Genomic DNA, 57,671 nt, shown 5'->3' with positions numbered 1-57,671 from the left:
CCTCCTGAATCACCGCAGGACTTACACCCAACCTCGCTGTATCCCCTGAAGGAGTGACACCATGCAACTCGATTCTCTATTCAGTAAACGATTCAACGGCCTGTGCCTCGCTCTGACCCTGACTGTCGCGTCCCTGGCTGCACACGCTGATCAACTGGCGGATGTAAAAAAAGCCGGTGAACTGGTGGTGGGTACCGAGCTGCAATTTGCGCCTTTCGATTTCACTGATAACGGCAAGCAGAAAGGCCTCAACTCAGAGTTGTTCGATCAGTTGGGCAAGGAGTTGGGGGTCAAGGTGAAGTTCATCGACCTGCCATGGCCCAGCGTATTGCCAGGGCTTGAAGCGAAGAAATTCGACATGGTCGCAGGCCCGATCATCGTGACCCAGGCCCGTAAAGAGCGTTATCACTTCATGCTGCCGATCGCTGAAGCCACCGTTGCACTGATGGTCGGCGCCAGCGACACCACCATCACCAAACCGCAAGACATCGCCGGCAAGGCCGTGGGTGCGGGCAAAGGTTCGGCGCAACTCGAAGAGCTCAAGACCTTCGCTGCCACGCTGCCAGAGAAAGTCACGATCCGCGAATACGTCGACAACAACCAGGCCTACGCCGACTTGGCGGCCAAGCGCATCGTTGCGGTTGCCAACTCGCTGCCGAACATCTCCTACGTTGCCGCCGAGCGTAGCAAGGCGTTCAAAGTGATCCTTCCGCCATTCGGCAAAAAATCCTACTTCGCCTTCCTGGGCCGCAAGGATGACGACGCCAACAGCCTGATCGCCGCCCTCGATGCCGCGCTGCTGAAAATGCACGACGACGGTCGCCTCGCTGCGTTGCAGAAAAAATGGCTGGGTGCCGAGATGGACGTGCCAAAAGCCGACTTCACCCCAACCTGGTAAACCCGCCTGTTCATTGGAGCTCCTGATCGCCGGCCAGTCCTGGCCGGCGATCAACTGAGTTGGAGTCGCCGCGATGTTCGATTGGCCTTTGTTTTTGCAGAACCTGCCGTTGCTGCTGACCAGCCTGCTGGTGACCCTTGAAGTCTCCACCGCCGCCCTGGTGATCGGTTTTTTCATCGGCATTCTGGTCGCCAGCCTGCGCCTGTCGCCGGTGCCGTTGTTCCGACGTTTGGGTGGCGGCTACATTTTCGTGTTCCGGGGCATTCCGCTGCTGGTGCAATTGCTGTTCGTTTATTACTTCCTGCCACGGGTCGGCCTGCCGAACGTGTCGCCGCTGACGGCCGCAATCATCAGCCTGTCGTTGTGCGCCGGGGCCTACATCGCCGAGATCCTGCGCGGTGGTTTCCTCGCCATTCCCGGTGGTCAGTTAGAGGCTGCGGGACTGCTCGGCATGAGTACCGGGCAAATGCTGATCCGCATCCGCGTGCCGCAAGCCGTGCGCCTGACCCTGCCAGCGCTGGTCAACGAAATGATCTTGCTGATCAAGGCGTCTTCGCTGGTGTCGGTGGTCGGCCTCGCTGACCTGACCCGCACCGCGCAGAACCTGGCGGCCAGCGATTACCTGTTCGTTCAGGACTACCTGATGCTGGCCGGCTTCTATTGCCTGATCAACATTCCACTGGCGTTCTGCGGCGGTCTGCTGGAGCGACGCATGAAGGAGCAACGCTCATGATCTTCGATTACCGGATCATCACCGAGCACCTCGATGACATCGCCCAAGGCTTCGCGGTCACCCTCGGCACCTGGTCCGCCGGCGTCGTGCTCGGGTTGTTCCTCGGCTTGTTGATTGCCGTGGCGCAACTGTTTGGCAACAACCTGATTCGGGCGCCGTTACGAGCGTTCATTGAAGTGATCCGCAGCACGCCGTTTCTGGTCCAGCTGTTCCTGGTGTACTACGGCGGGCCGTCGTTCGGCCTCAGCCTGGAGCCGATTCCGGCCGGTGTCCTCGGACTGGGCATCTATGGCAGCGTCTATTTCGCGGAGATCTTCCGCACCGGTTTCGAGTCGGTAGCCCGCGGTCAACTGGAAGCGGCCGACTGCCTGGGCATCACCCGCTGGCAATGCATCCTGCGTATCCAGGTGCCGCAGATGCTGGTGATGATCCTGCCGGCGCTGGTCAACCTGGTGACCATTTTGTGCAAGGAAACCGCCGTCTTGTCGATCATCACCATCCCGGAACTGACCATGGTCATGACCGGCATCGGCTCGCAAACCTTCGCCTTCGTCGAAACCCTGTTGGTGCTCTGTATCGGCTACCTGCTGCTGGTCGAGTTCTGTTCGCGCCTGGGGATGTACCTGGAAACGCGAGTCGGACGCTTCATGAGCAGGCAGGCGCAATGAACGATCTACAACGTCATTTGAAACCCATCGTCCCGAAACAAGGTGACCCCATGAAGACTCCCGAACAACTCCCCGGCGACTCGCAACCCATGTTGCGCCTGCACAATGTCGGCAAGAGCTTCGGCACCCTGCGTGTGCTCAAAGGTATCGACCTGCAGGTCCGGCATTCCGAAGTGGTGTGCCTGATCGGCCCGTCAGGCTCGGGCAAAAGCACCTTGCTGCGCAGCATGGCGTTCCTCGAAGAATATGACGAAGGCGAAATCCATATCGAAGGCCAGTTGCTCGGCTTCGTGCCGGATAACGGCAAGGGTCGTAAACGCGCCGCGCAATCCCAGATCAATCAGGTTCGGCGCAACGTCGGCATGGTCTTCCAGCAATTCAACCTGTGGCCGCACATGACTGCGTTGGGCAATGTCAGCGAAGCCTTGCTGCGAGTACGCAAGCTGTCTTCTGCCGAAGCGCGCAAGCGTGCGTTGGCGATGCTCGACAAAGTCGGCCTGGCGCACAAGGCCGATGTCTATCCGATCCAGCTTTCGGGTGGTCAGCAACAGCGCGTGGCGATTGCCCGAGCGCTGGCGATGGAGCCACACATCATGTTGTTCGATGAGCCGACCTCGGCGCTCGACCCGGAACTGGTGGGGGAAGTCCTGCAAGTGATGAAGACCCTGGCCAAAGAAGGCATGACCATGGTGGTGGTCACCCATGAAATGGGCTTTGCGGCGCAGGTCGCCGACTCGGTGGTGTTCCTCGATCAGGGACAAGTGGTGGCCCAAGGCACGCCGCAGCAAATCTTCCACAACAGCGAACACCCGCGCCTGCAGCAGTTTCTGCAGAACTATCTGGATCGCAATGCCTTCTGGCAGGACAACAAAGAGGCCTCACTGGTATGAACGCTGCTGAACTGCAACTTCTCGCTCGCCCACAAGTGCGCGACCTCGCCAGCTACAACGCCGGCCTCAGCAGCGAAGCCGTGCGCCAGCGCTTCGGCCTGACCCGCGTGGCCAAGCTGGGTAGTAATGAAAACCCTTTGGGGCCGGCGCCCGCTGTGGCCGCCGCCATGGCCACGGCCTGCTCAAGCATCGCCCTTTACCCGGATGCCAGTTGCCTGGAATTGCGCGCGGCGCTGTCAGCGAAACTCGGCGTGCCGGGCAATCAGCTGGTGTTCGGCAACGGTTCTGAAGATTTGCTGAGCATCATCAGCCGGGTGTTTCTGGACCATGGCGATGAAGTGGTCACGGTGGTGCCGTCGTTCGGCCTGCACTTCATCTACCCCATCGCTGCCGGTGCCCGGGTGTCGGGGGTGCCGATGACGGCTGAAGGTCGCTTCGACGTGCCGGCGATGATTGCGGCGCTGACGCCGAAAACCCGCCTGTTGATGTTTTCCTGCCCGTCCAACCCGGTCGGCTGCACTCTGGACGCCGATGAGTTGCAACAGCTGTTGGCGGCACTGCCTGCGCAGTGTTTGCTGGTGTTCGACGAGGCCTATTACGAGTACGCCGATTTCGAGGCGGACTACCCCGATTGCCTTGGGTTGATCCAGGCCAGCGGCAAGCCGTTCATCCTGCTGCGCACCTTCTCCAAGGCTTACTCCCTGGCCGGGTTGCGCATCGGTTACGGCATCGTCAGCGATCCGCTGCTGGCCAACCTGATCGACCGCCTGCGCACCCCGTTCAACATCAATCGCGTAGCCCAGGCTGCGGCCATTGCTGCGCTGGCAGACGAAGAGCATTTGCAGGCCACCCTCGCCCACGTCGCTCACGAGCGGCGGCATATGGTGGTCGCCCTGCAAAACATGGGATTGAGTCCGGCCCCGTCGATGGCCAACTTCCTGTACTTCAGCACGCCGTATCCGGCTGAAACCATCAACCAAGCCTTGCTACGTAAGGGCGTGATCCTCAAACCCTGGCGTGAAGACGGCTACACACAGTACTTGCGTGTGTCCATCGGTAGCTGTGAGGATAACGACCTTTTTCTCAAAGCCCTGGCAAGTGTTCTTGCCGCTCAAAAAGACGCGGACTGACCCATGATCAAAAATGCACCGCAAGCCCTCTATCGGCGCGCGAAGGACTTTGTGCAAGACAAGCTGCGCAGTGGCGAATGGAAGCCCGGGGACCTGATCCCGTCGGAAAATCGCCTGGTGCAAGAGCTGGGCATTTCACGCATGACCGTCAACCGCGCCTTGCGCGAGCTGACGGAAGAAGGCCATCTGGTAAGGGTCTCCGGCGTCGGGACGTTTGTGGCCGAAAGCAAGCCGCAATCGAACCTGCTGCGCATCACCAATATCGCCGACGAAATCATTGCGCGGGGGCACAGTTATTCCTGCAGCGTGCTGCACCTGGGCCGTGAAGCGGCGTCGATGCCGGTGGCTGCCGCCCTGGCGCTGCCCACCGGTTCGTCGGTGTTTCATTTGATCTGCGTGCACAGCGAAGAAGGCGTGCCGGTGCAGTTCGAGGATCGCTACGTCAATCCCGAGCTGGTACCGGACTTCCTGCTGCAAGAATTTGGTGAACAACTGCAACCGGCGCGTTATCTGTTGCAGGTCATCCGCCCCGACGAGATGGAACATATCGTCGAGGCCGGGCACCCGAGCAGCGACGAGAGCAAGCACATGCAAATCGACGCCAATGAACCTTGCCTGATCCTGGTGCGTCGTACCTGGAGCCAAAGCAAAATCGTCACTTATGTGCGCCTGACCCATCCCTCCTCGCGCTATCGGCTGGGCAGTCGCCTGCCGGTGAACGGCGCTCACCGCGACAGTTGAGTCTGAGCCAGTGACTGATGCGGCTGACGACCGGCAATCAGGATGAACCCCACGGACAGCAGCGCACACAACGCACCGAGCAGGATTGACGCGGTGTAATTCTGGTAAAGGTCAAACAGCAGCCCTGCAACACTCCCGCCGATCAGCGCCGCGATCCCGACCGAAATGTACAGCGCGCCGAGGATCGCCCCCAGGTTCGCCGTGCCAAACCAACTGGCTGTCACCGACGGATACAGGGAAATGCAGCCGCCGTTGGCCACACCGAAACACAGGGCAAACAGCGCCAGCGCGGCGAAGGTATGAGCGCCCAGCCACAGCAGATTGAGCAGCATCAGCGCGAAGGTCAGGACGATCAGTAGACGCCGAGCGCCGATCCGGTCACCGATGCTGCCCAGGAACAGCCGGCCGCCGACGTTGCCCACACCGATCAGTCCGATCAACAGGTTGGCCTGGGTGGCGGACATTCCAAACTGGCGAGCGTAGGGATTGATGTGCACCAGCGCCAGAAACAGCCCGACCGAGCCAAAGAAAATCGCCCCGAAGTACCACCAGAATCGCCCTGTGGCGGCCGCTTCGGCCAAGCGCATGCCACCAGGTTTCGCCTGCTGCCCGGCGCACGCCGAAGTGGCGTCGAGGCCATCCGGTAAAAGGCCCAGCGACTGCGGATTACCCCTGACCAGAACCGCCACGAGCAATCCCGCGACCAGAATGGTCGCGGCGAAAATCTGCATCGTCGTTTCCCAGGAAAAATGCTGCATCAACAGCCCGGCGGCAGTCGGTCCAACAAACGTCCCGACCCCGGTGCCAGCCAACGCAATGCCCGACGCCTTGCTGCGGTGCTTGATGAACCAGCGCTGCACCGCAGCCACCGTCGGCACATACACCAGCCCGACGCCCAATCCGACCAAGGAGCAGAACCACAGCAGAAACCATTGCAACGAACCCGAGGCCAGGCTGGCGAGGAAGAAGCCCAGTGCCAGCGAAATAATCCCGGAGCAGACCACCCGGCGGGTAGAAATGCGATCCGCCAGCGAACCGGAGAACACTCCGACCACGTAGTAAATAAAGGCTGTCAGTGAAAACACCGACGCAACCGAGAAGCTCCCGACAGCGAAGTTGGATTGAATCTGCGAGAAAAACGCGCCGAAGGAGTAAGCACCGCCAAAAATCAGCGCGAGCAGCAGATGCGCTGCGAACACTACATACCATCCTGGAAAAATGTTGGTTTTCATAACCGTTTGCTCTCGAAATTCGGGGAGGTTTGCACAAAATAAACTGTGGGAGCGGGCTTGCTCGCGAAGAGGCCAGCACATCCAACATCAACGTTGACTGTCAGTGCGCTTTCGCGAGCAAGCCCGCTCCCACATTGGTTCTGTGTCGAACCACGGATTTGTGAACAATGCATTAGCTTGTATGTACATGCCTATGCAATCTTATGGCCATCTTCATAAAGCCATGCCCCGAACGGTCTGAACACCGCGAAAACACTGGATCTCCTTAAAAATCGGCAAAAAAAAGCTCATCCATTCTGAGAATTGATGAGTTTTTTCGCACCACCGCGTGAGAATTGGTAACAACGTGCCGGGAATGAGTGTCTGGCGAGAGCCCTAGCGCCTCAAAAAAGACTATCGGCCAATACCCATAATCTCGTTCCCCATCCGTACGCCCCACTCGCCCATACGCCGGCCTTCAACGAGTTGCTGGCGCTGCCAAACTTGCAACGCTGCATCCAGATCAGTTTTGCCGGCGAGTGCCCCGGCCAGCGCCAACGCATTCGCCGCGGCTTTTGCGGTGCTGCCCGCGGTGTGCGGACGCGGTACAAACGCGGCATCACCGGTTAGCAGGACGCGATCAAAAACCATGCGCGGCACGCTGAAATCGATGATTGCCTGGACGAAAATATCCTCAGTCTGACGAATCAGCTCACGAAAGGCCGGATTGGCCAATGCCTCGCCCTGGGCGCGAATCCACGCCTCCTGTTCTGTCGCCAGTGCACCGGGTGGAATGGAGTAACGACGGCGCTGACCGTCGCGGTCGGTCAGTACCTTATCCAGCGGCGCACCTGCTTCTGCTTTCAGATACCAGAGCCAGTTGAAGCGACGTTCACCGGGCGCTGTCGATCCATCGATGCCCGGCACCATGTATTCCAGCATCATCGACTCGGGATCATGCTGGAACACGAAGTCCTCATAGATCTGCGCCTTGGCGAACTCGGGCAGGCGCGACTCATCGATCAGACCGCGCCACACCACATAACCCGAATACGAGGGCTCCATGCCCGGTAATAACAAACCACGGACGGTCGAACCGGCGCCGTCGGCGCCCACCAGCAAGTCGCCTTCGGCGCTGCTGCCATCCTCAAACCGTGCCGTGACCCGTTTGTCGTGCTGGGTGAAGTCGAGCAGTTTCATCCCTTGGTGATAATGCTCGGCCGGTAACCCGGCGAGCAATGTGTTGTAGAGCGTGTTCCAGGAAGTCTGGGTCTGCGGCATCGGTTGTTGATGGAGCACCGCGCCAAGACGATCGAGATAGAGCCGGTCGTGGGAGCGCACGCCCAAGGCCTTGGCCGGATTGATCCCGGCAAAACGCAGGTGCTGGAGCACATCCGATTGCAGCACGATCCCGCCACCGCGACTGTCCATCGCCTTGGGTGAGCGCTCATAGACCTCGACTTGCCAACCGATCGCCCGCAGCGCCGTGGCCGCGAACAAACCGCCGAGGGAGCCGCCGATCACCAGCGCCTTCCGGGCATTGGCAGGGCTCATGAGCGTTCTCCCGCGAGCAGACTGTGGCTGATAATGGCCGCCGGCTGTGCGCCTGTGATGCTCTCTGTGCCGATCTGAAAATGCGGGACGGAACGCACCTCACCGGTTTTCGCCGAAGCGTCCAGCGCCAGTACTTGCGCGCGACCTTCATCGGATATCAGGAAGCTCAGGATCAGCGCCGGATCGAGGCCATTTTCACCGGCAATGTCGGCCAGTACTTGCAGATCCCCAATGTCACGCCCTTGCCCGAAATAGGCCTTGAAAATCGCCCGGACCAAACCAGAGGCCGCCAGACCCGACTGCTGCTGACGCCAGATCAGCCGGTGTGCTGCGAGGGTGTTGGGAGTTCTCTCGGCACGGTCATAGTCAAAGACCAGGCCCACTGCGCGGCCTGCCTGAGTGACCTGAGCATCCATGGCCTGACTGCGCGCCCAACTGCCGAACTTGCCCGAGCGATAGACTTTGCGGTCCATCCCTTGTGCGGGCATGTCCGGGTTCAGTTGATAAGGCATGTAAGTGATGTGGCGCGAGGCCGACTGGTCGGTCGCCGCCAGGGCGCGATCCAGGTGCTCACCGCCAATCCAGCACCAGGGGCAGATGAAGTCATAAGTCACTTGGATGTCAGCAAGGGGCGCTTGAGGTTTCATGAGGCTCTCCGTTGAATGTGTCCAGGCCTTCACGTTAGGCCTGTGCACTCACTCAGAGAATCCGTCGGCGACGCAACGTTGCATTGCGCCGCCGGCAACGCTCAGGGGCTGGGTATCAAGATCTCGCCCAGGAATTCGATGAAGGCATTGACTCGCTTCGAGCCACGATGGTTGGGCAGGTACAACGCAGAAATCGCCGAACTGGCGTCATTCGGGTTGACCACCCACGGTTCGAACAACGCGGTCAATCGACCGCTGCTGACGTCCTCGTTGACCAGCCAGTCGGGTAACAGCGCCACCCCTCCCGCCGCCAGCGCGACTTCGCGCAAGACCTCGGCATTGTTGCTCTTGAAGCGGCCATCGATTGGCACCTTCTGTTCCTCTTTGCTCCTGACAAAAGTCCAGAACTGCTGCTGCGGGCCATAACTGAAGCGCAGGCATTCATGCTGCAAAAGATCGATCGGTTGCTCGGGCAAGCCTCGTTCTGCCAGATAAGACGGACTGGCGACCACGCGGCGACGAAACTCGCCGACCGGACGGCTGACGACACCATCCATGGCCGCCGCCGAACCCAATCGAATCGACAAGTCGATGCGCTCACCCAACAGGTCGACGATCTCGTCGGTCAGGGTCATGTCCAGTGCCAGCTTCGGATAGCGTTCGAGTAACACGCCAATGTGCGGCGCAATCAGTCGACGGCCGAACGCCACCGGCACCGATATGCGCAATTGTCCGGCCGGCGCTTCTCCACGGTCGGTCACTGAGGCATCGGCGTCGGCCATCGCCTCGATAATGTCCCGGGCTTTGAGGTAATAGGCCGCGCCGGCATCAGTCACCGTCACCTGCCGGGTGGAGCGATTGAGCAGCACCGCCCCCAGTTCGGCCTCCAGCCCATCGAGCATTCGGGTTACCGAGGAGGTCGCAAGCCCAAGCCGCCGGGCGGCCGCGGAGAAACCTTTGGCATCCACTGTCTGGACGAACATCTGCAAGGCGAGCAACTTGTCCAATTGAGCATCCTTGAAATTGACTGGCTTAAGTACTTTGCCAGCTTGAAACGGCACGGGTACACAACGTTTAAAAAAAGGTCGCCCCTGAGGGCGACCGATTCGGCTTACTTGATCTTACGTTGCGGTGCCTTGTGCACCATGGTGTAAGCGTAATCCACGCCCATGCCGTAGGCGCCGCTGTGTTCGCGCACCAGTTCCATCACCGCGTCGTAGGTTTCCTTGTGGGCCCAGTCACGTTGGTACTCGAGCAACACTTGTTGCCAGGTCACCGGCACCGCGCCGGCCTGAATCATTCGTTGTACCGACATATCGTGGGCTTCTTTGGTCGTGCCGCCGGAAGCGTCAGTCACGATGTACACCTCGTAGCCTTCGGCCAGGGCTTCGAGTGCCGGGAAGTTCAGGCAGACCTCCGTCCAGAGCGCAGCCATGATCAGCTTTTTGCGCCCGGTGGCTTTCACCGCCGCGACCAGTGCCTTGTCTTCCCAGGAGTTCATCGAGGTGCGCTCGATGGGTTGATGATCCGGGAACACGGCGAGCAACTCCGGCCAGATGTAGCCGCTGAAGCTTTCGGTTTCTACCGAGGTCAGGATGGTCGGCACGTTGAAGATCTTCGCCGCCTTGGCCAGGCCGACGGTGTTGTTCTTCAGGGTCTGGCGATCGATCGATTGCACGCCGAAGGACATTTGCGGCTGGTGGTCGATCAGGATCAGGGCGGAGTTGGTTGGGTTGAGCAATTCACGGATGGACATGGCGAGTTCCTTTTGATGTCGATGAGTTCTGTTCAATGGGTTAGCCGCTGCGTGCTTCGTTGGAAGGCTGTTTGCTGGCGGCTTGGTAGCTAATTTAGGCCCTAGCCACAAAAGGAACAATTCCCTAAAATCGGGAATCATTGATTCCAATTTAGGGACAGTCATGGATCGTATTGAATGCATGCGCGCCTTCATCACCACTGTCGGTGAGAACGGCTTCGCCGCCGCAGCCCGGGCAATGGATGTGCCACGCTCAAAAGTCAGCAAACAGATTCAGGCACTGGAAGAGGCCATCGGCGTGCAGTTGCTGCAACGCACCACGCGCAGCCTTCACCTGACCGAAGCAGGCGCCGAGTATTACGACGCGGCCCGGGAATTGATCGCCTCGCTGGACGAAGCCGAGCAACGGGCGCGGGACGGCGTGGGTGAGTTACGCGGCGTATTGCGGATCAACGCACCAATGTCGTTCGGACTGCGACGGTTGGGGCCGCTGATCCCGGTGTTCCACGAACTGCACCCGAACATCGAGCTGCAGCTTGTGCTGAGTGATCAGCAAGTCGACCCGGTGCGCGGCGGTTTTGATGTGACGCTGCGGATTGCGAGCATGCCGGATTCGTCCATGATCGCCCGACTGCTGGCCCCGGCACCGCGGATCATGGTCGCCTCGCCGGCCTATCTGAAACGTGCCGGCACGCCAAAGATGCCCAAGGACCTGACCGCCCACCAGTGCTTGAACTACGGCTATTTGCAAAGCGGTGTCAGCCTGCAACTGAGCAACGGCAGGGAGACACAACGGGTCAACGTCACCGGGCCGTTGCACGCCAATAATGGTGACCTGCTCGCCCAAGCAGCCGAAGCCGGGATGGGCATCGCCCTGCTCCCGGATTTCATTGTCGAAGAGGCATTGGCGTCGGGTCGGCTGGTGTCGGTGCTATGCGAATGGCAGGCGCCGCCGATCAGCATCAACGCGGTTTATCCGTCGGCGCGGCGGGTGCCGCAGAAGACTCGCACGTTCATTGATTTTCTGATCAAGGAACTGGCGCCACTCTGAAATTGGCGGAAGGCAGCCGGAGTCGAACCTGCCCGGGAACGGATGCCGTCCCCAACCGGGTTTGAAGCCCGGCCGCGCCACCGGGCGCGATTGCCTTCCATGAAAAAAGTCAGGGCTCGGAGGGCTGAGCCAGTGCACTGCCTGGGCGGATCTGGCGCCGATCGCCAAGGCGTCGGGTCAGGCCGATGCGGTCGAAGTATTCGAGAATCTGCACGCTGCGCTTGCGACCCAGCCCCACCGCATCACGAAACGCCGCCACCTCAATCACCGGCTTTTCACCCGTCAGTTGCAACAGCATAGCCGCCAATCGGCGCAGCACCGTGTCGGTGTAAAACAGGTCGCGCACCACTTGGTGCAGCAGCCCCAGTCGCGCCATTTTGCGCAGCAGCAGGCGCACCGCGACTTCGTCATGTTCAAGGTCACGCACCCACGGTGGATTGAAACCGGCCGCTTCGAACGTTGGCTGCAATTGTTGCCACAAGGCTTCGTCGTCTTCACTCAGGCGCACTTGATGATCGGGCAGATGCAACCACGGCCCGCTGGTGACGATAGCGCCACAGGCAAGCAATTCGTCGAGCAGGCTGATGAACGTCGGCCGGTCCAGCGCAGTGCCGGTGAACCGGCGCAGGCGATCACGGTCCGGGCCCATTTGATCCGGTTCCAGTTGATGGAAGCGTGCGAGGTGTTCCAGCAGCGGCGCTTTTTGGGCTTCCCATCGTGCAGTGCTAAACAACAGCGGACCTTGGCGGGTGTTGATCAGGCGCACGTCATCGGGCAAAACCCAGCTGTCACGAAGACGGTTGAATTGACGTTCGAGGCGTTGCGGGTCAAGCCCCGTTTCGCTGTTGGCCAGCAGCGCGGGCATGACTTCTTCAAGACTGTGGGTGCTCGCGAGGGCTTGTAACTGCGCCAGTCGCTCGGGGCTGCGACGCTGTCGGCTCGGCGCGAACGGGTCGAGCACTCGCCCGCCACCGAGGGTGCGTTGGGCGCTCTGGTCGCGCAGGATCAACGGATCGCCCTTCACTGTCTGCACCGGCGCATTCAGCAGAATTTGCGCAAACATCCGCTCGCCGGGGGTCAGACTTGGGCCTTGCAGCAATGCAACCCGTCCGGTCACGTCCTGAGTGCCGAGATGGACGTGCACCGGGTGAAAGTGGACGAACACATGGGATTCGCTGGGCAACAGTTGCATCTCGATGTCCAGCCGCTGGGTCGGCGCGTGCAGCCACTCGGCCAGCAGCCATTGGCCGCGGTGAAGTTGTTCCAGGTTCAGGCGTTCGGCGCTCAGGTTCAGCGCCACGCGTTGTCCTGCGGTTGCAACCTCGGCCGGCTGATTCTGCGCATGCAAGCCACGCACTCGCACCGGCTTGCCTTGGGGGCCGAGCAGCAACGTATCACCCACGGCGACCTGGCCCGACAACGCAGTGCCGGTCACCACGATACCAGCGCCAGCGACGCTGAAAGCACGGTCAATCGCCAGGCGAAAACCACCGCTGGCACTACGTTGAAGAACGCTTTTTTGCGCATCGAGCAACGCTTCACGCAAGGTTTCCAAGCCCTCGCCCGTGACACTCGACAGCGCAATCAACGGCGCGCCGGCATATGGTCCAGACGCGAGCAACGTTTCAACCTGCGCCCGGACTTCTGCAACTCGTGCAGGCTCGACCCGGTCGCACTTGGTGATCGCCACCAGCGCCCGAGGGATGCCCAGCAACTCGACAATCGCCAGATGCTCGCGGGTCTGGGGCATCACGCCGTCGTCTGCCGCGACCACCAACAGCACCAGGTCAATGCCCTGTGCGCCAGCGAGCATGTTGTGGGTGAATCGCTCATGACCGGGCACGTCGATAAACCCCGTCAGTTCGGCGCCGGGTTCCAGCGCCGCGTAGAGGTAGCCGAGGTCGATGGTCATGCCGCGCTCGCGTTCCTCACGGCGACGGTCCCCGGCCTGGCCGGTCAGGGCCTGAAGCAACGACGTCTTGCCGTGGTCGATGTGCCCTGCGGTGCCGACGATCACCCTTCCCCTCCCGGTAACTGATCGAGTTGCGCCAGCCACGCCGCTTCGTCGTCCAGTTGCCGCAGGTCCAGCCACAAGGCATCGTCATCAAGACGGCCGAGCACGGGAATCGGCAAGGTGCGAAACGCCGCTTCCAGATTCAATAATTGCCGACCGCGAAGACGCTTCGACACCAGCGGCCGCAGGCACAACGCAGCACTTGGCAAGCGCGCCACCGGTTGGCTGCCACTGCCGATCATGCCCAGCGCAGGCACCGCGCTTACGTTCCAGCCATTACCCAAACGCTGGGCCAACGACGGTTGCAAACGTGAGGCTTGAGCGAGGATCTCAGCCTGCGGCCGGGTCAGCAGGCGCAGACTCGGCAAACGTTCGGCCAAACGATCAGGATCGCGGTACAACCCCAACACTGCTTCAAGCGCCGCCAAGGTCAGCTTGTCGACCCGCAACGCACGCTTGAGCGGGTTCTTCTTGATCTTCGCGATCAACTCCTTACGCCCGACAATCAACCCGGCCTGCGGACCGCCGAGCAACTTGTCGCCGCTGAAAGTGACGATGTCCGCACCATCGAGCAGCGCCTGACGCACCGTCGGTTCGGCAGGTAACCCCCAGCGAGTCAGGTCCAGCAGACTGCCGCTGCCCAGATCTTCCAGCAACGGCAAACCGTGCTTGTGCGCCAACGCTGCCAGCTCAGCGGTCGGCACACTCGTGGTGAACCCGGAAATAGCGTAGTTGCTCGCATGCACGCGCATCACCAAACCGCTGCGCGGGCCGATGGCGGCTTCATAGTCTTTGGCGTGGGTGCGATTGGTTGTGCCGACCTCGTGAAGCTTCACGCCGGCACGGGCCATGATGTCGGGGATGCGAAACGCGCCGCCGATTTCGATCAGCTCGCCTCGGGAAATGATGCCTTCCTTACGCGCGCCCAGGCTGTTGAGGGTCAGCAGCACGGCAGCGGCGTTGTTGTTGACCACGGTGACGGCCTCGGCGCCGGTCAACTCGCGGATCAGGCCTTCGATCAGGTCGTCGCGGTCGCCACGCTTGCCGCTGTGCAGATCGAATTCAAGATTGATCGGATAACGCGCCGCCATCTGCACCGCTTCAATGGCTTCTTCCGGCAACAGCGCCCGCCCCAGATTGGTGTGCAGCACGGTGCCGGTGAGATTGAACACCCGGCGCACATGACTGCGATGCTGGGAAATGAGACGTTCACCCGCCCTGCCCGCCAGCACCTCGGGCGAGATTTCAACCGCAGTCAGTTGCCCCGAAAGCACCGGTTCGCGCAGGTCATCGAGCAACTGTCGAAGGCTGGTCAGCAGCGCATCTCGCCCATAACGCTCGGCCAACGGCTGGCACGCAGGATGGCGCAGCAAACTGTCGATGGATGGCAGACGCAGGTTGGACATCGGCAACTCCGAAAGCGATGGACCGTCGCGCCTCAGTGTAGACGCTGGACTTAATCGCTTCCGGGGGCCAACAACAGATTCGGTGCTACACGCAGATAACCTTCCTGCTCCAGCCGCATGTCCAGCATCAGGCTGGTCAGGTCGGTCGAGAGCGCTTCGGCCTCGGCATCGTTTTCCAGATACAGCAGTTTCAGGTAGCTGTTGCAGCCGGGACAGACTTCCGCCCGCAGCGGCGCCTGATTCGCCGCGTATCGATCGTCATCGAGGCTGACGTACTCAAGGCCTTTGCTCTGCTCGCAATACACGCATTTGACCCGCACCACATGCCATTCACAGGCACACAGCGAGCAGACCAGATAGCGTAAACCGTTGTATTTGCCGCGATGGCGAATCACCCCGGCCATGGCCGGCGAACCACAGGCCGGACATTGGCTGAGGCTGTCACCGGGCTTGAGTTCCAGGTTCGGCGTGTCCAGCAACCAATGGCTCCAGGTCACTTGCAACGCCGCGCCGAGAAACGGCACCACTTCGGCGGGCAACAACGAGTATTGGCCGCTGACCAAAGCAACGCCCCAAGCCTTGAGTTGTCCGGGGTTGGCAGCCAGCAGCGTGTTGATCGCGCTTTTGACCGCCGCGTGTGGCGGTGGCTTATAGCGCAGCAACACGGCGTACAGAAACGGCAGCCATTCGCCCTCGCGCACCAGGCTGTCAACGGCGAACGGCGGCAACCCATGTTGCTGGCAGACTTTCAGGCGTTCGGGATCGGGCATCTCATCAACCGGCAGATCATCCAGCATTTCCTGCTGGAGATGACACAACCCGGCCACCAGCCGCAGGTAATCCGCCATCGGATGCCCTTCAGCCAAACGCTCAAGCCCCAACGCTCGCAAGGTGAACAGATTACGCGGTGGCAAGTACAGAAACGGTGGTGAACTCGCCGCTGCTTCGATCTCGCCAGGCTCAAGAATCGTTGCCAAGTGCTTATCCTTTTTTGCTGATCGGCTGCTCGGGGTTTTCGTCGCGGGTCACTTCGCGGTACCAGAGTTCATGGTGTTTCCGGGCCCACGCGCGGCTGACCCAGCCGTGCAACATGGCGCTGATCGAGCCCTTGATCCAGATGCCGGCGTAGATGTGAATGATGATGCTCAACACCAGCACAAAACCCGCCAGCGCATGCAGCAGCATGGCCCAACGAATGAGGGTGATGCCGAAATACACACTGAAATACGCGCGCCAGATCACCAACCCCGTGAACAGCAACCCTAACATGCACAACAACAACGTCCAGAACAGCAGCTTCTGCCCAGGGTTGTATTTGCCAATCGGCGGCACGCCCTCTTCCTCGTTTTTGATCACCCGCCCTATCCGCTTGAGCCACAGCCCATCGTTGCGAATAAAGAAGTTGGCCCGCCAGAAACGGATCACCAACCCGAGGAACAGCACAAACATCAGCACGCCCATGAACGGATGCAAAATCCGCGTCCACGGTCCGCCGCCGAACAGGTTGCTGAGCCAGAACAGCGCCGGGTGAAACAGTGCCATCCCCGACAGCGCGGCCATGAAAAACAGGATCACCACCAGCCAGTGATTGGTCCGCTGGTTGGCGGTATAGCGCAGGATCTGCTTGCGGATCATGGTCTGTTCTCCCCGCGCGGATCAAAGGTGTGCACCGACGGATCGACTTCGTGCACTGCCGGATCGTTAACCGGTGGCAATTCGTCCTCTTCCACCACTTGCGGGCCGATGCGCACGTAGTGGAAGAACCCGGCCAGCACCGCCAGGCCCATGGCCAACAAGCCCAAGGGTTTGCTCACGCCTTTCCACAAACCCACCAGCGGACTGATCGCCGGATCCTTCGCCAGCCCGGCGTATATCTGTGGCGTGTTGGCATGGTGCAGCACGTACATCACGTGGGTGCCGCCGACCCCAGCCGGGTCGTACAGACCGGCGTTTTCAAAGCCGCGACTCTTGAGATCGACGATCCGTTCGGCGGCGTGTTCCTTCATGTCTTCCTTGGTACCGAAGACGATGGCGCCGGTCGGGCAGGTTTTCACACAGGCCGGTTCCAGGCCCACCGCGACCCGGTCCGAGCACAGCGTGCACTTGTAGGCCTTGTGATCTTTTTGCGAGATCCGCGGGATGTTGAACGGGCAACCGGTGATGCAATAACCGCAACCGATGCAATGATCCTGATCGAAATCGACGATGCCATTCGCATGCTTGATGATTGCGCCAGGACTTGGGCACGCCGCCAGGCAACCGGGTTCGGCGCAGTGCATGCAGCCGTCCTTGCGGATCAGCCATTCCAGATTACCGGCGTCGGTTTCATGCTCGGTGAAGCGCATCAACGTCCAGGTTTCGGCACTCAGGTCTTGCGGGTTGTCGTAGGTGCCGAGGTTGTGGCCGACGTCGTCGCGCAGCTCGTTCCATTCCGAGCAGGCGACCTGGCAGGCCTTGCAACCGATGCACTTGGTGGTGTCGATCAGCTTGGCCACTTCCTCCTGATTGCGCACCGACGGCGGGACGGTGGTGGTGGCCGAGCGGGCGATAATGTCTTGGCTAGCCATTTAGACTTTCTCCACGTTGACCAGGAATGACTTGGATTCCGGGGTCTGGGAATTGCCATCGCCGAGGAACGGCACGAGGGTGTTGGTGAGATAGCCGTGACGCGTCAGCCCGGTAAAGCCCCAGTGCAGCGGGATACCGATGTGGTGCACAACCTGGCCGTTGACCTGCAACGGACGAATCCGCTTGGTCACCACTGCCACCGCTTCGATAAAGCCGCGCTTGCTGCTGACCCGGACCTTGTCGCCGGCAACGATGCCTTTCTCCTTGGCCAGCACCTCGCCAATCTCGACAAATTGCTCCGGCTGGGCAATCGCGTTGAGCTTGCAGTGCTTGCTCCAGAAGTGGAAATGCTCGGTCAGCCGATAACTCGTCGCGGCGTACGGATAATCCTTGGCCACGCCGAGGGTTTCCCACACCGAATCGAAGATCCGCGCCGCCGGGTTGCTGGTGGCGTTCTTATTGTTCGGGTGCAACGGGTTGATGCCGATCGGGGTTTCGAACGGTTCGTAGTGCTCGGGGAATGGGCCTTCGTTCATCTTGTCGACGGCGAAGAACCGCGCCACGCCTTCGGGGTTCATGATGAACGGGTTCATCCCGGCTTCCGGTGGCGAATCGACCTTGAAGTCCGGCACATCGGTGCCACCCCAGGCCTTGCCGTTCCACCACACCAGGCGTTTTTTCTCGTCCCACGGCTTGCCTTGCGGGTCAGCCGAAGCGCGGTTGTAGAGAATCCGCCGGTTCATCGGCCAGGCCCAGGCCCATCCCAAATGTTGCTTCATGCCGTACGGATCGCTGTTGTCGCGCCGGGCCATCTGGTTGCCCATTTCGGTCCAGCTACCGCAGAAGATCCAGCAGCCGGACGCGGTGCTGCCATCGTCCTTGAGCTGGGCGAAACCGGTCAGTTGCGCGTTGCCCTTGATCGCCACCCCCGTGGCATCGGTGAAGTCCGTGGTGGCGGCGCCGTTGATTTCCTTGGCCAGTTCTTCCGGCGACGGTTCGTCGGTGATTTTGTAAGGCCACGACAGTTTAAGGATCGGGTCGGGGAACGCGCCGCCATTCGCCTGATAACGCTTGCGCAGGCGCAGGAACAACTCGCTCATGATCTTCACGTCGGTCTGCGCTTCGCCCGGCCCGTCGGCGCCTTTCCAGTGCCATTGCAGCCAGCGGCTGCTGTTGACCAGCGAGCCGTCCTCTTCGGCAAAACAGGTCGTCGGCAGGCGAATGACTTCAGTGTGAATGTCAGCGCTGGTCACGTCGTTGTACGGCCCGACGTTTTTCCAGAACTCCGAGGTCTCGGTGGACAGCGGGTCCATCACCACCAACCATTTGAGCTTGGCCAGCGCCGCCATTACGCGGTTTTTGTCCGGCAACGCGGCGATCGGATTGAAGCCTTGGCACATGTAACCGTTGACCTTGCCCTGCCCCATCAGGTCGAACATTTTCAGGATGTCGTAGTTGGGGATGTCGAGTTTCGGCAGGTAATCGTAGGCCCAATGGTTCTCGGCGGTGGCGTTGTTGCCGTACCAGGATTTCATCAGGCTGACGTGGAACTTGCTGTAGTTCTGCCAATACGACAGTTGTCCCGGGCGCAACGGTTTTTGCGTCCGTTTGGTGATGTAGCCGTCGTAATCCTGCTCGCCGTCGCTGGCCAGGGTCAGGTAACCCGGCAGCGAGTTGGAGAGCAAGCCAAGGTCGGTCAGGCCCTGAATATTCGAGTGCCCGCGCAGGGCATTGACGCCGCCGCCCGGCATGCCGACGTTGCCCAGCAGCAGTTGGACCATCGCCGCGCTGCGGATGATTTGCGAACCAATCGAGTGTTGCGTCCAGCCCAGGGCGTAGAGAATCGTCATGGTCTTGCCCGGTGTCGAGCAGGTGGCGATTTCTTCCCAGATTTTCTTGATGGCGTCCACCGGCATGCCGCAGATCTGGCTGGCCAGGTCGATGTTGTAGCGGCTGTAATGGACTTTCATCAGTTGATAGACGCAGCGTGGGTCCTGCAACGTCGGGTCGACTTTGGCGAAACCGTCCTCACCAATTTCATAGCCCCAGCCAGACTTGTCGGTGTACAGACGCTTGGCGGCGTCGTAGCCGCTGAAGATCCCGTCTTCGAAGCTGAATCCGGCTTTGACGATAAACGACACGTCCGTATAGGCGTTGACGTACTCGTGCTGGATCTTGTCTTCGGTCAGCAGGTAATTGATCAACCCGCCCATAAAGGCGATGTCGGTCCCGGTGCGGATTGGCGCGTAATAGTCGGCCACGGAGGCGGTCCGGGTGAATCGCGGATCGACCACGATCAGTCGTGCCTTGTTGTGCGCCTTGGCTTCGGTCACCCATTTAAAGCCGCAAGGGTGCGCTTCTGCTGCGTTGCCGCCCATCACCAGGATCAGGTTCGCGTTGGCGATATCGGTCCAGGTATTGGTCATGGCACCACGGCCGTACGTCGGGGCAAGACTTGCCACCGTCGGACCGTGTCAGACACGCGCCTGGTTATCGAACCCCAGCATGCCGAGACTGCGAATGACCTTGTGGGTCAGGTAGCCCGCTTCATTGGACGCCGCTGACGCTGCGAGAAATCCGGTGGTCAGCCAGCGGTTCACCGTTTGGCCCTGGGCGTTCTTCTCGATGAAGTTGGCGTCGCGGTCGGCCTTCATCAGGTCGGCCACGCGGTCCAGCGCTTCATCCCAGGAGATGCGCGTCCATTCGGTGCTGCCGGGCTTGCGCACCTGTGGGTACAGCAAGCGGCTGGGGCTGTGAATGAAGTCCAGCAGGCCCGCGCCTTTGGGGCACAAGGTGCCGCGGTTGACCGGGTGGTCGGCGTCGCCTTCGATGTGGATGATGCTTTGGGCGACGTTCTTGGCCTGGTCGCCCTGGCTGTACATGATCAAGCCGCAACCCACCGAGCAGTACGGGCAGGTGTTGCGGGTCTCATGGGTGTGGGCGAGTTTGAAATGACGCACTTGCTCGGCAAAGGCAGTCGCGGGGAGCATACCCAGCGCGCCGAGACTTGAGCCCGCAAGGCCGATACCGGCGACCTTGAAGAACTGACGACGGTTGAGGTCCATCGTGCACTCCTGATCAGATGAAGACCCGGTGCTTTGCCGGGTTTTTCTGGACAAACACAGTCGCGGCAGCTTGGCTGCCGGTACTCCAAACTCTAGTCAATGTGACAGCCTTTGGCATGAAACCCGACCGTCGGGCAACACGAAGATCAAATGTGGGAGCGGGCTTGCTCGCGAAAGCGGTGGGTCAGTCAGTGTTGATGTTGAATGTAAGACCGCTTTCGCGAGCAAGCCCGCTCCCACAGGGGGATTCGTGTACTCATTGAGTTCTGATTTTTTCTGCTGGGTGTCACCTCAGGTGAACGTTGGCGGCTTATCATGGCCGCCGTGATTAACGCTGCCTTCTATGAGACTGAGCATGACCTTCGATTTCGACCAGGTGTTCGACCGCCACGCGACCGGCAGTACCAAATGGAGCCGTTACCCGGCCGACGTGTTGCCAATGTGGGTGGCCGACATGGATTTTGCGGCGCCGCCGGTGATTATCCAGGCCCTGCAAAAACGCCTGGAACACCCGTTGCTTGGCTACAGCGTGCCTCAGGACAACCTGCGTGACGCCATCGTCGCCGACCTCTGGAACAAATTCGCCTGGCGGGTAAAGCCTTCAGAACTGGTGTTTCTGCCGGGTGTGGAGTCCGGCTTCAACATGGCGCTGAAAGCGCTGGTCCAGCCGCAACAGAACGTTGTAGTACAAACGCCGAACTACCCGCCGCTGCGTCATGCGCCGGGCAATTGGGGGCTGAACAAGGTTGAACTTGAGTTCGTCGCCCAGGCGGATGGTTCCTACGCCACACCGCTCGATGCGTTGCGCGAATCCCTGAACGGCGGCGGCGCGCTGCTGCTGAGCAACCCGCACAACCCGCTGGGCAAGGTCTTCCCTCGGGAAGAACTGCAAGCGGTGGCCGACATCTGCCTGGCGCAGGACGCCTGGATCATCTCCGACGAGATTCACGCCGAGTTGTGCTTTGACGGGCGTGTACATATTCCGACCGCATCGCTGAGCCCGGAGATCGCCAAGCGCACCATCACCCTGATGTCGGCGAGCAAGGCGTACAACATCGCCGGTCTGAAGACCTCGTTCATGATCATCCAGGATCCGGCGCTGCTGGCTCGGGTCAACCACGCGCGTTGCGGCATGGTCGACAGCGTCAACCCGCTGGGCCTGGAAGCCACCCGCGTGGCCTACAGCGAAGCCGGCCCGTGGCTGACCGAGATGCTGGCTTATGTGCAAGGCAACCGTGATTATCTGGTGGATGCCGTTCGCACGCGATTGCCAGGCGTGAGCATCAACGTGCCACAAGGCACTTACCTGGCATGGCTCGATTGCTCGGCGTTGGGGCTGGCCGATCCGCAGCAGTTCTTCCTTGAACAAGCCAAGGTCGGCTTGAGTGCTGGTCTGGATTTTGGTGATCAGAGCAAACAGTTCGTGCGCCTGAACTTCGGCTGCCCGCGGGCGTTACTCGAGGAAGGCATCCAGCGGATCGAAAACAGCCTGACATCCCTGTAGGAGCGGCTTTTGTGGTGAGGGGGCTTACCCCCGATCGGCAGCGGAGCCGTCGTAAATCGATTGAAAGCGGTTTGCCTGCCAGACCGCAGGCTCAGGATTTGGGGCCGCTTCGCAGCCCAACGGGGGCAAGCCCCCTCGCCACAGTTTTTGTGTCCAACCGCAACATCGAGACCCGTATCCGGACTGCGGCGAGCGGAGCTACCAGGGCTCGGGCGGCGAGCCGTTTCTATAAATTGAACCTGCTACCAACTCCAGAACTCAACTCTTTATAGGCGTGCCATTGGTGTGCCTTAGATATCTGGAGGTCGTCATGTCCGCACCTATTATCAAGCTGTTTACCCAACCCAACTTCGCCTGGACGGATATTCGTCACGAAGAGGAAGAGCATCCACGCCACTACCTCGCACATTTAGTGCTGCTCGCACTGATCCCTGCCGTGTGCCTGTATATCGGGACCACCTATGTCGGCTGGAGCCTGGCCCAGCACGAAACGGTGAAACTCAGCCCTGCCAGCGCACTGCAACTCTGCGGGTTGTTGTACCTGACCATCCTGGCCGGCGTGGCGCTGATGGGATTATTTATCCGCTGGATGTCACGCACCTTCGACGCCCGGCCCACGGTCAATCAATGCATCGGTTTTGTTGCCTACACCGCGACGCCGTTTTTTATCGCGGGTTTCGCCGGGCTGTACCCCAGCCTTTGGTTGGGGGTCATAGTGCTGGCGGCCGCTTGCGCCTACGCGACGTTCCTGTTGTTCGTTGGCCTGCCGACCTTTATGCACGAGCGCAAGGAACAGGGCCTGTTGTACGCAGCCAGTGTCTGGGGCGTCGGCCTGCTGGTGTTAGTGACCATTCTGGTCGAGATGGTATTGCTGTGGTCGGTCGTGTTAGCGCCTGAATACCTGCGCGCGACCGTCGGTTGAGCCGACGAATGCAGCCACCCAGCGAGAGTCCGGCATGAGTTTCATTGTGTGGTTGGCAGTGTTGGGCGCGGTGCTGCTGACGCTGGCGCTGACCTCGTCGTACCTGCGCTGGATGCCGGTGACCACCTCGGCAGTGTGCCTGGTGCTGGGGATAGCCATCGGCCCGGCGGGCCTGGATTTGCTCAAGCTCGACATCAAGGACGCCGCAAACTGGATGGAGCACCTGACGGAAGTCGCGGTGCTCTTTTCGCTGTTTGTCTGCGGACTCAAGTTGCGTCTGCCGCTCAGGGATCGCAAATGGCGCGTCGCATTCGGGCTGGCGGGGCCGGTGATGGTGCTGACCATCGCCGGTGTTTGCCTGTTGCTGCATTACGGCTTGGGCCTGGCGTGGGGCCCGTCGATGCTGATCGGCGCGATTCTGGCACCGACCGACCCGGTATTGGCGTCGCTGGTGCAGGTTAACGATGCCAAGGATTACGACTCGGTGCGTTTCGGGCTTTCGGGTGAGGCCGGCCTGAACGACGGCGTCGCGTTTCCTTTCGTCATCCTCGGCTTGTTAGTGTTGCAACAGTCCGGTGACTCCAACACCTGGCTCACTGACTGGGCCCTGAAAAGCCTGTTGTGGGCGGTGCCTGCCGGGTTGCTGATCGGTTACTGGATGGGCCACGGCATCGGTCGGGCGACCTTGTCGATGCGCATCCGCAATGCCGACAGCACCTTTTCCCCCAATGATTACTTGACCCTGGCGCTGATCGCGCTGGCCTATGTGGCGGCCGAGTCGATTCACGGCTACGGTTTTCTATCCGTGTTCGCCGCAGGTTTGGGATTGCGCCAGGCCGAGGTCAAGTCTACCGGCGACACCCAGACCCCGGCCGAGCAACTGGTGCAACCGGTGGTCGGTCATCAGAACGTCGAGCCCGAGGCCGCCGTGCATGGCGATCTAGAAAACCTGGAAGACTCTCAGGTCGCCGCCGGCATCATGATGGGCGACATGCTGGCCTTTGGCAGTCTGGTGGAACGGGCCATGGAGGTGTTTCTGGTGACCTTGCTCGGGGTGGTACTGGTGCCGCACTGGGACTGGCGTGCCCTGGTGATTGCGGCGGTCCTGTTTTGCGTGATTCGCCCACTGAGTGTGTGGCTGATGCCCTGGGGGCGATTGCTCGACGGGCGGCAACGCTCATTGATCGGCTGGTTCGGGATTCGCGGCATTGGCAGTTTTTATTACCTGTTCTATGCCTTGAACCACGACCTGACCCCATCGGTGGCAACCCTGTGCACCGACCTGACGCTGTCAGTGGTGGCGTTGAGCATTTTGATTCACGGTATCAGTACTCAGCCGATGCTGGCCCGGTATGAACAGAGAAACCATCAGGATTCCTGATTTCTTTTTACGATAGCTCCCTAAGTATCTATCCATTTTCCAACTTCAAAAGAATGAAATTCCTTTAGGCGTAAGCAGTCACAACCTTATCCAGCCCCACGTGGCTCCCCCGAACGGAAGGTGAACGCAATGAAGTACTACTCGGCTCCGGTACACACCCAGGCTTGCCGCGATTTCGCGCTCGAATGTAATCGTCAATTGTTCGAAGAAGCGCAACTGCTTAACCAAGCGGCTTTTGAACTGCTGGATAAGGCCGAGTTGGATGCCGAGGTGTTTGCCCATTATCAGGCTCTGCGCTGCAAGGCTGATCTGAAGTTTGAGGAAGCCATCGACCACCTGCGGCTGATTGAGGAAGAGTTTTCAACGGCGTCTGTGCTGCATTCGAAATCAGTGGATGGCGGTTTCGATTCATGGGTTTGAACCGCTGAAAAGATCGCAGCCTTCGGCAGCTCCTACAGGGGAATGCGTACACCATGCCGGAGCTGCCGAAGGCTGCGATCTTTTGATCTTCTTGAAAGGTCAGGCCCCGGGATTGGTGACCTGAATGTAAAACGCATAGCTGCCCAACAAAACCCAGAACGTCGCAAAAATCCACGGCGTGCGCACCGAAAACAATAGCGACTTGCGATAGCCCTTGTGACTGGATTCCGTTTCACAGAACAGCGGCGATTCATCGTAGGCCAAGCCAATCAGCGGTTCGCTGCGCAGCAATTGGCTTTGCTTGAAGTGCCAGTGATCGATGATGTCGTACGCCGCACGAATGCCCGGCCAGGCATTGAGTGAGCTGAGCAACCCCAACAGCGCCAGAAACGGCGGCACCACCAGGGTGAACAGCTTGCCCCACTCGGGGTTGAGATTGGACATGCTCGATGCGAAGGCAATCACCAGGAACGATTGCGCGGCCAGATACGCGTCGGTGCGGTTGGCCACGATGCTGGTTTCGTACTGGATTTCCCGGCGATAGAAATCCAGGCGTTCCTTGGGCGAACCGAACATCTTGGCGTTGTGTTCGGTCAGAGCCTCTTCGGCCACGGCTTCAGTCAGTATTCTCGGCACGACGTTCTCACACAGCGGAAAACGTTTAGAAGAGACCTTAGTTGGCAAAGTTCAGACCGATTGCCCGAGCGTTAGCCCCTCCGTTATTTCATCGCCTGGCTGATGATTTCCACCAGATTGAGTTGGGTAAACGGCTTGGAAAGACGCGGAAGTTCCAGCAAAAAGCCTTCCAGGCGCTCGGCATAACCGGTGGCGAGGATGATCGGCAAGTCTGGCTTGAGCAGACGAATTGCGTGCGCCAGTTGCGCACCGTTCATTCGCGGCATGGCCATGTCGGTGATGACCAGATCAATCGCTTGGCCGCTGTCGAATGCTTCCAGCGCCTGAGCGCCGGATGCCGCGCTGATCACCCGGTGGCCCAGGTCTTCAAGCAGCAGGCTGGTGCTGGTCAGCACCAGGCTATCGTCATCCACCACTAGCACGCTCAGTCCGGGCACCGGAAGCATGGCTTGCACTACAGGCGTCAACCTGGGCACCGCGCCGGCCGTGGCGACAGGTAACCAGAGTTCAGCGCAGGTGCCCTGGTCCTTCTGGCTCTTGAGGATGAATCGCCCACCCAATTGCTCGATAAAGCCGTGAACCATCGACAACCCCAGGCCTGTACCCTTGCCGACACCTTTTGTGGTGAAAAACGGATCGGCGGCTGATGCCAGCGTGTCCGGGTCCATGCCCTCCCCCGTGTCGGTAACGCTCAGGCAAACATATCGGCCAACCGGTAAAGAGGAACGGGCAGGATCGCTGACCTCCTCAATCCTGGCGCTGATGACAATCTTCCCGCCATTGGGCATGGCGTCACGGGCATTGGTCGCCAGGTTCAACACTGCCAACTCAAGTTGATTCACGTCGGCCTCGGCGGGTTCGAGGTCTGGCGCAAAGTTGGTTTCGATTTTCACCGAGGGCCCCAGGGAGCTGCGCAACAGCCCGGTGATCCCTTGCACCAGGGCAGGGATCTCGACGGATTCGGTCTTGAGTTCCTGACGCCGGGCAAAGGCCAGCATGCGCTGGGTCAGGGAAACGCCGCGCATGGCGCCTTGGGTGGCGTTGTCCAGCAAACGAACGATTTTCGGATCGTCCCCCATACGTTTACGGACGATTTCCAGGTTTCCGAGAATCACCGTCAACAGGTTATTGAAGTCGTGGGCAATCCCGCCGCTGAGTTGGCCGATGGCCTGCATCTTCTGCGCCTGGAACAACGCTTCACGGGTTTGCTCAAGGGCCTGTTGGGCCTTCGTCACTTCGGTGATATCACGAGTGATCTTGGCGAAACCGAGCAACGTGCCCGTCTCACCCCAGATCGGATCAACTACGACGTGAGCCAGGAACTGCGTACCGTCCTTACGCACACGCCAGGCCTTGTTTTCGAATTTTCCTTCACGCTGCGCAGTTTCCAGTGCCCGTTGCGGCTCACCGGCTTCACGGTCCTCAGGGGTGTAGAACATCGAAAAATGCTGGCCAATGACTTCTTCGGGCCGGTAACCCTTGATGCGCTGGGCACCGAGGTTCCAGTTGGTCAAGCGCCCGTGCGGGTCGAGCATATAGATGGCGTAGTCGGTGACGCTTTGGACCAGCAAGCGAAATTGCTGCTCGCTTTGCTTGAGGGTTTCTTCGGCCATTTTGCGGTCGGTCAGGTCCCGGGTGATCTTGGCAAAACCCAGCAACGTGCCTGACGGGTCGAGAATCGGGTCAATCACCACGTGGGACCAGAAGCGCGTGCCATCCTTGCGAACCCGCCAGCCTTCACCCTCGAAACGACCTTCGGCAATGGCCGTATCCAGCGCTCGCTGGGGCTTGCCGGCAAGACGATCCTCTTCGGTATAGAAACGCGAGAAATGCTGGCCAAGTATTTCTGCTTCCTCATACCCTTTGAAACGTCGGGCGCCGGAATTCCAACTGGTGATAATGCCATCGGGGTCGATCATGTAGATCGCATAGTCAACCACCGCATCGATCAGCATCCGCAATCGGCTGTCCTCGATAGCATTTGCTTTGGTTCGATCATCACTCATTGATCTCTCCGGCATTATTATTTTATGGAGTATGCGACAAACCACAGGATAGGACAGCCGCAATAACCAGGCTTTGGAAAGTCGCAGTGGAGTGATGGCCACAGACCACCTATTCTCGATGCCAACCGCCACGCCAGGCCAAGGAAGAAGCTCTCGATGATTCTGATTCTGTTGCCCAATTGCGATTACGATCCGACTGAAAGCAGTGTGCCCTGGGAGGCCATGCGCCAGGCGGGCGTCGAAGTGCGTTTTGCAACGCCCGAGGGGTTGCCTGCTTACGCCGACCCGCGTTTGGTGGACATCGGATTCGGCCTGTTGAACCCGTTCCTGATGACGCGCAAACCCGACCTTGCCAGCTACGCCCGAATGATTGAGGACGAGGCCTTCAATCAGCCATTGGCCTACGCCGATGTCGACCCGAGCCAGTTTGCAGGGCTGTTGATTCCCGGCGGTCATGCCCAAGGCATGCGCAGCCTGCTGGAGTCCGGGCAGGCCCGGCGTATTGCCCTGCACTTTTTCAAGACCGCTAAACCGGTGGCCGCTGTGTGTCATGGTGTGCTGTTGCTGGCCCGCACGCTTGATCTTGCCACCGGCCGTCCGGTGCTGGATGGGCACAAAGTCACGGCGCTGGTGGCCGGCACCATGGAACTGCCGGCCTGGCTGATGACCGCACTGTGGTTGGGGCGTTATTACCGGACTTACCGGCAGACCGTCGAAGCCGAGGTGTCGGCGGCCCTGAATAAACCCAAGGATTTCCTGCGAGGGCCGGCGCTGGCCAAACGTGATTCGGCGGACAAACCACAACACGGCTTTGTGGTCCGCGACGGTCAGTTGCTCACCGCTCGCTGGCCGGGGGACTGTCATCGCTTTGCCGCCGAATGGCTGCAGCTTATCGGTACACGTACTTGACGATGTAGGCATACAGGTCGTTGTAGACGAAGTCCGGGACTTGCTCGGCATAGGTTTGGGTCCTGGACAGCGCCAGTTGGCACTCCTTGACCATCTCGTCGCGCTCACTCACCGAGAACACGTGGTTGTTGATGATCGTGCCATACACACTGTCAGCGTAATGCGCGGTCACCGACGTCGTAGTCAGCGTTCCATCGGCGGCTTTGGTGTAGGTGTTATGCGCACGCAGGGTCCGCTCTTTCAAAGCACCAAACCCACGCTCGTACAGAATGATTTGTGAACCACTGACGGCCTTCGCGGCCGTGTCGAAGGCCAAGATGATTGCCTGGGCATTGCTCATGCTGGTTTGCAGGGCTTGCAGACTGACGAACCTTTCCAGCTCCTGCTTTTCCAGGCTCCTGAGCGCTCTCTTGATGCTCGACAGATGCGCGAATTCTTGATTGCAGCCGACGATGTGGGTTTCGAACTGATAGCCGGCGGCCGTCGCCGAAGGCGGGAAAGCTGCGAAGTCGATACTGTCGAACGCGCACTCCATGATGATGTTGTATTGGCTGGTGAACGCCTCGGTAAAGATCTTCGTACCGAGCTCCCGGACGAAGGTTTCCGTATGTTCATACGAGTGCAGGACGCCGAGTTTGATCATGTCCGCGTACTGCGGGTGTTTTTCCCGGTATTCAGGCAAGTACAGCCGTACATAGTTGGTGTAGCGATTAGACGCCAGCAGATTTTTTTCCAATAGCCAGGTTTTACCCGAGCCCTGCAGCCCTGCAGCCCTGCGACCACGAGCATCTTGGGAACAGGATCGGCAGTGATGTCTTTGAACGATGCGGTTTTGATTTCGGTGAACGCGGCAGTGATCTGCTCGGCGGTGTAGGTGTAGTTCGGTGCTTCTGACATACCTTGATTTCCTTATCAAAGAATCGGGTGAAAGTGATTGCCTGCCCTTTGAATAAAGTCTGGTTTCACCGATTGATCAAAAAGTGCTTTTTATCAAGATATATCTATGTTTTTTAAAGGATATATTCCTACGCAAAAGTCCGAAAAAACCGCTTTCCCGGCGTTCTTTATTCCCTACCCCGCTACGCCTTGGCCGACGCCGACCGACCACCAACGCGGCAGCAATTGCTTGACCTTGCTGTCGCCAAACCGGTCATCGATCAGCATTACCACGCCCTGATCCTGCTGGGTGCGGATCACCCGCCCGGCGGCCTGTACGACTTTCTGCACGCCGGGATACAGGTAGGTGTAGTCGTAGCCAGCACCAAAAATCGCTGCCATGCGGTGCTTCATCTGCTCATTGACCGGATTCAGTTGCGCCAACCCTAACGTGGCGATGAAAGCCCCGATCAACCGGGCGCCGGGCAAGTCGATGCCTTCACCGAACGCCCCGCCCAGCACCGCAAAACCGACACCCTGGCTGTGCGTGGTGAATTGGTCGAGGAAGTCTTGGCGCTGACTTTCCGCCATGCCCCGGGACTGCGACCACAAGGTGATGTGCGGATGCCGCTCAGCCAGCAACCGGGCCACTTGCTGCAAGTAATCGAAACTGCTGAAAAACGCCAGGTAGTTGCCGGGACGCTGGGTGAACTGCCGGGCGATCAGCTCGACAATCGGCCCGAGCGACGCCTGACGGTGGACGAAACGGGTCGAGATCTGGCTGACGATGCTGACCTGCAACTGGTCCGCGTGAAACGGCGACTCAACGTCGATCCAGACAGTGTTCGGCGGTGTTCCCAGCAGGTCAGCGTAATAATGCCGAGGGCTGAGGGTCGCGGAAAACAGCACGGTACTGCGCGCCGCCGTCAGGCGCGGGCGAATGAACCCTGCGGGCACCACGTTGCGCAGGCACAGCTGCGACAGATTGCGTTTGCGTTCAAGGTCACGCTTGCTGATGTCGAACAGGAACTGCTCATCGAACAGCTCCGCCACCCGGCCAAACTGCAGCATGTCGAAGTAGAAATTCTGTAACGCGCTGTCGAGCCCTTGAGGGTGATCGTTCAGGTAGTCGCCGATGCTCGCGCTGCACGAAGACAAGGCCTGGAGCAGTTTTTCCGGCGCCTTGTCGTAGGCCTGATAAGCGCCGAGTTGCAGGTCATGCAGGGCGTTCCATTCGCGATTGACCCGTTGCAGGGATTTCTTCAGCGCTTCAGGGGCGGTTTTGCGCACCGCGTTGAGGGTCGACTGGTCGAGGCTGGCGCTGTACATCTGCCGGCCACGCTCCACCAGGTTGTGGGCCTCGTCCACCAGCACCGCGACCCGCCAGTTGTTGGCCTGGGACAAGCCAAACAACAAGGCGCTGAAGTCGAAGTAGTAGTTGTAGTCGGCGACCACCACGTCCGCCCAGCGGGCCATTTCCTGACTGAGGTAATAAGGACAAACATTGTGTTCCAGTGCGACTTCACGCAAGGCGCTCTGGTTCAACAGGCTCAACTGACTGGCGGCCTGACGCGCGGCGGGCAATCGGTCGTAGAAGCCCTGGGCCAACGGACAGGATTCGCCGTGGCAGGCCTTGTCCGGGTGTTCGCAAGCCTTGTCCCGGGCGATCATCTCCAGAATGCGCAATGGTGGCGCGTCGGCGCTGTCGAGGATCACCTGTGCCGCGTCCAGCGCCAGTTTGCGCCCCGGGGTTTTCGCCGTGAGGAAGAACACCTTGTCCAGTTGCTGCGGCGCCAGAGCCTTGAGCATCGGGAACAATGTGCCGACGGTCTTGCCGATTCCGGTAGGTGCCTGTGCCATCAGGCAACGGCCGGTGCTGACGGCTTTGAACACCGACTCGGCCAGATGCCGTTGCCCCGGACGAAACCCGGCATGGGGAAAAGCCAAACCCTGCGCCGCTAGATTACGGGCTTCGCGATGGGCCATTTCCTGCTCGGCCCAGTACAGGAACAACCGGCAATGATGCTCAAAGAACGCCTCCAGTTCGGCAGCACTGAAGGCCTCGACCAGGCAGGTTTCCTTTTCGCTGACGATGTCAAAGTACACCAGCGCCAGGTTGACCTGCGCCAGTTGCAGCTTCTGGCACATCAGCCAGCCGTAGATCTTGGCCTGAGCCCAATGCAACTGCCGATGATTGGCCGGTTGTTTGCTCAGATCGCCGCGATAGGTTTTGACTTCTTCCAGGCAGTTTTGCCCCGGATCGTAGCCGTCCGCCCTGCCCTTTACCTTCAACGTTTGATACGAACCTTCCAGCGCCACTTCGCTCTGGTAAGCGTCGTTGCGCCGGGACGCGACCGTGCGATGGCCGACGATGCCTTCCAGCGCGGTCGGTGACGGCGTGAAGCGCAAGTCGAGATCACCGACCTTGGCGGTGAACTCACACAGCGCCCGCACCGCAATGCTGTAGCTCAAGCGCTCTGCTCCGTCCATTGCACGTAGCAGACGGCAATCGGCATCTGGTGTTCGTGGCAGAACTCGATCCAGCGCAGTTGATTGTCTTGCAGGCGATCGCCGGGGCCTTTGACTTCGATCATGCGGTAGGTCTTGTCCTGCGGCCAGAACTGGATCAGGTCCGGCATGCCGGCGCGGTTGGCCTTGATGTCCAGTAGCAAGCGGTCGAACCAGTGCTTGAGGTGTTCGGCCGGCAGGCAGTCCAGCGCCTGATCGAGTAACTCCTCGGTCAGCGCGCCCCAGAACACGAACGGCGACTGCACGCCCCACTTGGCCACGTAACGCTCGCGAATCGTCTGACGGTAACGCCCGTCGTCCAGTTCGGCGAGGCAGGCCTGGAACAGTTCGGCCCGGCGACCGTGAAAGTCTTCATTGAGCAAATCCACCGGCCCGCGCTGGAACGGGTGGAAAAACGCCCCCGGCAACGGCGCGAAAATCGCCGGCCAGCACAGCAAGCCGAACAACGAATTGATCAGGCTGTTCTCGACGTAATGCACCGGCGCTGATTCTTCGGCCAAGTGCGCCTGCACGTAGTACTCCACCGACAACGCCAGATCAGTTCGCAGCAGTTGCAGATCCAGGCGCTGCATGGCCCGAGGGGCTGCGCGTTTCATCGGCGGCCCGCCCAGTTTGCGCCGCAGCCTTGGCAACACCCGCAGCAATTGCTGCTGTTCGGCGGCGCTTTCCGGTGCTTGCTCTGCTAAGGCTGCCAGGTCCAGGGCCAACGAATACTCACCGCAACGCTCCAGCACCCGAATCAGCCGAAGGCGCGAGCCGGGATAAGCGCATTTACGGTAGATGGTCAGGGCATTGGCGAAATCGGCCACGCGTTCGCAATGCTGGCCAATCTGGAACAACAACTTGCCCCGGCGACGTTGCAACCAGGGATTACTCAGTGCCAAGGCGTTGATCTGCTCGACGACGACGGCGACGTCTTCACCGACCTCGAACCGAAGCTGACAGTCGTGCAGGAACACGCAGGCGTCCACGTCTTCCCGGCAACGCAAGCCGCGGGATTCGGCGCAAAACTCGACTTTTTCATAAGTAAAGATACCGAGGTCCGCCAACACGAACTCCGACCAATCCTGGTAAAGATTGCCGAAGAACATCAAACGCAACCGATCACACAGGCCCATGATGGTCAGGCTGAACAGCCGATCATCCAGCATCGGACACCAGTCCTGGAAACTTCGGGATTCAGGAAATTGCTCGCTCAACAGCGGCAGCCAATCGGTCTTCTTGCCTTTGGGCTGGTCGATGGCATGGCCCAGGCACTGGAGGATTTCCGCCTTGAGCAGCACATCAAACACGTCCTCTATGAACAATGGCGATTGCTCATCGATCCAGCCCAGTTCCAGCAACGGCCCGGCAGCGCTGGCGATGTCACCGATCTCGACGTAATGCAGTTTAGCGGCCCGGAAATGCAGGCCCTTGCGCATTACCATCCGCACCAGCAATGCCCGAGACTCACGGGGCAAGCGGTTAAATTCACGAATGAAGCGTTGTTCCTCGACACTCAATACATCGGCATAGCGATGTTCAAGCCAATCAAGCACTTGCATGAAGTTGTTCAAGTAATAGAACGGATCGTCGAGCGGGTTTGCAATCACAGGAAATAAGGGCCATGGCAAGCGAATACTGGTTATGCGTACAGATACCAGCTACGCCCTGTCCGGGCAAACGGAAAAGGATGGGCGGCGAAGCTAATCGATCATTTTTCGGGTAGGCATCGAACTTTCTACCGATCCATGGCACCAAACGCCATAGAGCAGCAGTGATGACTGAAGCGGTCACACTGATTTTTTTTGAGCATCGTGAGAGGTATGTATGAACATCAAGACCCTGGGCCTGCCCCTGGCAATCGCCGCTTTCCTGGCCCTGGCCGGTTGCGCGACGCCAACAGTGGTGACCCTGCAGAACGGCACCCAGTATTTGACCAAGGACATGCCGAAAACCAAGACCAAGGACGGCTTCTATGAATTCGAAGATATTTCCGGGGCGAAAGTGAAGGTCAATGCCAATGATGTAGCGACGGTTCGTAAACCAGACTGAGACTGTGTCATCGTTCTTCGCGGGCAAGCCTCGCTCCCACAGGGGACGTGTTTCAATCTGTAGGAGCGAGGCTTGGCCGCGAAGAGACCTTTAAGAACGCCGCAAAACTTAGGGCATTCCCGGAATGCTGGTATCACAAACGATGTAGCGCTCACCGCGCTTGATCATCTGGTCACGCAGCTTCTGGCAACGGTCATATTCCTGCTGCACCGAATTGTCGATGCTGATGTTGCCGGTCACTTCAGGCTTTTTCCCGTCACCAAAACGGACAGTGGCCCAAGGCTGCTCCGACTGGACATGAAAGAGGGTTTTCTCTTCGACGGGTGCTTTGGTTTCGATCACTGCCGGTTTCGGCAATTCATCTGGCGTCATGCCATAACGGCTCAAAATCGAGCTATGAGGCAGTTCTGCAGCGGCGTTTGCCGATAACACGGCCAAAGCCAACCCCAAGACATACCTCTTGCTGTTACTCACTTTCCTGAATCTCCTGTTTTCGATGGCGACATGCCGCTGTTGCGTTATAGGGATAACGCACAATTGCGCGGATGCTTTAGTGCCGGTTCCTGTTGGTGCAGGTATTGGAGTCCAGTTTTGACCTTTGGGTCACGGTGACAGGCAGGTTTACCGTGTCATCGTTCTTCGCGAGCAAGCCCGCTCCCACAGTGGATCTGTGTCGTGCACAAAATCTGCTGCACACTCGATCCATTGTGGGAGCGGGCTTGCTCGCGAAGGGGCCCTATCAGGCGATCACAATCCCGGAGCCAGACAAACTCTCCAGCCCAACCCCCACCAACGTCACCGAATCACCACCAAACGTCAGCACCGTGTCATGCCCGACCGCCGTGGCATGCGCCCGGAAGTCATCGTTCGGCGCCACTCCCGCAACACCCATAAACACCAGTTTGTCGCTGGCCTGATAACCAACCACCTTGTCCTGGCCAAACGCACCACTGAACAGGAAGGTATTGATCCCGCCGCCCGACTCCATCAGGTCATTGCCCGCGCCGCCGACAAACACGTCGTTGCCCTTGCCACCGATCAAATGGTCGTTGCCGTCCAGGCCAAACAGCCAATCACCGCCGGCGTGTGCGGTCAGCGTATCGGCACCCGCCCCACCCTTCACGCTCGAGGCGTACTGAGTGAAGTTGTTGCCGACCTTCAGGCCATCTGCCGTGACGCTGTGGGTCACGTCATCTTTGAACACGCCCCACAGGAATCCCGGTTCCTTGGTGATGATGCTGCCGATGTCGCGGGTGATGCTGATGCCGCCATTGGCATCACGCACGTAGAGGTTGCCGGCGCCATCGTTGGCGAAATCGAAGCTCTTCACCGACTGCTGCAAGTCCAGCACGTTATTGCCCTTGCCGCCGAGCAGGATGTTGTAGCCGCCACCATCGCGGAAGGTGTCGTTGCCATCCCGGCCTTCAAGATAGTCGTTACCCTTGCCACCCTGGATCAGGTCGTCGCCGTCGCTGCCGATGATGAAGGTGCTGCCCTTGTGGGTTTCAGCGTTGCGGTTCAGATCCTGGACCCAAGTGTTAGCCCGCGCCGGGTCCGACAGGTTGGCGACGATGATGGTCGAGTCTTTGCTGGTCAGGTCGTAGAACTTCGACTCGATCACCCGGTTCATGCCATCGCCATAAGCGGTCGGCAAGTGCGAAATCCAGGTCGGGACGTTGAGGATGGAAAACGGCAGCACGTTCCACGCCGTCGAGGCGTAGTGATCGTTGAAGCTGACGATGTTGTCCGTCGCCGAATCCTTGGGAGCATCGTGCACGCCGACAGACGCCAGGTTGAACGTCGAGCCGTCGAGCGCGCGGAACACCGGGTCGTTTTCGTAGCCAACGTTAAGCACTTTATCGGTGCTGCTTTGGGTCGGCGAAGCGTAGGCGATGTAGTTCGAGTCCTTGAAGAAACCGCCCCACTTGTCAGTGCTCAGGTCCGCCGCGCTGTTGACCGCCAACCCGCCCAGGCTGTGGCCGCTGAACAGCACGTCCTTGCCCGACAGCCCATTGGCACTGGCAAACGCGGCGACGTTGCCGAGCAGTTTGCCAAAGGCTTCACCGACGTAATTCTTCGCGTAATCCTTGGGACCCAGCGCGGCCAGCAGGTCGTTGATGATGTCGCCAATGGAGTCGCTGATCTGGATTTCCCGCGGGCCGCTGGTGCCGCGAAAGGCAATGCCCATTTCGGTGAGATGACCCTGGGCGTCGTACTTGCCGAGGATCTCGACCTGAGCGCTGGTGAACCCGGCCTTCTCGCCATAGAAGGTTCCCCGTGCATCGGTCTTGCCGTCATAGCCCAATTGCGAGGCGGTGATCGGCGTCCAACCGGCCTTTTGCACGGCAGCCAGAGCGAGTTTTTCCGAATCGGGGTTCCATGGAACGCCCGGGATGACGCCCTGGGAGTCAGTGCCACCGATCAGCGCGGTGACCAGCGTCGCCGGCAAACCGAGGCCGAAGCCGTTGTGCTGATAACCGGCGGCAAAGCCGTTATCGAGGTTGTGATAGGAATACAGCGTGATGGCCATGGCGTCGCTGAACAACACCTTGGAATCGGCTGTGCCGAAGTTCTTGTAGTCATACACACCCATAGATATTGCCTCTCTCTTTGCTGGAATCGTCAGAGATAGCTCACAACCAGGACGCCTCACTGACGAGGCGCCCCGGAGCATTTAGTGCATGCAGCTTTTCTTACGCGAAGGTGATGCCTGAAGCCGACAGGTTATCCAGCCCGACCCCGACAAGGGTCACGGCAAAATCGCCAACCTTGAGCACCGTGTCATGGCCGGACTGGGTTGCATGTTGCTTGTAGTCGTAGCCCTGCCCTGCGCCCTGGACGCCCATGAACACCAGTTTGTCGCTGCCCTGGTAGCCATTGATCGCGTCAAAACCGAAGGCGCCGCTGAACAGGAACGTGTTGTTGCCGCCCGCGGCATGCATCACGTCATTGCCCGTGCCACCGACGAAGGTGACGTGACTCTTGTCGCTGCGCAGCAGGTCGTCGCCGGCGTTACCGAACAACCAGTCGCCGTCGACAGTGGCGGCCAGCGTATTGCCGTAGGCATCACCATTGAGCGAGTGGTTGTAGTGGGTCAGTTCGCTGCCGTTGAGCAAGCCGTTGGCGCTGACGGTGTAGGTGATCTCCTTGCTGGTCATGCCCCACCAGCCACTCGACTCCTTGCTCACCAGCGCCCCGATGTCGCGGGTCAGGCTAATGCCGCCGTAGGCATCGCGCACGTACAACGTGCCGTCACCATCGTTGGCAAAGCTGAAGTTCTGCAGCGGCTTTTGCAGCTCGAAGGTGTTGCTGCCCTTGCCGCCCAGCAGGATGTTATAGCCACCGTCATCGCGGAATCGGTCGTTACCGTCCCGGCCCTCGATGAAGTCATTGCCGGCGCCGCCCTTGAGCAAGTCATTGCTGTCGGTGCCGATGATGAACGTGCTACCGGTGTGTGGCTCGCCGCTGCGGCCCAGGTCCTCGACCCAGGTGCTGCTGCGGGACGACTCCGTCAGGTTGGACACGATCAGCGTCGAATCCTTGGTCGTGAGGTCGTAGAAGCGCGAGTCGATCACCCGGTTCAAGCCGTCGGCATACCCCAACGAGCCATGGGCCGACCAGTTCAGCGGATTGATGATGCTGAACGGCACCAGGTTCTGTGAGGTCGACGCGTAGTTATCGTTGAAGTTGACGATGTTGTTGGTCGCTGACTCCTGATGGCCGTCGTGCTTGCCCATTGAGCCGCTGCTGAACGTGGTGCCGTCCAGCGCGCGAAACACCGGATCATTCTCGTAGCCGATGTTCAGCACGTTGTTGCCGGTGGCGCTTTGGGTCGGCGAGGCGAAGGCCACGTAGTTGGCGTCCTTGAAGAAACCACCCCAATTGCTGCCACTCAGTTCCGCGACGCTGTTGACGCCCAGACCGCCGAGGCTGTGGCCGCTGAACAGCACGTCCTTGGCGCTCAGGCCGTGGGCAATGGCGAACGCGGCGACGTCCTTGAGCAAGGTATCGAAGGCGCTTTTGGCGTAGTTCTTCGCGTAATCCACCGGTCCGACAGCCGCCAGCAGATTGTTTTTCATGTCGCCAAAGGTGTCGCTGTAGCCCAGGCCACCGGTGCCGCGAAAGGCCACACCGAGGCCGATCAGCTTGCCGGCGGCGTCGTACTTGCCGAGCACTTCAGATTCGGCGCTGGTGAAACCCTCTTTCTCGCCATAGAAGGTGCCTTGAGCACTGGCCTTGCCTTTGTATCCCAGTGCCGTCGCGCCAATCGGCGCCCAACCGGTGGCCGGCAACTGCTGGCCGGTTGGCGTGTAGGCATACAGCGTCAATGCGATGGCATCGCTGTACAACTCTTTGCCGGCCGCACTGCCGGCATTTTTGTAATCAAACAGTCCCATTCTTTTGCTTCCTTAGCGTCAAATCAGAACTGCCAGTCCAGGGTCAGGCCCACGCCGTGGTCCTTCTCGTTGGAACCGATCAGTCCGTTGTAATCCAGGTTCACGCGGGTTGCCTGGTTCAAGGCCAACCCGGCGCGCAGCCCGACGACCGCGGCGTCGCGGTCCAGGGATACGCTCTGCACGCTGAATGCGGTGTTGCCGTTGGCGAAGGCCAAGTGGTCTTCGGAACGGGTGCTGCTCAGGTTGTGCTGCCAGCCGAGGCTGCCAGACAGTTCCAGTTTTTTCTGGTCAGACAGCGCAATCGATTTGCCGGCCCGCAGACCGAGGGTCGACAGCACCGCGTCGCGGTTGTCTTCACCGCCCTTGAGCGCCGCGGCATCACCGTTCTCGGTGAAGCCGTCGCTGTTCAAGTGCACGTAGGCCAGGTTGGCGAACGGTTCCAGTGCCAGCGGTTGCAGGTCCAGTTTGTAAGCAGCCTCGGCGAACAGTTGAGCCGTGGTCGCATCGCGTTTGGTTTTCTGCTTGCCGCTGACGTCGCCCAATTGCAGTTCTCGTTTCACATCAATCCGATGCCAGCTGTAAGCACCACCGACGCTCAAGCGCAGGGCATCGATTTCATGCCCGAGGTACGCACCCAAGTGGTAGCTGTCGACCGATGCCGACGAATGCGTGCCATCGCCCATGCTCAACGAGCTGTCGCTATAACCAGTAACGAAACCGAGGCGGGTTTCTTCAGCAATCAAGCCATCACCACCGACCAGCAAGCCGCCGATGGAGCTGTTGGAGCTGGCGTTGTCATTGCCGCCATCGCTCTTGCCCCAGGCGCCAAGGGCCTTGACCCAGAGGTTGCTTTTGTCATCGGTCGGCGCGCCGGAGTTGAACAGATCCCGTTCACGCAGACGCTCGCTGACGGCATCACGCAGGTAGCGGCTGTCGTTGATCAGCATCGTGCCGATGGCCGGATGAATCTCGCCGGACAGTTGCTGGAACGCTTGCTGGGCCACCGCTGCAGTCGGCGACAACAGCAGGGTTTCGTACAGCGCATTGCCCGCGCCCAATTGCTCGGCGGCAGCGCCTACAGCGCGTTGGTTTGGAGTCAGGCCAACGTTGCTGAAGGACGTCGCGTTACGCACCACCGCCAACTGAATGCCGTTGGCCGAATAGTCGAGGGCACCGCCGATAAACAGGTAGTTCGGCAATACCGCACCGAATTGCCCTTGTATGCCGCCGGCCGCTTGCAGGATGTTGTACTGATGGCCGAGCAAGCTTTGGGTCTGGGCGGTGGTCAGTAATGTCGGACTGTTTTCCAGGGACAGGCTGACCGTAGCGCCATCGATCACTGCTTTGCCGCTTGCGACGATCTGGTCGCTGCTGGTCGGTGACAGTTCCACGGCGTAGGTCGAGCCTGGTTCGAAGACGACGTCGCCCGTCACGTGCAAGGTGCCGATGGAGTTGCCCGGCGCCACGGTGCCGCCGCTTTTCGCGGTCAATGCACCGATGCTGCCGTTGCCGCCGAGGATGCCGCTGTCATTGACGGTGACCGCGGACATCAGTGAACCATTGATCGCCAAGCGGCCCTGGTTGACCAGCGTCGGACCGGCGTAGGTGTTGGCGCCGGTCATCACCAGGGTGCCGATGCCCTGTTTGGTCAGGCCGCCATGGCCGGAAATGTCGTTGCTCCAGGTGTCGAGCCCGCAGTGCACGTCGTTACAGACACGCTCGGTGGGTTTGCCGGCGTCGACGATCGCGCCGATGCCTGGCAGGTCCGCGACAAACTGGCTGGAGCCGTAGGCACCTGCGATGCGGAACTCTTCGGGAATGTCCTTCTCGGTGACGAACATCGCCGGGCCATTGACGCCCTTGCTCAGGTTGATCATGCCCCAGCCGTACAACGCGTCGATGCCTGGGGCGCCGAGGTCGGTGGCGGTGGTGCGCAACACGCTGGCGACCTGCGCGCCGGTCATGTAGGGGAAGCGTTCCATCAACACCGCCATGGAACCGGCCACGTGCGGCGCGGCCATCGAGGTGCCGTTGTAGTTGGCGTAGCCGGTGGTCAGGTTCTCGGCGTTGGTGCCGCTGATGATCGAGCTGTAGATCTTGGTGCCCGGTGCCGATACGCAAAAACTGGCGGTGTAGCCGCAGCGCGACGAGAACGTGCTGATGTTATAGGGGTTGGCGCTGGTCAGGTCCGGGTTCTGTTGCAGCGCGGCGACGGTGACCCAGTTCGGCGCGATGTCCGGCACAAAGTAACCCAGGCCGGCAATGGCATCGGGGTTGTTGAGGTTGTGGTCGTTGCCAGCGGCGAAGATCGTCACGATGCCGCTGCGGGCTGCGGCAATCGCGCCGTCATAGGCACCACCCGGTTTGGTCCCGAGCAACGGCCGGATCTCGTTGAACTGCAACTGGGCGTCTTGCACGGTGAAGTGCGGATGCGCCGGGTCGCTCCCGCCGAGGTCGAAGCGATCGGTGATGCCGATGCCCCAGCTATTGTTGATGACGCGTGCGCCACTGGCGATCAGGGCATCCCAACCGGCCTTGTAAACCGCGCCGTCGTTGCCGCGAATGATCCCGTCCTCCGGGCCTGGGTCACCGTTGTCGGCGCTGATGATTTGCGCACCGAAGGCGACGCCGTGCATCGGGCCGCCGTCGCGGCTACCGGCAGCGATCCCGCCAACGTGGGTGCCGTGAGCGCCGAGCTTGCCGTTGGAACCAACCGAAGGCGTGCCGTCATAACGGAACGCATCCCCGGCTTTGACCGGAATGTACGGGTCGGTGTATTCGCGAATGCCGCTGGTGACCAGGTTGATTACTTTGTTGGCCCCGGAAAACTCCGGGTGCGCGGCGTAGACCGGCTGGTCGAAGATCCCCAGTTTCACGCCTTTGCCGGTGTAGCCGGCGGCGTAGGCGTCCTGGGCGTTGATCGCGCCCACGCCCCAATCGGCCTTGAACTCGGCGCTGCGCCAACTGTTCGGGTCACCGAGTTTGCCGTTTTCCACGTAAGGCGCGGCATGGGCGGTACCCAGCGTGGCCAGTGCGCAGAGCACCGCGTAGTTGAGGGTTTTCAGGGCAAATTTGTTGTTGTTTTCAAGCTTCATCCAACGACCATCCTTAGTTGTGTTGCCAAAAATCCTTGTGGCAATGAGGCGTTACCTGTGGGAGCGGGCTTGCTCGCGAAGGCGTCCTGTCAGTCACGATTAATGTTGGCTGACAGTCCGCTTTCGCGAGCAAGCCCGCTCCCACAGGGGTTCATCGTTTCAATCCTTAAACCGGGCGATCCTCATTGCCGCATTCGTCGTTTACCGCGTTAAAACTGCCAATTGAGGCTAAGCCCCACGCCATGGCTCTTCTCGCGGCTGGCCAGTTGGCCGGTGTAATCGAGGTTCAAGCGAATGTCGCGACTCAGGGCCAAGCCGGCATGGGCGCCGACCAACGCGGCGTCGCGCACCAGCGGCGAGCTTTCCACCGAGAACGGCATGCTGGCGCTGGCAAACGCCAGGTGTTGCTCCGAATCGGTACTGCTCAGGTTGTGCTGCCAGCCGAGGCTGCCGCTCAGTTCCAGTTGTTGCTGGCCGGACAGGTTCACGGTTTTCAGCGCCCGCAGGCCCAGGGTGCTGAGCACTGCATCGCGGGTGTCGCCGTGGCTTTTCAGCGCGGCGGCATCGCCTTTTTCGGTGAAACCATCGGTGTCGAGGTGCACGTAGGCCAGGTTAGCGAACGGCTCCAGCGCCACGGGTTGCAGGTTCAGGCGATACGCCGCTTCACCAAAGACCTGAGTGGTGGCCGCATCGACTTTGGCTTTCTGCTTGGCACTGACATCGCCGTATTGCAGATCACGTTTAACGTCAGCCCGATGCCAGCTGTAGGCACCGCCCGCGCTCAGGCGCCAGGCGCCCAGTTCGTGGCCGGCATAAGCGCCCAGGTGATAGCTGTCGACTTGCGCCGAGGAATGCGTGCCGGCCCCCATGTTCACCGAACTGTCGCTGTAACCGGTGACCAGGCCGATTCGGGTCTGCTCATCCAGCGCACCATCAACACCAGCCAACAGACCGCCAATCGAAGTGGTGTAGCCGGCCGTGTCGTTTAGGTCATCGGTCTTGCCCCAGGCGCCAAGGGCCTTGATCCAGCCGTTGCTTTGGGTGCCTTTCGCGTCGTTGAGGCGCTCACCGATTGCATCGCGCAGATAACGGCTGTCGTTGATCAGCACAGAGCCCAGCGCCGGGTAGATTTCCCCCGACAGTTGCTGGAACGCCTGTTGCGCGGAACTTGCAGTCGGCGACAGCAGCAGGCTTTCGTAGACTGGATGACTCGCCCCCAGCCCTTCCACTGCACTGGCCACGGCACGCTGGTTCGGGGTTTGCCCGACACTGGCGAAACTCGTGGCGTTGCGCTCAACGCTCAGGACAACCCCGGTGGCGGAGTAATCAAGGCTGCCGCCGATGAACAGGTAGTTGGGCAACACGGCGCCGAACTGACCCTGAATGCCGCCGGCTGCTTGCAGAATGTCGTACTGATGACCGAGCAGGCTTTGCACTTGCCGGGCGCTGAGCAAGGTCGGGCTGTTTTCCAGCGACAGACTCACCGTGGCACCGCTGACGGTGGCCATGCCACCGGCGACAATCCGGTCGCTGCTGGTCGGCGACAGTTCCACGGCGTAGGTCGAGCCCGGCGCGAAGGTCACGTTGCCACTGACCTGCAAAGTCCCGATGGAATTGCCCGGGGCGACCGTGCCGCCGGCATTCGCCGTCAGTGCGCCGATGCGTCCGGAGCCGCCCAGGGTGCCGCTGTCATTCACGGTCACTGTTGAGGCAAGTGAACCGTTCACCGCCAGCAAACCGCCGTTGACCGTGGTCGGGCCGCGATAGGTGCTGTCGCCGGTCAGCATCAACCGCCCGACGCCGGACTTGATCAGGCTGCCTTCATAGACCCGACTGGCCGCCGCGGCATCCCGCGCCATGCCCACTGCATAGTCAGTTTGATCCTGTTGACTGGCGCCGGCCGCCACACCGTTTTGCCAGCCTCTGTTCTTCAGGGTTTGTTGCCAGGCGCTGTGCTCGGCGGCATCTTCAGCCTGACGCTGGATCAACGCCTTATCGCTGATACCGTTGCTCCAGACATCGCTCTGCCCTGCCCCCAAATTAGCGTCAAAAGAACTGAGCAATTGCCCCGGACCGCGCATCGCCCGATCAAGGTTCGCCACGCCCCAGCCGACTGTCGTGTTCGGCGCATTGGTGATTGAACCGTCGAGTTGGGTCGCGGTGGTCAGCAGCACTTGCAGCGCTTGCTGGTTGTTCATGTACGGATAGCGCTCCATCACCAGCGCCAGGGCGCCCGTGGCGTGAGGCGCGGACATGGACGTGCCGGACTTGATCGCGTAGCCGCCACCGGGAATGGTGCTGTCGATCTTCGCGCCGGGGGTGGTGATGCACCAGTACTTGGCGATCCCGCACTGGTTGTACTTTTGCTGATTGCCTTGATCCAGCCCCGAGACGGCAAGCCAGTGGCCTTCCAGATCCGGCTGGAAGTACGGCAGCGCCGAACGCACGCTGGCGTTGGGATAACCGCTGTTGCCGGCGCTGAACACATTGATCACACCGCGACGAAGGGACACGTCGGCGGCGGCATCGAGCCAGGTGCCTTTGTTGAAGTGTTGGGCGTAGGCCGCGTGCAGATCGTCGAGGGTTCGATAGCTGACATCCGGCGGCTGACTGCCCCAACTGTTGTTGATCGCCCGAACGCCGGCATCTGCCAGGGCGTTGTAAGCCGCTTTGAAATACTTCGGATCGGGGGTGGGGCCGAACAGGAAGCTGTCGTTCTTGTTGGTATTGGCCACGTAGATTTGTGCGTTGTACGCCACGCCGTGCATGCCGCTACCATCGCGGGAAGCGCCCATGATGCCGGTGACGTGGGTGCCGTGGGAGTCGTTGTTGGAGTTGAGCGTGCCGACGACATTGAACGGTGAGCCGTCGACGTAGCTGCCGCTGGTCATGACCGCGTGGTAACGGTCGGTGGCGAATTCGGGATGAGTGGAATCGAAGCCGGAATCCAGTTCACCGATTTTCACGCCTTTGCCGGTGATGCCGGCGGCATAGGCTTGATCGGCTTGCATGCGCGCAAGCCCCCAATCGCGCTGGAACTCGGCCGAGCGCCAACTGGCGGCGTCACCGGGTTTGCCGGTTTCAAGATATTGGGCCTGGGCTGCGGCGGGCATTATGCAAACCGCGAGCAATAGCGTGCCGACCGAAACCGGCTTGATCTGTACGTCCATGTCTTCTCGCTTTTTTGGCGTTATTAGAGTTTTAGTCCCCCTGTCCGAGGGGGTGGTGTTGCCGTATTACTGCATCGCACTTCTTTCAGGTTGAAGGTGACTCTGTGGCAAGGGGGCTTGCTGTGGCGAGGGGGCTAGCCCCCGTTGGGCTGCGAAGCGACCCCAGATGGCGGCTGCTACGCAACCGAACGGGGGCAAGCCCCCTCGCCACAGGTTTGTATACCTTCAGAAAATCACTGGGTTCTCGGGCCCTGGCCAAACGCCTCGTCAACCCTGGCCAAATCCTGCTCGTTCAAGGTCCCGGCGTAGTAATGCAACTTGGTCCACGCCATCAGGTAGTCGTAACGCGTCTGGGCCAGGTCGCGGCGGGTGGTGTAGAGCTGTTGTTCAGCGTTCAACGCATCAAGATTGACGCGCTCGCCACCCAGAATGCTTTGCTTGGTCGAAACCACCAACGCTTCCGCAGAGGTCAGGGCTTTTTGATAGGCCCGCAGTTTGTTCACCCCGGACAGGCAGGCACTGAACTGGCGACGCAATTCGATCAAGGTTTCCCGGGTCTTGCCATCCAGCTCGTACTCGGCCTGTTCCATGTTACTGCTGGCCTGGCGGGTCATCGCCGAGACCCCGCCGCCGGCATACAGCGGCACGTTGACTTCGAAGCCAATGGTGTTGGTGTCGTAGCGCTGGTTATAGGTATTGCCGCTTTCCGACTCGTTCTGGCGCACCGTGGCATAGGCGCTAAGTTTCGGCATGTGCCCGGCACGATTGCGCTCAACCTCGTAGCGCGCCACTTCCACGGCCTGGCGTTGGGAAGCCAGGTTCGGGTTGTTGGCCACGGCCATCTCGTGCCAGGTGTCGTAATTGGCCGGTTGCAAGGTGAACGTCTGGAAGTTCTGGTCCAGCGGCGCCAGGTCGCCGATATTGATCGTCGGCACGCCAATCAGCGCCCCGAGTTCACGCAACGACGCGTCCTGCTCATCGCGGGCCTCGATTTCCTCGGCCGTGGCCAGTTCATAACGGGACTCGGCTTCCAGAATATCGGTACGCGTGCCCTCGCCCTGGCGGAACATCTGCTCGTTTTGCTGGAACTGCTGTTCGAAGGCTTTCTTCTTCGCTTGCGCGATGTCGATCTGATCCTGCGCGAACAATGCCTTGGTGTAGTTCTCCAGCACCCGCACCAGCAATTCCTGACTCTTGCCTCGAAAGGCTTCGTCGGCGAACAACGCTTGCGCCACGCCTTTGCGATACGAGGCGTATGCCTCGTAGTCGAGCAATGGTTGTTGCAGGGTCAGGGTCGAGCCGTAACTGCTGTAGTTACGGTCATCGGTCCGGTTCTGCCCGTGCTCATCCAGCGCGGTGGCCTTGGAGGAGTTACGTCCCTTGTTGTAGTTGTAACCGATCTTGGGCAACAGCCCGGCGCGGCCGATGATGCGGTTTTCAAGGCCGGCATCCCGCTCCTTGATCGCACCAAGGAACACCGGGTCATTGCGCAACGCTTGTTCGTAGATCTCAAACGGCCCCAGGGCCATCGCACTGTTGCAAGTCAGCAACGCCAGGGCCGCCCCGAGCATGGAAAGCTTATTCATACAACCGAACATCCTTATTCCTCGGTCAACGCGGAGCCTGCCCGGTCGAGCAGCGGTTTGAACAGATAGTTGAGGAGTGAACGTTCACCCGTACGCACGAACATTTCGGCGGGCATGCCAGGCTTGATCACCAGACCGTGGAGCTTTTCCATCGCCTGGTCACTGACGCTGCTGCGCAGCACGTAATACGGTGCACCGGTTTTTTCGTCGAGCATCTGGTCGGCGGAAATCAGGCTGACTTCGCCTGGCACTCGCGGCGTGCGGCTCTGGTTGAACGCGGTGAACAGAATGTCCACCGGCAGGTGCGTACCGACCTTGTCGATCAGGTTGACCGGCAAGTGCCCTTCCACTTCCAGCCGAGTGCCTTGGGGCACGATTTCCAGCAGGGTTTCGCCCTGGCGCACCACCGCACCTTCGGTGTGAACCCCTAGGTTGACCGCGATGCCGTCAGCGGTGGCGATGATCTCGCGGTGTTGCAAGTCAAACCCGGCGGACGTCAGTTGCTCCTTGAGCGTTACGCTTTTGAGCTGCGCGTCGGCCAGTTGGGTGCGGACTTCTTTCTGGTACTCCTCGATGTGCTGCTGCAGCTTGAGTTTCGCTTCGAGGATGCCCTGCTCCACTCGCCCGCTTTCACCGGTGTTCTCGGCCAGTTGTTGCTGTACTTGCGACAGCTGACGCTGATATTCCATCAACCGGTTGCGCGGAATGTAGCCGTTGTCCGCCAAGGGCTGAAGGTTGCTCAGTTGCTGTTGCAAGGAGTTGGCCTGAGCTGTCAGGTCGGTGCGCGCACGGCGCATGCCGGCCAGTTGCGCACTGGCGCCTTCGATGTTGGCGCGCAGTCCGCCCTGCTCCCGGAAATAGGCTTCGCGGCGGCTGCTGAACAATTGGCGCTGGCCTTCCAGTACCAGCATCAAGCGTGGGTCAGCATCCTTGCTCAGCTCGGCAGGGAAATTCACCTGTTTGAGATTGTCCCGCTCGCTCTCCCAACGCGCCACGCTGGCCCAGGCCATGCGGTATTGCGCCTGAAGCGAATCGACGTCGGCAGCGACTTGCGTCTGGTCGAGCTGGAACAGCGGCTGACCGAGTTTCACCACCTGGCCTTCGCGCACCAGAATCCGGCTGACGACGCCGGGACTCATCGATTGCACAGCCTTGCGCTTGCCGGACACCACCACGGTGCCTTGCACCGGGATGCCTTGATCCAGTGGCGCGAGGCTCGCCCAGGTGAAGAAACTGCCAGCACCGACGATCGCCAGTACCCAGCCCATACGGGCGAAGAATTTGGCGTCACGCTCAGGGCGTTCAGCGATGTAATCGTGTTCCATCGTTGCTTCGTTTTCAGTGTTCATGCGTGCGCTGCTCATACACCCGAATTCCTTGTCGTGGGCTGATACTGCCGGCTCATGCTGAGCCCGCCGGGTGCCTGCACTGGTTTGTCTCTTTGCTGCTCCTGGTTGGCAGACGCGTTCCCGGACAGTGCCTTGAGCACGTCGTGACTTGGGCCGAACGCCTGCAAGCGACCTTCGTTGAGCACCAGCAACTTGTCGGCCTGGGCCAGCGCCGAGGAACGGTGGGTCACCAGAATCACGCTGGTACCCTGGGCCTTCATGTGCGCGATGGCGCCGGCCAGTGCCGCTTCGCCGACGGTGTCGAGGTTGGAGTTGGGTTCATCCAGCACCACCAGGCTCGGTTCACCGTACAGAGCACGGGCCAGGGCCACACGCTGCTTCTGGCCGCCGGACAAACCGCCGCCGTCTTCACCGAGCACGGTGTCGTAGCCTTGAGGCATGCGCAGGATCATTTCGTGGACACCGGCGTGTTGCGCGGCCTCCACAACTTTTTGCGGGTCCGCTTCACGGAACCGTGCGATGTTTTCCGCAATGCTGCCGCTGAACAGTTCGATGTCCTGAGGCAGATAGCCGATGTACGGCCCGAGGTCATCGCGGTTCCAGCGATGGATGTCCGCACCGTCGAGCCGCACCGTACCGCCGAGGGTCGGCCAAACACCGACCAGTACGCGGGCCAAAGTCGACTTACCGGAACCGGAGGCGCCAAGCACACCCAATACTTCCCCTGCACCCAGACTGAAATTGACCATATGCAACGTGGCAGCACGCTTGCCCGGAGGGCCGGCGCTGACTTGTTCAAAGCTGATCTGACCTTTGGGGGCTGGCAGCTCCATGGCTTCGTCACTGGGTGGATAGGCTTGCAGCAACGCATCGAGGCGGCGGTAAGCGAGTTTGGCGCCGCTCCATTGTTTCCACACGGCGATCAGTTGATCGATGGGGCTCAAGACCCGGCCCATGAGGATGGAGCCGGCAATCATCATCCCGGCAGTCATTTCGCCCTTGATCACCAGCAAGGCACCCAGGCCCAGCACCAGCGATTGCAGGCACAGACGCAAGGTCTTGCTCGCGGAGCTGATGACCGCGCCGGTGTCACTGGCCTGATTTTGCAAACCCAGGAAGCGTGAATGCACCTGGAACCAGCGCTTGCGCAAGGCACCGAGCATGCCCATGGCCTGAATGGTTTCGGCGTTATGCAAGTGGCTGGTGGCTAGTTGGCTGGACCGCTGGGAAAAACCCGCGGCTTCGCCCAACGGCTTTTTGGTCATGGCTTCGTTAAGGAATGCCAGGCCGATCAGCAGCACCGCGCCGGCAGTAGCCAGCACGCCCAGCCAGACGTTAAACAGGAAAATCACAAACAGGTACACCGGGAACCATGGCGCATCAAAGAAGGCGAACAACGCCGGGCCGGTGACGAACTGGCGAATGTGGGTCAGATCCCCGAGCGACTGCCCGGCGTTGCCCTCGCCTTTAAACAGGTTGCGCTCGAACGCCGCCTGATAGACCCGCAGGTTGAAGCGGCGCTCCAGTTGGCTGCCAATGCGGATAACGATGAAACTGCGCACGATCTCCAGCACGCCGATGAAGGCAAAAAAACCCACCACCATCAATGACAACATGGCCAGGGTTGTTTCGTTTTGCGAAGACAGCACGCGGTCATAGACCTGAAGCATATAAATAGACGGAACCAGCATCAGCACGTTAATCAACGCGGTAAAACAACCGACGCTGATCAGGATGCTTTTATAGTCGCCCAGTGCCTTGAATAACGGTGCGGTGCCTGGGGCGTTCGCCATCTTCATTGAGTTTTCCTGAGATGATATGCCTCGCCATTCATTGACGAGATTTCTATTAACTGTCCGCACACGGGTCGAGACATTCTTCGCAAGTTACTGCTTACACTTTCATAACAACTCTTTTCATAAATCGAGAGTTTCGGTTATTGAAGGGCTGCTTATAACTGCAACAGCAAGCTATATATCGGCGGCTGGCGCCGGGTCAGCTATTTTTCGCTTTGCGCTGCGCGCACGAGCGTAATGATCAGACCTGACTTCAGCGTGCTTTTATAAAGCCCCTCACGCTGTCGGCTGAAGAACACAATTCTTGAACCTTCTTTGCCGGTAATCGAGATACCGTCCGGTTCCGGGAACCAGCCAATCGCCGGTTCGTCCAGCCAGGCACTGAGGCATTCGGCGCCATTACCCAGGGTTTGCTGTTGTTCAAAATCGATGGCGCAGACGTTCGACGGTTTGTCCTGCAACGCTTGGGATTCGGCGGTGTCTTGCGGGGTGTTGAGGGTGGCCTGCCAACGACCTGCCAGTTCCGAGGGGTCCGCTAATTTCAGGCTGCTTGCCATGGCTACATCTCCAAAAAACATCATCAGCGTCGCCAATAGCCACGCGGTTGCTCTGTAGGTAAAGGCGTTATGGGTCATAGGACGTTTTACTCCGGCGTGTAGCCTTACTCACAGCAGGCAACGATGCAAGGACAGAGCGCGGCGCATCAAGCGCCGCGCTCCTTTTTGCCTTGAATCAGGCCACGATGTCTGTGGTAACTGCCTGACCAACGGTGCTGACCAGGAAGTCAGCCACGCCGTGCCCGGAGAAGTCCACCGACAACAGGCTGTTGCCACCGGAAGAGGTCAGCACCGCATCGCCTGCCGCACCTGTGAACGAATTCACGAAGTGCAGACCTGCGCCTTTGGTGATACCGGTCAGGTCGATCTTGTCCAGGCCACTGACAAAATCCATGATCTGATCGGCCGCACCTGGCTTGGAGTCAGTGCTGGCGGCAAACACGAAGGTGTCCGAACCCGAACCACCCCACAGTTTGTCCGCACCGCCCGCGCCGTAGAGGATGTCGTTGCCGGCACCGCCCTTCAGCTCGTTGGCCACGCTGTTACCGATCAGCAAGTCATTGCCCGAACCACCAATGGCGTTCTCGATGATCGCGCCCTTGGCGATGGACACGTTGCCCACCAGGCCGCCAACGTCGGAGAACGAGGCGTCATTGAGGTTGATCTTCTGGTTTTGGGTAAAACCGGAGAAGTCCAGGGTGTCCTTGCCGCCCGCATCCCAAACCGAGAACACCAGTTTGTCGGACGACGAGGTTGCGCTCAGGAAGTCACGACCAGCGTTGGAGTTGAAGCCGTAGGTGGTGTCACCGGTACGGGTCTCCATGTTGGCGCCGTAGAGCTTCTGGATGGCCGCGATATCGTCCATCAGCGGGCCGGACGAATATGCTTCGACACCGCCCTTGCTGAAGTTCTGGTTGGTATTGCTTTCACTCCAGTAGCTCATGAGGCTGTAGCCACGGGTGTCCTGGCCGTAGGACGCGTCGTTGTAGGTCGGGTTGCCTTCGCCGGCGTTGTAGTCGCCAGGGTGAGCCAAGCCCAGGGTGTGGCCAATTTCGTGCGTCAGGGTTTGACGCCCGTAGTTGCTCAAGCCCGGGGTTTTGTTGACGTTGTAGCCACTGCCAGTCAGGTACCAGGACTGACCGTCATAACCCGGCTCGGTGCCCGGCAGGAACGCAAATGCCGCTGCACCTTCCTGGCCGCCACTGTAGTTACCGAAAGTCATGTGGCCGTCGCCACCCTTGGACGCTTCGGCAAAAGTAACGTTGGCCACATCGCCCCAGGATTGCATGGCGAGCACGGCCTGGGATTTTTGCAGGGCGCTGAACTGACTGAAACCGGTGACGCCCAGACCGCTGAAGTTCGAGGTCTGGGACGTCAGAAAGGTGTAAGTCAGTTCGATCTTGCCGCTGCCGTTGAGATCGTGCCAGGAAGCACCATCGCGCAGCAGTTGAGTCGCGGCTTGATCCACCGAGAAGGAGGGTTTGCCATTGACCGTGAGGTTGCCGCCACGATCGTACTGATGGCTGAAGCTATCGATCTGGCTGAACGCAGAACTCGGCGCGGCCAGTGCTTGCAGTGGCTGGAAGGCCAGTTCGGCGGAATCAATAGCTTTGGCTTTTACTTTCGACATAAACACACTTCCTTGTTAATCAATGGAACAGTTTTTGTCCGACGGGACAATCTCTGGCGAGATCGTCCAATCACTCGCCCAATGAAGGCGTAAGAAACCTGACACAATTTGAAATCAGACGTCTACTACTTTTTTTTGGCCAAATTGGTGCACTCAGGCAAGTGCCCGGAAACAATGGATGCGGGGTAGAAATATAGTTTTCAGAGAGGAGGTTTGAACTGATTGTCAGACAATTGGATATTTAAATATTAAATAGAGATAAGTTGTGTTTTGTCGAAAGCGTCTCACTTTGCTGGACTTATTAATATCAGTGCCAGTGCATTGCCATCAACTAATTAAACATTTAGTGAATACTTGTTGCGGCGTTGGCGCTTGATGGAATAAGTAACCTGTGGCGAGGGGGCTTGGCCCCGCTGGACTGCGCAGCAGCGCCCTTCTTTTGGGACAAGCGGGGGCAAGCTCCCTCACCACAGACAAGCTCTACGCCACAGCATTCGAATAGCCTGACCTCAACTCCCCGTCCGAATCTTGTTCCACACCCGCGTCCGAATCCGGTCGATATTCAGTGGCATCGCCTCCAGCGCGAACAATTTCCCCATCATCTCCGGGCTCGGATAGACCTTGGTATCGTTCTTGATCGCCGGGTCGATCAGGCTGTCGGCCTGTTGATTGCCATTGGCGTAGTGCACGTAGTTGCTGATATCGGCCATCACGTCCGGGCGCAGCAGGTAGTTCATGAAGGCGTAGCCGGCCTTGTCGTCCGGGGCGTCGGCGGGCATGGCAACCATGTCGAACCAGATGGCGGCGCCTTCCTTGGGAATGGAGTAACCGATGTCGACGCCGTTCTTGGCTTCTTTTGCGCGGTTTTCCGCTTGCAGGATGTCGCCGGAGAAACCGACCGCCACGCAGATGTCGCCGTTGGCCAGGTCGCTGGTGTATTTGGAGGAGTGGAAATAGCTGACATATGGCCGGACTTTCATTAGCAGCGCTTCGGCCTTTTTATAGTCTTCGGGGTTTTTACTGTGGTGCGGCAGACCCAGGTAGTTCAGGGCGGCGGGCAGCAATTCCGGGCCATTGTCGAGAATGGCCACGCCGCACTTTTGCAGCTTTTTCATGTTTTCGGGTTTGAAGATCAGGTCCCAGGAATCCACGGGCGCGTTGTCGCCCAACACCGCTTTGACCTTGGCGATGTTGTAGCCGATGCCGGTGCTGCCCCATAGGTACGGGAAGCCATGTTCGTTGCCCGGATCGTTGGTTTGCAGCGCAGTGAGTAGCACCGGGTTGAGGTTTTTCCAGTTCGGCAATTGGCTCTTGTCGAGTTTCTTCAACGCCCCGCCCTGAATCTGCCGGGCCATGAAGTGATTGGACGGGAACACCACGTCATAGCCGGATTTGCCGGTCATCAGCTTGCCGTCGAGGGTTTCATTGCTGTCGTAGACGTCGTAGCTGAAGCCGATGCCGGTTTCTTTCTGGAAGTTCTTGGTGGTGTCTGGGGCGATGTAGTCCGACCAATTGTAGATCTTGACCGTTTCCGCCGCGTGGCTGAGGGTCGCGACCAGTGCGAGGGGTGCCAGGGTCAGTGTCTTTCGGATCATGAGTCGATTCCTGTATGGGTTGTTGTTATTGGCAGGCAATCAAAAGATCAAAATCAAAAAATCAAAACGTAGGTCTTGCGCACGGTTTCCTGGATATCCCAGATACCGAGACTATTGGCCGGCAACATCAGTGCATCGCCAGCTTCTATGTGCAGGGTTTCCCCGCCGTCGGGGGTGAAGGTGCAGCGGCCCTGGATGAAGTGGCAGAACTCCTGGGCGACGATCTGCCGCCGCCAGCGGCCGGGGGTGCATTCCCAAACGCCGGTTTCAACGCCGTCGTCCCGCTCGACGCTGGTGGTCGAAGCCACCGCCACCGGGATTCCCAGCGGTACGGCGACGGGGTTGGACTCGTCCAGTTTCAAGGTGGCGGTGTTTTTGAATTGCGTGATGCTCATGGGAGTACCTGTCGATATAGAGAACGCTTTTTTAGTGCATGAAACCTTCCATGAACCCCGCCACACCGCTGGCGAGCTTGCGCCGCCAGGGGGCAGTGGCCGGGTTGGCGAGGGTCTGGTCTTCGTGGACGAAGCTGCGGATGATCGCGTTGTAGCCGAGCCAACGGCAGGGTTCCGGCTCCCAGGCTCTTAACGCATTGAGGCCGCCTTGGGGGATGACCCAAGGCTGGCGCACCAGATCGGTATCGCGCTCCAGAATCAGATCGGCCAGGGTTCGTCCGCCCAGATTGCTGGCACCGACACCCTCCCCGCCATAACCGCCGGACAAGGCAATGCCATTGGCCCGATCGCAGAGCATGTGCGGTTTGAAGTGACGGGACATGCCCAGGTTGCCGCCCCAGGCGTGGGTGATGCGCACGTTCTTCAACTGCGGGAACAGTTCGCCGAACAGATAACGCCGCAGCTCCACTTCGCTGGTGGTCAGGTCGAAGTCATGGCGCAATTTGCCGGCAAATTGGTAGCCACCCCGCGCACCGAACACCAGACGATTGTCGACAGTGCGCTGACCATAGGTGACCTGACGGCTGGCTTCGCTAAAGGCCTGGCCCTGGCTAAGACCGATTTCATCCCAGGTGGCGGCGGACAGCGGTTCGGTGGCTATCAGCAGGCTCTGTACGGGCAACTGATAGCGGCCCAAGGGCGGCAGCGTCACCGAATAGCCTTCAACTGCCGGCACGATCCAACGACTGCGAACCTGGGCTTTCGCCGTACGCAGGCTGCCGGACTGCCAGTGGGTGACCGGGCTGCTCTCGTAAATCTTGACGCCCATGCGCTCCACTGTCCGCGCCAGGCCTCGGACCAACTTTGCCGGATTGATGGTCGCTACGTGCGGTGCATAGATACCGCCATAAGGCTTGGCAACCCTGATCTGTTGCGCCAATTGCTCCGGGTTGAGCCAGCGGTAATCGTTTTCGGTCAGACCCTGGCGGTAGAGTTTGTCCAGATAACTGCGCAAGCTGGCTTCCTGCTCGGGATAGCGGGCCGCGCAATACAGCACGCCGCCCTTGCGGTAATCGCAGTCGATGCCTTCGCGTTCGAGGACGATCTCTACTTCATCGGGAATGCCGTGCAACAGATCAAACGAGGCACGACGCTGTTCGACCGGCAGACCGGCGAGCAAACGGTCCTCGCCCAGCAGGTTGCCCATCAGCCAGCCGCCATTGCGGCCCGACGCACCAAACCCGGCGGTTTGCGCTTCGACGATGGCGATCTCAAGTCCTGGGGCCAGCCGCTTGAGGTAATAAGCGGTCCAGAGCCCGGTGTAGCCAGCGCCAATGATGGCCACGTCGACGTCCAGGTCCCGTTCCAGGGCCGGACGTGCCAGCAACGGCTCGTCGAGTTGATCCATCCATAAACTGATCGTGCGCCACGCCGGCATAACAAGACTCCACCACTCAAACTTCGATGGCGTCGATCCTAGAGCGTGACCTCAGCGACTGTCTTGCGCGCGTGCACGCAAAGAAATTTGTTTGACGTAGGCCTTGGGCGACTGGCCGGTGTGCTGGCGAAAACAACTGTAAAACGCCGACAGTGAGTTGAAACCGGCGGCGAATGCCAGTTCATCGACTCGCAACGGTGGTGTGGCCTTATCCAATGCAGCCAAAAGATGCTGCAAACGCGCCTGATTGACGTAGCGATAGAAGCTTTGCCCGAGCACCTGGTTCAGCAGGTAGGAAATCTGATTGCGGCTGTAACCGCACTCCTTTGCCACCCGCTGCAAATCGAGCTCGGGGTCCAGATAAGGTTGCTGGCGCTCGAAGTACTGCTGCAGGTCTTCGGCCATGAAACTCAGCTGTCGCGGCGACAAGCCGAGCCGACTGGCCGCCGGGCGCAGGTTGCTGCTGGTTTTACTGGAAGGTTGTTCGCGCACCAGAGAGGCGTACTCGTTGACGCGCCAGATCAGCCCGTCGCGCACGGTGATGGCTTCGCTGGAACGAAACGACACCAGCCCGTCGCTGCCGCGCAGGGTCATCTGGTACTGAATGAACGCCGTATTCCCGTCCAGCCGAATGCGATCCGAGTGCTCGAGCGCTTCATCGGGATTGCGCGGCATGCTGTCGCGCACGTACTCGCGCAACTCGTCCAGCCTCATCACGCGGTTCTGGAAAAAGTCGCTGTACTGAATATCCGGGTGATACAGGGCCATGACGCCATTCAGGTCCCGGTATTTCCAGCACAGGTGGTAGCGCATGACCGTTTCGCCCGTGGCCTGGGTTTGCAGCGGACCATCATCATCGGCGTGCATAAAGCGCTCGGCGAAAAAAATCGAGCTTGCCGAACTTCGGCCTCGGCTTCAATGACCAATCAATGATGGCCTTTTGTCGATGAATGACCGGCGCGTGACCCATATCAAAAAAACGGTACCAATCGCCAAACAGACTGAAAAAATCCACATGGTTTTCACATCTGGATGCTACTTTTAAATGCATTCACCGGTTGAGCCATTGACGGCTCTTCCCCCCCTAACATGAGCTAAAGGAAGCGCTCGATGACTAAGGCGGGCAACACATGAACAAAGGGTCATTCAGCAAAGTCACCTTTCCCAACGCCTGCCAGCTGATGCGCTGGCATTTTCATCCCATGGGTTTCGAGGCGAGCATGGACGCACCGGGCAGCATGATTGCCCGTCTTTTTGACCGTGCCAGTGGCGAGACCATGATCGCCATTGCCGGAATTCCTTGCGCGACTGTGATGAATGCTGCGGATGTAGAACGAATAATCGAAGCGGTGGAGGATGAGCTTGAGGCTTTTATTCCGCCGATGGCGCTCAGGAGTTATGCCTGAGCATTTAACAGCCGACAAAAAGCCCACATGATGTGGGCTTTTTTGTGGGTGCGTACATTATCCCGACACACTGAAATCCAATGTGGGAGCGGGGTTTAGGCGGACTTGGTGGTTTGTCGGTGATCCGCGAAGAACGCCTTGCCCTTGCCGATCTTGTCCGACGCCCTGGGCATATTGACTGCCTGGCCTTCCTGGCCATCGACATACCAGTAGCAATGACTCACCGCCCGGGTAATACCGACATAGGCCAGTCGCAGGATTTCGTCTTTCTGGGCACTGTCATACGGTTCGCTGTCCCCAGCCTTGCCAAGCCCGGCCATGCGATAAACCTGGTTCTTGTAAGGTGAACTGGTTAGATGCTGGCAGTCACCCAGCAAAAACACCGCGTCTGCCTGTAGCCCTTTGGCGCTGTGATAGGTCAGTTGCTTAAGGCGGCGGGATTCGTACGGCAAGCTAGAATCTACATTAACTACAGGCTGAATATGTTCTTCTATCAATGACTTATCGCTGCTTTTTCGATAAAGCATCAAGATTGAATCGCCGCGTTTGTAGTGCTCCATCAACCGCTGCGCCATGCCCTGATCGTCGCGATCCAGCACGTTGACCGGCTGCAAGGCCTTGGGCTCGCCACTGGCCTTGGCCTTCTTGCCAGGGATGGCCGGTGCGGCGCGCACGATGTGTTCGGCGGCATCAATGATGTGCTGATGGCTACGGTAGTTGTCGCTGAGCATCACCCGAGTCGTGCTCGGCGATGGGAATTCCTTGTTGAACTCCATGAAATACGTCGGCGAACTGCCGCGCCAGCCATAGATGGACTGCCAATCGTCACCCACACAAAGTAGCGACGAACGCTGCGCGCCGCGCCCCACGTGCATGGCTGGGCCGCGGCTGCGGATCTCGGCCAGGCTCGCACGAATCCACGAAACAATCTGCGGCGATACGTCTTGAAATTCGTCGATCATCAAATGCGAGAGCGGCCTGAGCAGCTCATCGCTCAACAACTTGAGGTTTTCCGGTGAGTGCTCGCTGAACAAGGCAAACATCCGGTTGTAGGTCATCACTGGCGGCTTTTGATCAAGCAAATGGTCTTCCAGTGCCCGCCAGAACAGACTCAGGGCCTCGAAGAAAAACCGGTCGGGGTCGTCCTTGCCGAAACTCATCCGGCCCACGGCGTCCGGAACGTCCAGGCCCAGGTTCTCGATAAACCCGGCGGCGGCAACAAAACAGTCCAGTAGCGGCCCGGAAGCCAGTTCACCCTTAACTTTGTAGTCGAAGCCCGGCCCGGCGCTCGCGTCACCGGCAATCGAAGCCAAAACACGTTTTGAAGAGTCATAGCTATCTAGCCATATCAATGGCTTACGACAGAAAGCTTGAAACAGGGTGCGCTTGACTGCCCACTCGGCGCGGACCGTCAGCTTGGCATTCGGGCGGCTGACCTGAGGGTTTTCCCGAGGATCAAAACCGAGCACCACCCAGGCGTCCAATGTCGGAATATAGCCATGACAATGGAACGTCGAGCCGTTGATATCGAAGGCCTGACGATTGGGCTCAATGCCCTTGATCGGCCAGGCACCGGAGCGAAACCACAGGTCTTCAATCGCATCACAGAGTTCTTCATCGCGCCTGGACGCCAGTTCGGTCACCGCCATGCGCTTCTGCACATCCGGGTGATCGCGCTCCAGCTCCTTGAGTTGCAAGGCGTGGCGGG

44 protein-coding genes, 1 tRNA gene and 1 pseudogene (1 of these 46 running past the window's edge) are annotated in these 57,671 nt (G+C 59.7%); 14 read left to right on the top strand and 32 right to left on the bottom strand.

Translation table 11 applies throughout. The features are described from left to right. Positions 1-61 precede the first annotated feature (61 nt). The 6 genes from AC1MEW_RS18965 to hutC all read left to right on the top strand — a co-directional run bounded on the left by AC1MEW_RS18965 (position 62) and on the right by hutC (position 5,060). Positions 62-898, top strand: a complete 837-nt coding sequence (locus AC1MEW_RS18965) for a transporter substrate-binding domain-containing protein (protein ID WP_201255165.1) — start codon at positions 62-64, stop codon at positions 896-898. Between the two features lie 73 nt (positions 899-971). Next, positions 972-1,631, top strand: a complete 660-nt coding sequence (locus tag AC1MEW_RS18960) for an amino acid ABC transporter permease (RefSeq protein ID WP_201197642.1) — start codon at positions 972-974, stop codon at positions 1,629-1,631. Next, positions 1,628-2,299, top strand: a complete 672-nt coding sequence (locus AC1MEW_RS18955; RefSeq protein ID WP_201197641.1) for an amino acid ABC transporter permease — start codon at positions 1,628-1,630, stop codon at positions 2,297-2,299. Before AC1MEW_RS18960 ends, AC1MEW_RS18955 begins: the two co-directional genes overlap by 4 nt. A gap of 89 nt (positions 2,300-2,388) precedes the next feature. Next, a complete protein-coding gene (locus tag AC1MEW_RS18950) occupies positions 2,389-3,189 on the top strand; it encodes an amino acid ABC transporter ATP-binding protein (protein ID WP_201197712.1) in 801 nt (266 codons plus the stop codon). Continuing rightward, entirely contained in the window at positions 3,186-4,319 is a 1,134-nt protein-coding gene (gene hisC, locus AC1MEW_RS18945) for a histidinol-phosphate transaminase (RefSeq protein ID WP_480423161.1), read from the top strand. The genes AC1MEW_RS18950 and hisC overlap by 4 nt, the downstream gene beginning before the upstream one ends. Before the next feature lie 3 nt (positions 4,320-4,322). Further along, the gene (hutC, locus tag AC1MEW_RS18940) at positions 4,323-5,060 is read left to right on the top strand and encodes a histidine utilization repressor (RefSeq protein ID WP_322268631.1); all 738 of its coding nucleotides are present in this window, start codon (positions 4,323-4,325) and stop codon (positions 5,058-5,060) included. On the opposite strand, the gene AC1MEW_RS18935 is transcribed toward hutC, so the two are convergent. From AC1MEW_RS18935 to AC1MEW_RS18915, 5 genes are all read right to left on the bottom strand, one after another. Beyond that, a complete protein-coding gene (locus AC1MEW_RS18935; protein ID WP_480423160.1) occupies positions 5,045-6,259 on the bottom strand; it encodes an MFS transporter in 1,215 nt (404 codons plus the stop codon). The two genes, hutC and AC1MEW_RS18935, sit on opposite strands and share 16 nt — an antisense overlap. Positions 6,260-6,685: 426 nt before the next feature. Then, positions 6,686-7,825 (bottom strand): FAD binding domain-containing protein, encoded by a 1,140-nt coding sequence (locus tag AC1MEW_RS18930; protein ID WP_480423159.1) that lies wholly within the window; start codon positions 7,823-7,825, stop codon positions 6,686-6,688. Beyond that, positions 7,822-8,472 (bottom strand): DsbA family oxidoreductase, encoded by a 651-nt coding sequence (locus tag AC1MEW_RS18925; protein WP_480423158.1) that lies wholly within the window; start codon positions 8,470-8,472, stop codon positions 7,822-7,824. Before AC1MEW_RS18925 ends, AC1MEW_RS18930 begins: the two co-directional genes overlap by 4 nt. 101 nt (positions 8,473-8,573) lie before the next feature. After that, a complete protein-coding gene (locus tag AC1MEW_RS18920; protein ID WP_480423157.1) occupies positions 8,574-9,479 on the bottom strand; it encodes a LysR family transcriptional regulator in 906 nt (301 codons plus the stop codon). A gap of 104 nt (positions 9,480-9,583) precedes the next feature. Beyond that, positions 9,584-10,228 (bottom strand): hydrolase, encoded by a 645-nt coding sequence (locus AC1MEW_RS18915; RefSeq protein ID WP_201255172.1) that lies wholly within the window; start codon positions 10,226-10,228, stop codon positions 9,584-9,586. 163 nt (positions 10,229-10,391) lie between these two features. Here AC1MEW_RS18915 and AC1MEW_RS18910 point away from each other — a divergent pair, with 163 nt between their 5' ends. After that, the gene (locus AC1MEW_RS18910) at positions 10,392-11,279 is read left to right on the top strand and encodes a LysR family transcriptional regulator (RefSeq protein WP_201255173.1); all 888 of its coding nucleotides are present in this window, start codon (positions 10,392-10,394) and stop codon (positions 11,277-11,279) included. Between the two features lie 3 nt (positions 11,280-11,282). Here AC1MEW_RS18910 and AC1MEW_RS18905 read toward each other — a convergent pair. The 7 genes from AC1MEW_RS18905 to fdnG all read right to left on the bottom strand — a co-directional run bounded on the left by AC1MEW_RS18905 (position 11,283) and on the right by fdnG (position 20,332). After that, positions 11,283-11,378, bottom strand: a tRNA-Sec gene (locus AC1MEW_RS18905). Positions 11,379-11,388: 10 nt separating this feature from the next. Continuing rightward, positions 11,389-13,296, bottom strand: a complete 1,908-nt coding sequence (selB, locus tag AC1MEW_RS18900; RefSeq protein WP_480423156.1) for a selenocysteine-specific translation elongation factor — start codon at positions 13,294-13,296, stop codon at positions 11,389-11,391. Next, positions 13,293-14,699 carry an L-seryl-tRNA(Sec) selenium transferase gene (gene selA, locus AC1MEW_RS18895; protein WP_480423155.1) on the bottom strand — a complete coding sequence of 469 codons (1,407 nt, stop codon included), beginning with the start codon at positions 14,697-14,699 and terminating at the stop codon, positions 13,293-13,295. The genes selB and selA overlap by 4 nt, the downstream gene beginning before the upstream one ends. 50 nt (positions 14,700-14,749) lie before the next feature. Beyond that, positions 14,750-15,676: a formate dehydrogenase accessory protein FdhE gene (gene fdhE / locus AC1MEW_RS18890; protein WP_201255176.1), complete on the bottom strand. Its 927-nt coding sequence runs from the start codon at positions 15,674-15,676 to the stop codon at positions 14,750-14,752. 4 nt (positions 15,677-15,680) lie between these two features. Next, a complete protein-coding gene (locus tag AC1MEW_RS18885) occupies positions 15,681-16,334 on the bottom strand; it encodes a formate dehydrogenase subunit gamma (RefSeq protein WP_201203571.1) in 654 nt (217 codons plus the stop codon). Further along, positions 16,331-17,266 carry a formate dehydrogenase subunit beta gene (fdxH, locus tag AC1MEW_RS18880; protein ID WP_480423154.1) on the bottom strand — a complete coding sequence of 312 codons (936 nt, stop codon included), beginning with the start codon at positions 17,264-17,266 and terminating at the stop codon, positions 16,331-16,333. Before fdxH ends, AC1MEW_RS18885 begins: the two co-directional genes overlap by 4 nt. After that, complete coding sequence (fdnG, locus tag AC1MEW_RS18875; protein WP_201255177.1) at positions 17,267-20,332, bottom strand: formate dehydrogenase-N subunit alpha; 3,066 nt, start codon at positions 20,330-20,332, stop codon at positions 17,267-17,269. 355 nt (positions 20,333-20,687) lie between these two features. Here fdnG and AC1MEW_RS18870 point away from each other — a divergent pair, with 355 nt between their 5' ends. From AC1MEW_RS18870 to AC1MEW_RS18855, 4 genes are all read left to right on the top strand, one after another. Then, positions 20,688-21,836 carry a MalY/PatB family protein gene (locus AC1MEW_RS18870; RefSeq protein ID WP_322268636.1) on the top strand — a complete coding sequence of 383 codons (1,149 nt, stop codon included), beginning with the start codon at positions 20,688-20,690 and terminating at the stop codon, positions 21,834-21,836. Positions 21,837-22,146: 310 nt separating this feature from the next. After that, the gene (locus AC1MEW_RS18865) at positions 22,147-22,758 is read left to right on the top strand and encodes a Yip1 family protein (RefSeq protein WP_201255179.1); all 612 of its coding nucleotides are present in this window, start codon (positions 22,147-22,149) and stop codon (positions 22,756-22,758) included. Positions 22,759-22,792: 34 nt separating this feature from the next. Then, positions 22,793-24,139: a cation:proton antiporter gene (locus tag AC1MEW_RS18860; protein ID WP_201255180.1), complete on the top strand. Its 1,347-nt coding sequence runs from the start codon at positions 22,793-22,795 to the stop codon at positions 24,137-24,139. 129 nt (positions 24,140-24,268) lie between these two features. Beyond that, complete coding sequence (locus AC1MEW_RS18855; RefSeq protein ID WP_322268639.1) at positions 24,269-24,559, top strand: hypothetical protein; 291 nt, start codon at positions 24,269-24,271, stop codon at positions 24,557-24,559. A 99-nt stretch (positions 24,560-24,658) separates the two neighbouring features. On the opposite strand, the gene AC1MEW_RS18850 is transcribed toward AC1MEW_RS18855, so the two are convergent. Next, a complete protein-coding gene (locus AC1MEW_RS18850; protein WP_201255182.1) occupies positions 24,659-25,195 on the bottom strand; it encodes a hypothetical protein in 537 nt (178 codons plus the stop codon). Between the two features lie 83 nt (positions 25,196-25,278). Continuing rightward, on the bottom strand, positions 25,279-27,201 hold the full coding sequence (locus AC1MEW_RS18845) for a hybrid sensor histidine kinase/response regulator (protein ID WP_201255183.1): 1,923 nt from the start codon (positions 27,199-27,201) through the stop codon (positions 25,279-25,281). 156 nt (positions 27,202-27,357) lie between these two features. On the opposite strand from AC1MEW_RS18845, the gene AC1MEW_RS18840 reads away from it, so the two are divergent. Continuing rightward, the gene (locus tag AC1MEW_RS18840) at positions 27,358-28,110 is read left to right on the top strand and encodes a type 1 glutamine amidotransferase domain-containing protein (RefSeq protein WP_480423153.1); all 753 of its coding nucleotides are present in this window, start codon (positions 27,358-27,360) and stop codon (positions 28,108-28,110) included. Here AC1MEW_RS18840 and AC1MEW_RS18835 read toward each other — a convergent pair. The 3 genes and pseudogenes from AC1MEW_RS18835 to AC1MEW_RS18825 form a co-directional block, all read right to left on the bottom strand. Continuing rightward, positions 28,091-29,007 (bottom strand): annotated as a pseudogene (locus AC1MEW_RS18835) (zeta toxin family protein). The gene AC1MEW_RS18840 and the pseudogene AC1MEW_RS18835 sit on opposite strands and share 20 nt — an antisense overlap. Positions 29,008-29,181: 174 nt before the next feature. Then, entirely contained in the window at positions 29,182-31,458 is a 2,277-nt protein-coding gene (locus tag AC1MEW_RS18830) for an ATP-dependent DNA helicase (protein ID WP_480423152.1), read from the bottom strand. Further along, on the bottom strand, positions 31,455-33,107 hold the full coding sequence (locus AC1MEW_RS18825) for a VRR-NUC domain-containing protein (protein ID WP_480423151.1): 1,653 nt from the start codon (positions 33,105-33,107) through the stop codon (positions 31,455-31,457). Before AC1MEW_RS18825 ends, AC1MEW_RS18830 begins: the two co-directional genes overlap by 4 nt. Positions 33,108-33,324: 217 nt before the next feature. On the opposite strand from AC1MEW_RS18825, the gene AC1MEW_RS18820 reads away from it, so the two are divergent. After that, entirely contained in the window at positions 33,325-33,549 is a 225-nt protein-coding gene (locus tag AC1MEW_RS18820) for a YgdI/YgdR family lipoprotein (protein ID WP_201197624.1), read from the top strand. A gap of 108 nt (positions 33,550-33,657) precedes the next feature. On the opposite strand, the gene AC1MEW_RS18815 is transcribed toward AC1MEW_RS18820, so the two are convergent. The 14 genes from AC1MEW_RS18815 to AC1MEW_RS18750 form a co-directional block, all read right to left on the bottom strand. Then, positions 33,658-34,023, bottom strand: a complete 366-nt coding sequence (locus AC1MEW_RS18815; protein ID WP_201255187.1) for a hypothetical protein — start codon at positions 34,021-34,023, stop codon at positions 33,658-33,660. 265 nt (positions 34,024-34,288) lie between these two features. Further along, positions 34,289-36,142: a polyurethane esterase gene (locus AC1MEW_RS18810; protein WP_480423150.1), complete on the bottom strand. Its 1,854-nt coding sequence runs from the start codon at positions 36,140-36,142 to the stop codon at positions 34,289-34,291. Positions 36,143-36,242: 100 nt separating this feature from the next. Beyond that, positions 36,243-37,946, bottom strand: a complete 1,704-nt coding sequence (locus tag AC1MEW_RS18805) for a polyurethane esterase (RefSeq protein ID WP_480423149.1) — start codon at positions 37,944-37,946, stop codon at positions 36,243-36,245. A 23-nt stretch (positions 37,947-37,969) separates the two neighbouring features. Further along, positions 37,970-41,041: an autotransporter domain-containing protein gene (locus AC1MEW_RS18800; RefSeq protein WP_480423148.1), complete on the bottom strand. Its 3,072-nt coding sequence runs from the start codon at positions 41,039-41,041 to the stop codon at positions 37,970-37,972. Between the two features lie 209 nt (positions 41,042-41,250). After that, positions 41,251-44,211 carry an autotransporter serine peptidase EprS gene (gene eprS / locus AC1MEW_RS18795; RefSeq protein WP_480423147.1) on the bottom strand — a complete coding sequence of 987 codons (2,961 nt, stop codon included), beginning with the start codon at positions 44,209-44,211 and terminating at the stop codon, positions 41,251-41,253. Between the two features lie 233 nt (positions 44,212-44,444). Continuing rightward, positions 44,445-45,809 (bottom strand): TolC family outer membrane protein, encoded by a 1,365-nt coding sequence (locus tag AC1MEW_RS18790; protein WP_201255191.1) that lies wholly within the window; start codon positions 45,807-45,809, stop codon positions 44,445-44,447. Between the two features lie 2 nt (positions 45,810-45,811). Next, entirely contained in the window at positions 45,812-47,161 is a 1,350-nt protein-coding gene (locus tag AC1MEW_RS18785; RefSeq protein WP_201255192.1) for an HlyD family type I secretion periplasmic adaptor subunit, read from the bottom strand. Beyond that, positions 47,158-48,945, bottom strand: a complete 1,788-nt coding sequence (locus AC1MEW_RS18780) for a type I secretion system permease/ATPase (RefSeq protein WP_201203527.1) — start codon at positions 48,943-48,945, stop codon at positions 47,158-47,160. Before AC1MEW_RS18780 ends, AC1MEW_RS18785 begins: the two co-directional genes overlap by 4 nt. Before the next feature lie 200 nt (positions 48,946-49,145). Continuing rightward, a complete protein-coding gene (locus tag AC1MEW_RS18775; protein WP_323570449.1) occupies positions 49,146-49,577 on the bottom strand; it encodes an AprI/Inh family metalloprotease inhibitor in 432 nt (143 codons plus the stop codon). A gap of 97 nt (positions 49,578-49,674) precedes the next feature. Further along, positions 49,675-51,129 (bottom strand): serralysin family metalloprotease, encoded by a 1,455-nt coding sequence (locus tag AC1MEW_RS18770; RefSeq protein WP_201255194.1) that lies wholly within the window; start codon positions 51,127-51,129, stop codon positions 49,675-49,677. 509 nt (positions 51,130-51,638) lie between these two features. Then, positions 51,639-52,724, bottom strand: coding sequence for a polyamine ABC transporter substrate-binding protein (locus AC1MEW_RS18765; RefSeq protein WP_201203516.1), 1,086 nt, complete (start codon positions 52,722-52,724; stop codon positions 51,639-51,641). Positions 52,725-52,777: 53 nt separating this feature from the next. Next, positions 52,778-53,119: a cupin domain-containing protein gene (locus tag AC1MEW_RS18760; protein WP_480423144.1), complete on the bottom strand. Its 342-nt coding sequence runs from the start codon at positions 53,117-53,119 to the stop codon at positions 52,778-52,780. A 31-nt stretch (positions 53,120-53,150) separates the two neighbouring features. After that, positions 53,151-54,557 carry an NAD(P)/FAD-dependent oxidoreductase gene (locus AC1MEW_RS18755; protein WP_480423143.1) on the bottom strand — a complete coding sequence of 469 codons (1,407 nt, stop codon included), beginning with the start codon at positions 54,555-54,557 and terminating at the stop codon, positions 53,151-53,153. A gap of 51 nt (positions 54,558-54,608) precedes the next feature. Further along, complete coding sequence (locus AC1MEW_RS18750) at positions 54,609-55,424, bottom strand: helix-turn-helix domain-containing protein (protein ID WP_201203502.1); 816 nt, start codon at positions 55,422-55,424, stop codon at positions 54,609-54,611. A gap of 263 nt (positions 55,425-55,687) precedes the next feature. Between AC1MEW_RS18750 and AC1MEW_RS18745 the strand changes: the two genes are divergently transcribed. Further along, positions 55,688-55,963, top strand: a complete 276-nt coding sequence (locus tag AC1MEW_RS18745; RefSeq protein ID WP_201203500.1) for a DUF1652 domain-containing protein — start codon at positions 55,688-55,690, stop codon at positions 55,961-55,963. A 95-nt stretch (positions 55,964-56,058) separates the two neighbouring features. Here the strand turns inward: AC1MEW_RS18745 and AC1MEW_RS18740 are convergent, their stop codons facing one another. Beyond that, a protein-coding gene (locus tag AC1MEW_RS18740; RefSeq protein WP_480423142.1) for a UvrD-helicase domain-containing protein crosses the window boundary here: on the bottom strand, positions 56,059-57,671 show its 3' portion. 862 nt of this gene lie beyond the right edge of the window; 1,613 of the gene's 2,475 nt are visible here — the last part of the coding sequence; its start codon lies beyond the right edge, outside the window; it ends in the stop codon at positions 56,059-56,061.

It is taken from the genome of Pseudomonas sp. ASL4, from assembly GCF_056680395.1.
Note: the sequence above shows the minus strand (reverse complement) of the source record. Positions and strands in the feature narration are given on the sequence as shown.

Coding starts and splice junctions, on each gene's coding strand:
- AC1MEW_RS18885 (WP_201203571.1), bottom strand. CDS start 16,334: ATGATCCGCAAGCAGATCCTGCGCTATACCGCCAACCAGCGGACCAAT.
- AC1MEW_RS18785 (WP_201255192.1), bottom strand. CDS start 47,161: ATGAGCAGCGCACGCATGAACACTGAAAACGAAGCAACGATGGAACAC.
- fdxH (WP_480423154.1), bottom strand. CDS start 17,266: ATGGCTAGCCAAGACATTATCGCCCGCTCGGCCACCACCACCGTCCCG.
- AC1MEW_RS18950 (WP_201197712.1), top strand. CDS start 2,389: ATGTTGCGCCTGCACAATGTCGGCAAGAGCTTCGGCACCCTGCGTGTG.
- AC1MEW_RS18745 (WP_201203500.1), top strand. CDS start 55,688: ATGAACAAAGGGTCATTCAGCAAAGTCACCTTTCCCAACGCCTGCCAG.
- AC1MEW_RS18915 (WP_201255172.1), bottom strand. CDS start 10,228: ATGTCCATCCGTGAATTGCTCAACCCAACCAACTCCGCCCTGATCCTG.
- AC1MEW_RS18955 (WP_201197641.1), top strand. CDS start 1,628: ATGATCTTCGATTACCGGATCATCACCGAGCACCTCGATGACATCGCC.
- AC1MEW_RS18790 (WP_201255191.1), bottom strand. CDS start 45,809: ATGTTCGGTTGTATGAATAAGCTTTCCATGCTCGGGGCGGCCCTGGCG.
- AC1MEW_RS18755 (WP_480423143.1), bottom strand. CDS start 54,557: ATGCCGGCGTGGCGCACGATCAGTTTATGGATGGATCAACTCGACGAG.
- AC1MEW_RS18860 (WP_201255180.1), top strand. CDS start 22,793: ATGAGTTTCATTGTGTGGTTGGCAGTGTTGGGCGCGGTGCTGCTGACG.
- AC1MEW_RS18865 (WP_201255179.1), top strand. CDS start 22,147: ATGTCCGCACCTATTATCAAGCTGTTTACCCAACCCAACTTCGCCTGG.
- AC1MEW_RS18930 (WP_480423159.1), bottom strand. CDS start 7,825: ATGAGCCCTGCCAATGCCCGGAAGGCGCTGGTGATCGGCGGCTCCCTC.
- selA (WP_480423155.1), bottom strand. CDS start 14,699: ATGTCCAACCTGCGTCTGCCATCCATCGACAGTTTGCTGCGCCATCCT.
- AC1MEW_RS18780 (WP_201203527.1), bottom strand. CDS start 48,945: ATGAAGATGGCGAACGCCCCAGGCACCGCACCGTTATTCAAGGCACTG.
- AC1MEW_RS18910 (WP_201255173.1), top strand. CDS start 10,392: ATGGATCGTATTGAATGCATGCGCGCCTTCATCACCACTGTCGGTGAG.
- AC1MEW_RS18845 (WP_201255183.1), bottom strand. CDS start 27,201: ATGAGTGATGATCGAACCAAAGCAAATGCTATCGAGGACAGCCGATTG.
- AC1MEW_RS18855 (WP_322268639.1), top strand. CDS start 24,269: ATGAAGTACTACTCGGCTCCGGTACACACCCAGGCTTGCCGCGATTTC.
- hisC (WP_480423161.1), top strand. CDS start 3,186: ATGAACGCTGCTGAACTGCAACTTCTCGCTCGCCCACAAGTGCGCGAC.
- AC1MEW_RS18820 (WP_201197624.1), top strand. CDS start 33,325: ATGAACATCAAGACCCTGGGCCTGCCCCTGGCAATCGCCGCTTTCCTG.
- hutC (WP_322268631.1), top strand. CDS start 4,323: ATGATCAAAAATGCACCGCAAGCCCTCTATCGGCGCGCGAAGGACTTT.
- AC1MEW_RS18810 (WP_480423150.1), bottom strand. CDS start 36,142: ATGGGTGTGTATGACTACAAGAACTTCGGCACAGCCGATTCCAAGGTG.
- AC1MEW_RS18960 (WP_201197642.1), top strand. CDS start 972: ATGTTCGATTGGCCTTTGTTTTTGCAGAACCTGCCGTTGCTGCTGACC.
- AC1MEW_RS18840 (WP_480423153.1), top strand. CDS start 27,358: ATGATTCTGATTCTGTTGCCCAATTGCGATTACGATCCGACTGAAAGC.
- AC1MEW_RS18750 (WP_201203502.1), bottom strand. CDS start 55,424: ATGCACGCCGATGATGATGGTCCGCTGCAAACCCAGGCCACGGGCGAA.
- eprS (WP_480423147.1), bottom strand. CDS start 44,211: ATGGACGTACAGATCAAGCCGGTTTCGGTCGGCACGCTATTGCTCGCG.
- AC1MEW_RS18800 (WP_480423148.1), bottom strand. CDS start 41,041: ATGAAGCTTGAAAACAACAACAAATTTGCCCTGAAAACCCTCAACTAC.
- AC1MEW_RS18760 (WP_480423144.1), bottom strand. CDS start 53,119: ATGAGCATCACGCAATTCAAAAACACCGCCACCTTGAAACTGGACGAG.
- AC1MEW_RS18925 (WP_480423158.1), bottom strand. CDS start 8,472: ATGAAACCTCAAGCGCCCCTTGCTGACATCCAAGTGACTTATGACTTC.
- AC1MEW_RS18870 (WP_322268636.1), top strand. CDS start 20,688: ATGACCTTCGATTTCGACCAGGTGTTCGACCGCCACGCGACCGGCAGT.
- AC1MEW_RS18765 (WP_201203516.1), bottom strand. CDS start 52,724: ATGATCCGAAAGACACTGACCCTGGCACCCCTCGCACTGGTCGCGACC.
- AC1MEW_RS18965 (WP_201255165.1), top strand. CDS start 62: ATGCAACTCGATTCTCTATTCAGTAAACGATTCAACGGCCTGTGCCTC.
- AC1MEW_RS18770 (WP_201255194.1), bottom strand. CDS start 51,129: ATGTCGAAAGTAAAAGCCAAAGCTATTGATTCCGCCGAACTGGCCTTC.
- AC1MEW_RS18805 (WP_480423149.1), bottom strand. CDS start 37,946: ATGGGACTGTTTGATTACAAAAATGCCGGCAGTGCGGCCGGCAAAGAG.
- AC1MEW_RS18775 (WP_323570449.1), bottom strand. CDS start 49,577: ATGACCCATAACGCCTTTACCTACAGAGCAACCGCGTGGCTATTGGCG.